Genomic DNA, 56312 nt, shown 5'->3' with positions numbered 1-56312 from the left:
GGTGCTGCGCAGCCGCGGCCTGCTGGTGAAGGGCTGAGACACACCATGCACCGTCCGGTCCCCCCCGTCCTCGTGGTCGTCGCCCACGGCAGCCGTGACCCGCGGCACGCGGCGACCGTGCACGCCCTCGTGGAGCGGGTACGGTCGCTGCGGCCCGGGCTGCGCGTGGAGACCGGCTTCCTGGACTTCAACGTCCCGTCGGTGCAGGGGGTGCTGGAGTCCCTGGCGGCCGAGGGCGTACGTGACGTCGTGGCCCTCCCTCTCCTGCTGACCCGCGCCTTCCACGCCAAGGCGGACATCCCGGCCGTGCTGCGGGACGCGCCGCCCCGGCTGCGGATCCGCCAGGCGGACGTGCTCGGCCCCTCCCCGCTGCTGCTGACGGCGCTGGAACGGCGGCTGTACGAGGCGGGGCTGACACCCGCCGACAAGTCCTCGACCGGGGTCGTGCTGGCCTCGGCGGGGTCCTCCGACCCGGAGGCGATCGCAGTGATCGCCGACATCGCGCGGGAGTGGTGGCACACCGGTTGGTGCGCCGTGCGGCCTGCGTTCGCCTCCGCCGGTTCTCGCGCGGGATTCCCCCGCACCGAGGACGCCGTGGCCGAGCTGCGCGCCCTCGGCTGCGAGCGGGTCGCCGTCGCGCCGTACGTCCTGGCCCCCGGTTTCCTGCCGGACCGTATCGCGCGGGGCGCGGCGGGGGCCGACGTGCTGGCCGACGTGCTGGGACCGGCGCCCGAGGTGGCGCGGGCACTGCTGGAACGCCACGACGCGGCATGCCGGCCGGTGCTGGCGGCCCTGGGCGCCTGACCGTTTCGGCCCGCCCCGGCAGACCCTGCCGGCAACGCCCAGAGCCCTGCCGGAACCGCTGCCGGGCCCACCCGGACCCACCGGCGGCGCGCTCGCCGGCCACCGCGTCAGACCGTGCATCCGCGTCCGACCGTGCCGGTCCGCGTCAGACCGTGCCGCTGCGGGCCGGTCCGAAACGGGCCTCGGCGGCGGGGCCGCGGAGGCCGGTCACAGGCCGAGCGCGTGCGTGAGCTGCTGGGTGAAGGTGAGGCTTCCGGTGCCGGCCCCCGCCGCGACGGCGACTGTCTCCAACGCGGTGCGGATCCGCCCCCTGTTGGGCGGCAGGCCGTCCTCGGCGGACAGCGCCAGCTCGGCCTGGATGCTCTCCCCGCACCCCGTCAGCCCCGGGTACTCGGCGCGCAGTGCCTGGGTGAGCCGCTCGGCGACGGCCATGAGGGTCTCCAGATCGGGTGTGCCGTTCTTGGTGTCGATACGGCTGTAGTCGCCGAAGCCGGCCGGGCCGTTGAGGTGTCCGAAGTTGTAGGTGCTCATGTCCTGTCCTCGCTTGTGGCCCGAACGGGCCCTCGGGGGTGGGGCGTTGGCCCTGACTGGCCGAAGATGCCGGGATGGCTGACGTTACCGATGTTGTGGGTGTGCGTGCTGCCGAGGACGGGGAGCCGGTGCGTCATCCACGGCCCCCGCGGTCCGCAGAGGCTCGCCAGGCTGCGTGGCACTTGGGCGTCCGGATCGATGACGTCCGAAAATCGCCACCCGTCCGGGTGACCGGTGTTCGTTGACCGGGTTCCCGGACACCGGCGTGAAGTGAGGCCGGTACGCGCGCGGAGAACGCCCCGTCGACGTCGCGAGCGCCGTCGCCGTCGCCGTCGAGGTACACCGACGCGCACGGCCGCCGGGGCATTCCGTCGCCGCGGTACCGCGGCAGCACCGCCCATGGTGTGCCCGTCACGCTCATCACGTCCCCCTCCGGCCGTCGGCGCGCTTCACCCTAGGGACAGCCCGAGGTGTTTGTCGCGAGGTTCGGCGAGCGCCGGCCTCGGGGGACGTGGGCGTGGTAGGGGCCGCCGGGCCCGGCGTTCCCCTGTGACGTCGGACCGCGGCGGCTTCTCGTTCTGCGCCGACCGCGGCTCCTGTGTCACACGATCGGTGAACTCATCGGATCCGACGGGCGTTTATCGGCCACCTCGCTTCCCGGTCAGTCGAAGCGGAGGGCGCCGGTGCGAGTGCGCTTGAGTTCGAAGAGTTCGGGGTGGCGGGCCAGTACGCAGAAGCTGTCGAAGAGTTCGGCCGCCTCGGCGCCGCGCGGTACGGCACGCAGCACGGGCCCGAACCACACCGTTCCGTCGATGTGAAGGGTCGGCGTCCCCACGTAGCCGCCCGAGTCCGGCTCGGTACCGGCCGTGTGACTGCGGCGTACCGCGTCGTCGTACGACGGGTCGTGGGCCGCGGCCGACAGCTCGGCGGGTAGCCCGAGTTCGGCGAGCGCCTCGGTGATCACCTGGTCGAAGTCCTTGGTGCCGTGTTCGTGGATCCGGGTGCCGAACGCGGTGTACAGGTCGCGCAGCACTGTCGCGCCGTGCCGTTCGGCGGCGGCCACGGCGACCCGCACCGGACCGATGGAGCGGTCCACCAAGTCCCGGTACCAGTCGGGCAGTTCGTTGCCCGTGTTGTGCAGGTACAGGCTCATCACCCGGAACCGGAGGTCGAGCGGGCGCAGCCGCTCGACCTCCAGCAGCCAGCGGGAGGTGATCCAGGCGAAGGGACAGGCCGGGTCGAAGAAGAAGTCGATCCGGGTCGGGGCGGGCTCGGCGGTAACGGCAGTAGCGGCGGTGGCGCGGTACGTCATGACGGCGACGCTACTCATCCATTGGGGTGGCGTCCCGACCCAATCATCCCTCCGGTCATTGGTCCAATTCCTCGGGGCCGCCGGCCTCCGCATGCCCGGCCGCCGGGTACTCCGGGTCCACGGCGGCGATCTCCGTCCCGCGCAGGCGTTCCGGCTCTGCCACGATGTCGATCCCGGTGATCCGGCCGTCCGTCCCGAAGGCGAAGGCCAGGACCAGGCGAGGCCGTCCGTGCTCCACCATGACCAGGCCGAACTCGCCGTCCAGCAGGGCGAGTCCGGTGATCCGGGCGCGGCCCATGGCCGCCATGGCGCCCTGGGCGACGGGTTCGGCACCCCGCACCGTGATCGGTTCCGGTGTGGGGACGACCAGCGCGTCGGCGTGCAGCACCACGTCCGGGTCGAGCAGGGCGACCAGGGCGGAGAAGTCGCCGCCCCGCGTGGCGGCCAGGAACGCCTCGACGGCCCGGCGGCGACGTACGGCGTCGGCGCCGGGCGCGGGCGGCCGGCCCTGGACGCGACGTCGGGCCCGGCTGGCCAGTTGCCGAGTGGCGGCCGGAGTCTTCTCGATCAGCGGGGCGATCTCCTCGAACGGCACGGCGAACATGTCGTGCAGCACGAAGGCGACCCGCTCGGCCGGGCCGAGGGTGTCGAGGACGACCAGCAGCGCGACTCCGATCTCGTCGGCCAGCAGCGCCTGACGGGCGGGGTCGCCCGCATCGGCGGAGACCGGCGGTGTGTCGTGAGCGCGGTCGCCGGACTGGTCGCAGGAGGCGTGGTCGTAGGCGTCGAGGAAGTCCTCACGCCGGTTGCGGCGGGCCCGCAGCAGGTTGAGGCAGACCCGCGTCACCACGGTGGTCAGCCAGCCGGTGGGGTGGCGCACCGCGTCGAGGTCGGCCTGCCGGGCCCGCAGCCAGGCCTCCTGCAGGGCGTCGTCGGCCTCGGCGGCCGAGCCGAGCAGCCGGTGGGCCACGGCCGTCAGATGCGGCCGGTCCGCCTCGAACCGCGCCGCGAGCCGCCGCTCGGCATCCCCTGTGAAGTCGTCCATTTCTCCCCGTCCCCCTCCGGCAAGCCCGGCGCGAGCGGCTCACGCCCGCCGGGGCCTACAGAACGCCAATCCGGCCGGAAGATCAACCGGCAAGACACATCGCCGCAGACCGGAAGGCACATCGCCGCAGACCGGCTGAACGGCCGTCAGCCGGCCGACCCCACCGCCTCGTCCGCCAGGCGGACCAGGTCCGCGGCCGGCATCGACCCGGGGGCCCGGCGCTCCCGGGCGAACCGGTTGGCAAGCCGCTGGAGCAGTTCGTTCAGCGGGGTCGGTACGCCGTGCAGCCGGCCCAGCAGGGCGATCTCCCCATTGAGGTAGTCGGCCTCGATGGTGCCGGTGCCGCGGGCGAGGGACTGCCAGGAGGAACCGCCGCCGCGTGGCGCCCAGGACAGCGGCACGAGGGTGACCTTGTCGCCGCGGGCCGCGCGCTCCTCCTCGGCGGCCGTGTACGCGATCCCGGCGGCGTCGAGGACGGCCGCCCCTTCCGCTCGCACGCGCGCGTACAGCGCCCGGGCGGGCTCGGTGTCGCGGGTTCCGGTCAGCGCCTCGATGGCGTTGCTGAGGTTCGCGAGCAGCTTGGCGTATTGCCAGCGGGCCACGTCGGGCACGACCGGTGCCTCGAAGCGGGCGTCCGCCAGATCGGCGGCGATCCGGCGGGCGGTGTCGTCGGTGCCGTGCGGAAGGCGGCCGAGGTGCAGGATGCCGGCGAGCGGGCTGCCGGCGGCGGAGACGACGCCGGGCTCCTCAAGGGCCGAGGGCAGCCAGACGCAGACGCCGTACACCTGCCGGAAGCGGCGCAGGGCCAGCCGTCCGCTCTCCACGCCGTTCTGCAGGCAGACGAGCGGCAGCCGTTCGGCCGCCGTGCCGCCGCCCGTGACGGGCGCCTCGGCCCAGTTCTCCAGAGCGGCCATGGTGTCCTGCGTCTTCACGGCGAGGACGAGGACGTCGTCGGCGCGCAGTTCGCCGAGCGGGCCGGGCCCGTCGACGGCGGGCAGCCGGTACGTCAACTCCCCTTCCGGGACCCGCAGTCGCAGTCCGTGCTCGGCCAGTGCCGCCAGATGGCTGCCGCGTGCCACGAGGACGACCTCACGCCCGGCCTGGGCCAGCCGCCCCCCGACGGTCCCGCCGACCGCTCCCGCCCCGATGATGATGTAGCGCATGGATCAGAGCCTCGCACACCCGGGTCAGGCAGGCATGGGTGTGCGACCTTGCCCCTGGGGCATGGGGAAGCGTGCCGGACAATGCCCGCGCGCCGTTCCTCGGCCCGTGGACCGTCACGCTCCCGGAGCCGTCAGCTCGACCAGTTTGAGCACGGTGTTCCAGTTCCGGCTCGTGGCGATCAGGCCCTTGGTCAGGCGCGGGCGGGACAGGGCCTCGGCGAGCTTGGAGCGGCCGAGGCCCTCGGGGGCGTACAGGTACAGGCAGCGGTCGCCGAGGCGGAACTCCTCGGGGAGGTACGCGGCGGCGTCGATGTCCGCGTAGCGGTCCGGGGCGACCGGTGCGGAGAAGTAGGTGACGTGCAGCTGCCTGGGCTCCAGGTCGGCGGCCGGGAACGGGCAGGCCTCGGCGACGGCCTTCAGATAGGTGTGGTCGCGCACGAGCACGTCGACCGGGAAGCCGAACCGCTCCTCGATCGCCCGGCTCAACTCCGCCGCGAGCGACTCCTCGTCGCCGTGGCCGGTGGTGAACACGGCCTGGCCGCTCTGCAGATGGGTCCGCACGCCGGTGTGGCCGAGGCCGGTCAGCAGCGTACGGAGGTCGGCCATGGGCACCTTCTTGCTGCCACCGACGTTGATTCCGCGCAACAGCGCCGCGTAGGTCGTCATCCGGCCAGCGTAAAGCGGCCGTCGTGCCCCGTGGGGGTGGGCACGACGGCCGGGCCCGCGCAGGGCGGGACTGCGCGAAACTCTCGCCGATCGGCGGGTGCTGGATCAACCTCTACACGCACCTGTGACTTGTTCAACAAAACTTTGTAATCACAAACCGCCGCGCTGACGGCGGAACGGACAGCCCATGTCCTCCGGTGTGCGCCCCCGGTGCGAGAACCCCGAGACGCATCCCCGAGAAGTGCCCATAGGTGTAAGGGGCCACTGTCCTCCCCGGCGATGAGCGGCGGGCCGCCGAGTTCACCGGGCAGCACGACGAGCGGCGTTCGTCCGGCTCATACGGTCGAACTGCAACTAGCGCAGACGTGGCGGCAGGGGGCCGCCACCGCACAGAGGGGGAAGGCCCGCGATGGGGAACAGGGATGTGCGGGTGCGGGGGCTGGCCGCCCGTGCCGGCGGCTGGAGCGCCCGGCACCGCTGGGCGGCCGTCGGCATATGGGTGCTGTTCGTCGTGCTGGCGATGGGACTCGGCTCGGCGGCGGGCCGGGTCGACGTGGACGAGAGCAACCAGCTCAAGGGCGAGACGCACACAGCCGCCGAGATCATCGACGACGCGGGGATCAAGCAGCCTGCCGGGGAGACGGTCCTGATCCAGGCCAAGGTCGGTGCCCTGACGGCGACTTCGGCCGAGTTCCGGGCCGCCGTCGCCGACGTGATCGAGGCCGTCAAGGGCACCGGGAAGGTCACGGCGGTGACCTCGCCCTACGACACCCGCACCGTCTCCCGGGACGGGCGCAGCGCGCTGGTGCGGTTCGACATGCGCGGCGATGCGAAAACGGCCGTCGACCGGGTCGAGCCGGTGCTGAACGCGGTCGCCGGGGTGCAGAAAGCGCATGGTTCGCTGCGGATCGAGGAGATCGGCGGCGCCAGCATGCAGAAGCAGTACAAGGACGCCTTCGGGGACGACTTCCAGCAGGCCGAGTACTCGGCGGTGCCGGTGGCGCTCGGCATCCTGCTGATCGCCTTCGGGGCGCTGGTGGCGGCGCTGCTGCCGGTGGCCCTCGCGATCACCGCGATCATGGCGACGATGGGCCTGATGGGCCTCGTCAGCCATCTGCAGCCGATGAGCGACACCGCCAACTCCGTGATGCTGCTGGTCGGTATGGCCGTCGGCGTCGACTACTGCCTGTTCTATCTGCGCCGTGAGCGCGAGGAGCGGCAGGCCGGGCGGGACGCGGGCACCGCCCTGAGGATCGCCGCCGCCACCAGCGGCCGGGCGATCATCGTCTCCGGCGTCACGGTGTGCGTGGCGATGGCGGGCATGCTGTTCACGGGGCTCGCCGCGTTCGAGGCGATGGGCCTGGCCTCGCTGATGGTGGTCGCGGTCGCCATGGCCGGCTCGGTGACGGTGCTGCCGGCGCTGCTGTCGCTTCTCGGTGAGCGGGTCGAGAAGGGGCGGATTCCGTTCCTCGCGCGCCGGCGCGGCAGGCGGTCCCCGGACGAGGGCAGCCGGTTCTGGACGGCGGTCCTGCGCGGTGTGCTGGCCAGGCCGCTGGTCTCCGTCGTCGTGGCGGCCGGTGTGCTGCTGGCGATCGCGGCGCCCGCGCTCGGCATGAAGACCCAACAGCTCACGCTGGACCAGGAGTTCGGCAAGTCACTGCCGATCGTGCAGACGTACGACCGCATCAACGACGCGTTCCCGGGCGGCAGCGAGCCGGCCCAGGTCGTCGTCAAGGCCGCGGACGTCAACGCCCCCGGCGTACGGCAGGCGCTGGCCGACTTCAAGAAGCAGGCCATCGCCTCGGGTGCCTCGCGCGGCCCGGTCGACATCAGGCTGTACGACGCGCAGAACGTGGCCCTGGTATCCGTGCCGCTGGTCGGCGGATCGGACATGGACCGGGCGGTCGAGAGCCTGGACAAGCTGCGCGACGAGGTACGGCCCGCCACGCTGGGCAAGGTCGACGGCGTGCAGGCGCCGATCACCGGGCAGGTCGCCGGCAACCACGACTTCAACGACCAGCTGCTCGGCTCCGTCGTCCCGGTCTTCGCGTTCGTCGTCGTCTTCGCCTTCCTGCTGATGCTGCTGTCGTTCCGCTCGCTGACCGTCGCGATCACGTCGATCGTGCTCAACCTGCTGTCGGTGGGCGCGGCGTACGGCATCCTCGTCGCCGTCTTCCAGCACGGCTGGGGTGCCTCGCTGGTGGGTGCCCAGGGGGTCGGGGCGATCGTGACCTGGCTGCCGCTGTTCCTCTTCGTGATCCTGTTCGGGCTGTCGATGGACTACCACGTGTTCGTCGTCTCCCGGATCCGCGAGGCCCGGATGCGCGGCCGCAGCACCACGGACGCGATCCGGCACGGCGTGGTCACCACGGCCGGTGTCGTCACCAGCGCCGCGGTCATCATGGTCGCCGTGTTCGCGATCTTCGGCACGCTGTCGATGCAGTCCATGAAGCAGATGGGTGTGGGCCTGGCCGCGGCGGTCCTGATCGACGCGACGGTCATCCGCGGAGTGCTGCTGCCGGCGGTGATGGCACTGCTCGGCGAGCGCAACTGGTACCTGCCGAAGTGGCTGCGCCGCCTGCCCGACCTCACCCACGACGAGGCGCCGGACGCGGTTGCCTCCCGGCCGGTGCGCGAGGAGGCGGAGCGGCTGCCGGTCTGATCCGGCGCACAACCCGCCGGGGCGGCCGGGACCGGGTGCGGGGGCGTGGGGCTGGTCGCACCGTTCCCCGCGCCCCTTCGGGGCGTTGCAGGTGGCCTACTCCCGCGCGCGGCCCTTCAGTTCCGCCTCGATCAGGTCCGCCGCCCGGAGCGTGCCGCCCTCCTCGGCCATCTCCGCCTGGATCTCCTTCAGACGGCGGGCCACTTCCGGATCGTCCACGAGGGCGAGCGCGGCCTCACGGAGACGCTCACCGGTGGCCTCCTGGGTGTCCAGCCGCCGAGCGACACCGAGTCCCTGCAACATGTCGGCGTTGCCGAACTGGTCGACGGCCTGCGGGACCGCGATCATCGGCGTGGCGGTGGCCAGCCCTTCCTGGCTGCCGCCCGCGCCCGCGTGTGTGACGAACAGGTCGGCCTGCCGCAGGATCGCCAGCTGCGGTACCCAGCTGTGCACTTCCACGTTGTCCGGTACGTCGCCCAGCTCGGCGAGGTCCACGTGCCGGCCGACCTGGAGGACCAGGTGCCAGCCGGGCAGGCCGCCGAAGGCGCGGACGCATTCGCGGTAGAACGCGGGCTGCTTGGTGAAGGCCGAGCCCAGTGACACCAGCACGACCTTTCCGGCGGTGGCCGGCCGCTGCCACTCCCCCTGGTCGGAGCGGTCGCCCTGGCAGGCGCCGACGAAGGCGTACACGCGGGCGTCGACACGGTCGGCGTGCGGCTGCAGTGCCTTCGGGATGAGGACGATCGAGCGGGCCGGGCCGATGAAGGAGTCCGGGTGCTGAGTGATCCCGTTCTCCGTCAGCCAGGCCTCGAAGCGTGCGTAGTAGGCCTGCCCGCGCTCGGTCTTCCTCGGCTCGGCCCACAGCGGCTCCATGACCTCCTCCTCGTACCCCTGCCAGGCGACGAGGTTCGGCGAGAGGGAGACCGCCGGGACGCCCCAGCGGTGGGCCAGCACCCGGGCCGGGTACGAGGCGATGTCGTGCAGGACGAGGTCGGGTTCGTCGCCGGCGTAGGCCTCGATGAGCTGTGGGAGCGCCTGGATCGCGTCGGCCAGGAACGGCTCCACGTTGTCCAGCAGCGTGGTCCCCCAGGCCTCCGGGTCGGCGTCGGGTCCCGGCAGGGTCGAGGTGTACGGCACGGGCCGGGCCCCAGTGGCGGCCACCTTCTCGGCGAACACCGGCGGGACGGCGTACGTGACCCGGTGCCCCCGGGCGACGAGTTCACGGATCACCTCCAGGCTGGGGTTCACATGGCCGTGCGCGGCGATGGAGAACATGGCGATGTGGGCGGGAGCGGTCATGATGCAGACGCTAGGCGAGACGATACGTCTCGTTCAATGCAATTTCCGCTCGGTGGTCCGCGCTCAGCGCTGATAGCGGGCCAGGACCAGGTTGCCGTCCTGCACGAGGCGTCTGCGCAGCTCGGTGAGGCCGATCGCGCCGCTGTAGTACTCCTGGAAGGCCGGGGTGGCCACCTTGTCCTTCCACTCGGGATAGCCGCGCACGGACTGGGCGGGCGCCGGGCGCAGGTGCTCCGCCAGGGCCGCGCCGGTCGCCCAGCCGTTCTCCGCGGTGTGCAGGGCGGGGTCCTTCAGCGCCTGGGTGCCGGTGGGCAGCATCCAGTCGCCGAGCGCGAGACGGACCATGTTCCCCGGCCGCAGCAGGAAGCCGAGGAACGCGGCGGCCTCCTTCTTGTGCGGGCAGTCCGCGGAGACGGACAGGGTCTGCGGACTGACCCCCTGGGTGAGCCCGGCAGCGCCCGCCGGAGCGGGCAGCACCTCCCAGCGGAAGCCCTTCGGGGCCTGCTGCACGATCTGCTGACGGTAGGAGAAGCCCAGCGGTACCATCGCGTACCGGCCGCCGAAGAAGCCGGGCAGGGTGTCCGAACCGCCGCTGCCCAGCGTCGAGGCGGGAGCACTGTGGTCGACGGCGACCTGGTCGCGGACCGTGCCGGGTACGACCGCGTCGCCGGAGCCGAAGCGCACGGTCACTCTGCCGTCCGCGCCCCGGTGGAAGAGCCGGCCGCCCGCCGACAGGGAGAGGTTCAGCGTGGCGGAGACGGGTTCCTTCAGCGGCCAGGCCACGCCGTACCTGCCGGGCCCGCTGAGCCTCTTCGTCACCTGCCGGAACTCCGCCCAGCTCCAGGGATGTCCGGGAGTCGGGATGCGTACCTTCGCCGAGCGCAGCCTGGTGGCGTCAGCGATCAGCACCCGGGGTTCCTGGAGGAACGGCACGCCGTAGATGCCGTGTCCGAAGGTGGTCGTGTCCCAAGCCGCCGGAGGGATACCGGACTTGAGGTCGGCCGGCAGCAGATCGGTCAGGTCGGCGAGGTAGCCGCCGTAGGCGAAGTCGGCCAGGTCGTCGGAGGCGTCGTGGATGATGTCCGGTGCCTCGCCGCCCTCGAAGGAGGTGAGCAGCTGGTCGTGGACGCTGTCCCAACTCCCCTGGATGTACTCGACCTTGACCTCGGGGTGGGTCCTGTTCCACTCCTTCACCAGGGCCTTGGTGGCGGCGACGGACTCCTGCTGCCAGGCGAGGGACTGGAAGCGCAGGGTGATCGGGCCGCCGTCGTGGTGGGCCGGTGACGAGCAGCCCGCGAGCAGCAGCAGGACGCCGAGGAGCGCGACCGACATGCGGGGGATGCGGGTCGTGCGGGGGATGCGGGTCATGAGGGTCCTCATCAGCTCTTCACCGCCCCGGCGAGCAGGCCCGTCGTGATCCGCCGCTGAACCAGGGCGAAGACGGCCAGGGAGGGAAGCGTGGCCAGGAACGCGGCGGCGGCCAGCGGGCCCAGATCGGCCACGCCCTCCGCACCGATGAAATGGGTGAGGACGACCGGCAGGGTCTGTTTCGCGGGGCTCTTGAGCAGCACCAGCGCGAAGAAGAACTCGTTCCACGCGGTGACGAACGCGAACAGGCCCGTCGCCGCGATGCCGGGCGCGAGCAGCGGCGCCGTCACCGACACGAGGGTGCGCAGCCGCCCGGCGCCGTCGACGGCCGCCGCCTCCTCCAGCTCGGCGGGCACCGCCCGCATATGGCCGACGAGCATCCACAGCGCGAACGGCAGCGCCCACACGACGTACACCACCACCAGCCCGGTCAGGGAGTCCACGAGGCGCAGCTGCTTCAGCACCAGGAACAGCGGAATGATCACCAGCACGAAGGGGAACGCCTGGCTGATCACCACCCATCCGGTGGCGGCCCGGGCGAGCCGGGTGCGGTGCCGGGCCAGGACGTACGCCATGGGTGTGGCGACCAGGACGGCGACGGCGGCGGTCGCGAGTGCCACCAGCAGGGAGTTGAGCGCGGCGTGCGCGAGGGGCTGTTCCCGGAAGGCCTGCCGGAGGCCTGCCGGGGTGGGGTGGCGCGGGATCCACGTCGGGTGCAGACTGCCGAGCTCGCGCGGGGACTTCAGGGCGGTGGACAGCAGCCACAGGAGCGGGAAGGCCAGGAACAGCAGATAGCAGAGCAGGGCGGCGTACTGTCCGGCACGTGCCGTGCGGCGGGTCCTCATGCCTGCGCACCTCCGCGCAGCCGGCCGGCCAGGAACACCGCGAGCAGGATCGATACGACGGCGACGAGCACACAGCCCATGGCCGCCGCGTAGCCGAACTGGCCGTAGCGGAAGGCCTCTTCGTAGGCGAACAGCGAGGGCAGCCGGGTCTTGCCGCCGGGGCCGCCGCTGGTGAGGACGTAGACCAGGGCGAAGGAGTTGAGGTTCCAGATGAGGTTGAGCGCAGTGATGGCGAGGGCCACCGGTCTGAGCGCGGGCCAGGTGACCGCGCGGAAGCGGCGCCAGGCCCCGGCGCCGTCGACCGCGGCGGCCTCGTGCAGTTCGCGCGGGACGTTCTGCACTCCGGCGAGCAGGGCGACCGTGGTCTGCGGCAGGCCGGCCCAGACGCCGGCGACGATCACCGCGGGCAGGGCGGTGGCCAGGCCGCCGAGCCAGTCGTGGCCGTCGCCGAGGCCGAGGTCGCGCAGGGTCTCGTTGAGGATGCCGGCGTCCGGGTTGTAGACGAGCCGCCACATGATGCCGACGACGACCTCGGGCAGCGCCCACGGCACGATGGCGAGCGCGCGGGCCAGCCATCGCAGCCGTAAGTCCTCGTTGAGCAGCAGGGCGAGGCCGAGCGCCAGCAGGAACTGGGGCACGGTGACGCCCGCCGCCCAGACCAGGCCGATGCGGAACGACTCCCAGAAGAGCGTGTCGTGCAGCAGGTCCTGGAAGTTGAGGGCACCGATCCAGCGGGTGGCCTGGGTGCGGCCGGACTGGGCGTCGGTGAACGCCAGCAGGACGCCGTAGAGCAGCGGCCCCACGCTGAACAGGAGGATCGGGATCAGGGCGGGCAGGACGAGGAACCAGATGCCCTGTCCGGCTGCACGGCGACCGCCCGGTCGTCGCACGTCGGCCACTGATGTCACGGAATCAGCCCCTTTGCCTGCTCCGATTGGCGTGTTCATGGTGATAAAGGCCCGATACCTCGTCAAGGGACCGCGCACACCGTTCGACCTGGACGAATGCAAGACTGGCCGGGTACGGCACACGCACCACAGCTGGACGGTACGGAGGCGGCACGATGGACGAGGCACGGGCACGGGACGTACTGGCCACGGCGGGAGTGCTGCCGGGCCCGGCCCGGCACGCATCTCTCCTCGCCCTCGGTGAGAACGCGGTGTTCGCCGCCGGTGACCTGGTGGTGAAGGTGGGCCGCGACGCCGAGCTGCTGCAGCGGGCCCGGCGTGAGCTGGACATCGCCCGCTGGCTGGCCGAGGCGGGCGTGCCGGCGGTACGGGCGGCCGAGCCGGAGCCACGGCTGGTCGACGGCCATCCGGTGACCGTGTGGCACCGGCTGCCCGAGGCGGTACGCCCCGCCGAGCCGGGCGATCTGGCGCGACTGCTGCGGATGGTGCACGCACTGCCTGCTCCTCCTTTCGCATTGCCGCCCCGCGAGTTGCTGGGCGGTGTGGAGCGGTGGCTGCGGCTGGCGGGTGACGCGATCGACGGCGAGGACGCGGCGTACCTGCGTGCGCGCCGGGACGGATTCGCGGCGGCCGCGGCGGCGCTGACGCCGCATCTGCCGCCGGGGCCGATCCACGGCGACGCGTTGCCGCGCAATGTGCACGTCGGGCCGGACGGGCCGGTCCTGGTGGACCTGGAGACCTTCTCCGCGGATCTGCGCGAGCACGATCTGGTGGTCATGGCGCTCTCCCGCGACCGGTACGGGCTGCCCGCCGAGGCGTACGAGTCGTTCGTCGACGGATACGGGTGGGATGTGCGGGAGTGGGAGGGCTGTGCGGTGCTGCGCGGCGCCCGGGAGACCGCCAGCTGTGCGTGGGTTGCGCAGCATGCACCGAGCAGTCCGAATGCGTTGGCCGAGTTCCGGCGGCGGGTGGCGTCGTTGCGGGACGGGGACGAGACGGTGCGGTGGTATCCGTTCTGAGGGCGTCTCGTGGCCCGGTGTTCTGAGGTGCTCGGCGTTGGTACCGGGGCCGTGCCCGCAGCCGAGCAGCGCCCGGAAGGGGCGCGGGGAACTGCGCGACCAGCCCCCACCGGCCCGCAGGCGAAGCCGGCCCGCAGGACCTACGCCGGCTGGCTTTCCGTCAGCTCCCGGAGGGGCCATGTGCCGTCGATCACCGCGTCCGGCTCGCCCTTGCGGCGCAAGAACGCCTGGAAGTCCGCCGCCCACTCCGCGTACCACTCGATCTGCCGCTGGTGGAGCTCGACCGGACTCAGGGACGCGATCTTCGGGTGGCGGTCGGCTATCGCGGACGCGAGCCGCGCTGCGGCGAGGGCGTCGGCCGGGGCCGTGTGGGCCGCGTCGAGGGATATGCCGTACTCGGCACACACCGCTTCCAGGTTTCGCTTGCCGCGGCGGTAGCGGTCGACCCAGCGGTCGATGGTGTAGGGGTCGATGACCGGGGCGGGGGCGAGGCCGCCCAGGCGGTCGGAGAGGGACGGCAGGGCGTGGCGGCGCAGCTCCGCGGAGAGCAGGGTGAGATCGAACGCGGCGTTGTAGGCGACGACCGGGACGCCCGTCCTCCAGTACCCCACCAGGACGTCGGCGACGGAGTCGGCCACCCGGTCGGCCGGGTGGCCCTCGGCCGCCGCACGCTCGTTGCTGATGCCGTGCACCGCCACCGCGTCGGCCGGGATCTCCACGCCCGGGTCGGCCAGCCATTCCCTGCGTCCCCCGGGCTCACCGGCCCTGACCTCGATCACCGCGCCGGTGACGATGCGCGCCTCGCGCGGATCGGTCCCGGTCGTCTCCAGGTCGAAGCCGATCAGCAGCTCCCGGTGCCAGCCCATGGGCGGCCCCCCTTCTTGGTGGTGCTTTCCCCCAGTGGCCTCCACCATCGCACGCGGCACTGACAATCCGAGGATCGCGTTCCGCTTGCCGTCACGGGCCGTTCAGGACACCGGCCGCGAATCCATCCAAGCCAGCTCGAACTCCTCGCGATAAGTCGGGAAAAGTCCCACTTCGCCCACGTCATCCGACTTGACCACCTTGCTGCCGTTGCGCAGCACCAGTACCGGCGACTCCATCCCGCGCGCCCCGCGCAGATAGGACTGCACCACGGCGATGCCGTCGGCGCCGTCGCCGTCCACCAGGTAGGCGGTGAAGCGCGGTGTCTCGTCGTAGACCTGGATCTCGAAGGCGCCCGGGTCGTGCAGCCGGGAGCGGACCCGGCGCATGTGCAGGATGTTCATCTCGACGGACCGGCTCAGTTCGCCCCGTTTCATCCCGAGTTCGCGCTCGCGGCGCTTGACCGAGCTGGAGGCCGGGTTGAGGAAGAGCAGCCGTACCCGGCAGCCGGACTCGGCGAGCCGGAGCAGACGGCGGCCGGAGAAGTTCTGCACCAGCAGGTTGAGGCCGATGCCGATCGCGTCGAGGCGGCGGGCGCCGCCGAAGAGGTCCTCGGCCGGGAACTGGCGCATCAGCCGCACCCGGTCCGCGTGGACGGCCACGACATCCGCGTACCGGTCGCCGACCAGGTCCTCGACCGCGTCCACCGGCAGCCGGCGTGCGGAGGGCACGTCACCGCCCGCGCCGAGCATCTCCAGCAGCCGGGCCGAGGCGCGCTCGGCCTGGTTCAGGACCGCCTCGGACAGGGCCCGGTTGCGGGAGACGACGTTGCGGGTGACCTCCAGCTCGTCCAGGGCGAGTTCGAGGTCGCGGCGCTCGTCGAAGTACGGTTCGAAGCACGGCCAGTGCTGCACCATCAGCTCGCGCAGCTGCGGCAGGGTGAGGAAGCTGAGCACGTTGTCGTCGGCCGGGTCGAGCAGATAGCCCTTGCGGCGGCTGACCTCCCGCACGGCGACCGCGCGCTGTACCCACTCCTGTCCGGCCGGGCCGGCCGCGGCGACCACCCAGTCGTCCCCGTGGACGGGTTCGTAGATGGGCCGCAGCACGGCGGCCACGACCGCGCGCAGGCGTTGTTCGACGAGATTCAGCCAGATGTAGGCCCGGCCGGCCCGCTGGGCGCGGGTGCGCACCTCGCGCCAGGCGTCGGCGTCCCAGTCCAGCTCCGGCCCGATGGATCCCGCGTCCATCGGGCGGGCCAGGGACACCGCGCCGGGCGGGACGTCTGCGGAGTTCCCCTCGTGACCCTCGTCACCAGGGGGCAGCTCCAGCCCTCCCGAGCCCACCCGTGCACCGCCTTCCGCCCCCCGGGCCTTTCCCGTCTCAACGATCAAGGAAGGGTACTCCGCGAGGGGACGGCGGTGCAGCCGGATGGACAGGTCGGTTTCTCAACCGCTTTCGTCAACTACGCTAGTGCCAATGGCCGTTCTGCCCTGCCAGGTCACGGGGAGTGAGCGGATTCATAGCCGTGACGTCCCGCGGGGCGATGGTGAAGCCCTGCCAGTGCACCGGCATGGGCTGCTGGTCCTCGTCGCGCGCGATGTGGTGGAAGCCGACGTTCATCCAGATCACCGGGTGGGTCAGGGTCTGTCCGCCGATCCACTTGTCGACCGCCGCGGGGTGTCCGCGGCCGCAGATCGCCGGATTGTCGCTGGCGAACAGCTCGCAGGGGTTGTACTCGGTGACGTACAGGTCGTGCCGGGTGTAGCCGCGGCCGGGGTACTTGGTGGTGGCTCCGGGGACGATCTCGTACGAACGGGCGTGCCCGTCCTTGTTCTTCCCCGTCGCGCTGACCACCCGCCACCAGCGGTAGTCCTTCAGGTCACCGGCGAGTTCCCGGGTGACCTCCGTGCGGGTGGTCTTCGTGGTCGGGCCGCGCTGTCCGGCGGTGCGGGGGCTGACGGCCGAGTCGTACTGCTCGACCCTGGTCTTGGACGAGCCGTCGAGGCCGAAGTCCAGACGCCAGAAGACGTTGTGGCTGTGGCTGGTGGCGTAGGCCTTGGCGCCCTTGCCGACGGGCCAGCCGCGCCCGTCGCCGGCGTCGTAGTCCTCCCAGGACAGGCTGCCGGTCGCACCGACGTTCATGGCGATCGTGCCGTCGTCCTGGAAGCGCCACTCGGTGATGTACTCGTACCAGCCGACCTGGTTGACGGTGTAGACCAGGAAGTCCTTGCCCTGGGCCTGGTGGACCTTGTCCGTGCCGGTGTCGTGCAGGCGGTAGGCGTGACCGCGGGAACGGGTGGTCGTGCACAAGCCGTTGACGTCCGGGTGCTCCGGGTCGATCGCGTCGGGGACCTTGACGGTCTTGATGGTGCCGCCGGGGCACTCGGCGGGCGACAGGTTCATCAGCGCCTGGGCGAAGTCCTCGTCCGTCAGGTCGCTGTACTCGTGCTGTCCGTCGTCGTAGGGGACATGGATCTGGCCGAGTCTGGCGCTGTTCAGCACCCTGATCGGCTTCGGTTCGCCCCTGGGCTGGTAGCTGATCTTCTCCAGGACGAGGCCGGCCTTGCTGTCGTAGTGCCAGCACATGCGCCACGTCGTGCCGGTGGAGAGCTTCTGTTCGAGGCGGTGGGCGGCGCTGCAGTCGGCGGCGGGCGCGGCGGCGGCCGGCCCCGGCCGGGCGGCGGCCGGTCCGGCGGCGGTCGTGGCGCCGGCGGTCAGCGCGGCCACGGCCAGTCCGACGGCCGCGGCCCTGCGCGCACGACGGAATCCGTACTCGGGCATGACGGGATGACTCCCTTGCAGGAGATGCGATGGCTCCCTGCAGGAGATGCAGGGAGATGCCGGGAAAGGGGCGGTCAGCCGTGGTCGAGGGCGGTGACCTTGCGCGCGCTCAGATCGATCACCAAGGACCTGGTGTCGATCCAGGGCCCGTTCCTGACCTTGGTGAACAGCCGGACGCACCGGTGTACGCCGCACGGGTCGAGGGCCGCTGGCTGGGCGCCCGGAACCGCCCGGTAGATGCCGCCGCTGAGCAGCAGCTGGTCCGGGGAGGTGAGGTCCCTGCCGGTGGCGTCCTTGTAGTCGGCCTTCAGGCCCGCGCCGAGCGGGGCGGCGATCAGGAGCCGGGCCGCCTCGGCGTTCTCGGCCCGGCTCGGCGGCGGCTGGACGCCACGCTGGGTGCCGGTCCGCTCGACCTTGCCGGTGTCCAGGTCGACGGTCTTGGTCACGAGCGTGTCGTTGCGGTAGTCGTAGAAGGTGATGTCGGCCCGGCGCGGCGCGCCGGGGTCGTCGGCCTCGCCGGGCTCGGGTTCGGCGAGGTCGGCGCTCAGGCGCTGCGGCCCGCGGCCACCCGCGGCGTTCTCGCCCGTGTGCAGCAGCTGCCCGGTCAGGGCGATCCGCTCGGCCCGCCGGACCTCGTCATCGGTCAGCGGGTCGCGGCCGGTGCCCTTGCCGCCCTCGGCCGGCGCCTGTTCCACGACGGCGGGCCGGACCCCGTCCGGGCCCTGACCGTCCTGCGTACCGCCGCCGCGAGCCCCTCCCGACGCGTCCGCCCCCGCCGTGCCCGGCAGGGCGATCGCGACGGCCGCGGCGGTCCCCACCGTCGCGACGGCCACTCCTGCCACTAACTTTCCCAGATGGCGGTGCACTGTCTCACGCACATGGCCCCCTGCTCCCCGCGGTCCCACGGGGGTACCTGTTGCCCCACTGGTTCGGCACACGGCGGGTACGAGCGCCGTCGTGTGCGCTGGTCGGTGGGTAAGAGGGACGCAAGACACGGGAGGTTCCGTCACTTTCGGGAGACTCGGGGGCCAACGCGGCCCCAGGGCGGCGGCACACCTGGGAGAGTCGTATCCATGCAGGTCTGGCCTGGAGAGGCGTATCCGCTCGGCGCCACCTATGACGGCGCCGGAACCAACTTCGCGGTCTTCACGGAGGCCGCGGACCGAGTAGAGCTGTGTCTGCTGCACGACGACGGCTCGGAGACGGCGGTGGAACTGCGCGAGAGCGACGCGTTCGTGCGGCACGCGTACGTGCCGGGCGTGATGCCGGGGCAACGGTACGGGTTCCGGGTGCACGGCCCGTACGATCCCGGGCGCGGGCTGCGCTGCAACTCCGCGAAGCTGCTGCTCGACCCGTACGCGAAGGCGGTCAGCGGCGCGATCCGCTGGGGCGAGGAGGTGTACGGCTACCACTTCGGCGCGCCGGACAGCCGCAACGACCTCGACTCGGCGCCGCACACCATGGCCTCCGTGGTGATCAACCCCTACTTCGACTGGGGCGACGACCGGCCGCCGCGCACCGAGTACCACCACACGGTGATCTACGAGGCCCATGTGAAGGGCCTGACCATGCGTCACCCGGGGCTTCCGGAGGAGCTGCGGGGCACGTACGCGGCGCTCGCGCATCCGGCGGTCATCGACCACCTGACCAAGCTGGGGGTGACGGCGCTCGAACTGATGCCCGTACACCAGTTCGTGAACGACCACCGGCTGGTCGACCTGGGTCTGAGCAACTACTGGGGCTACAACACCATCGGCTTCTTCGCCCCGCACAACGCGTACGCCTCCTGGGGCGACCGCGGCCAGCAGGTGCTGGAGTTCAAGTCGGCGGTCCGGGCGCTGCACGAGGCCGGCATCGAGGTCATCCTGGACGTCGTCTACAACCACACCGCCGAGGGCAACCACCTGGGTCCGACACTGTCCTTCAAGGGCATCGACAACCCGTCGTACTACCGGCTGACGGACGACCGCCGCTACTACATGGACACCACGGGCACCGGAAACTCGCTGCTCATGCGGTCCCCGCACGTGCTCCAGCTGATCATGGACTCGCTGCGGTACTGGGTCACCGAGATGCACGTCGACGGCTTCCGCTTCGACCTCGCGGCCACGCTCGCCCGGCAGTTCCACGAGGTGGACCGGCTGTCGTCGTTCTTCGACCTGGTGCAGCAGGACCCGGTGGTCTCCCAGGTGAAGCTGATCGCCGAGCCGTGGGACGTGGGCGAGGGCGGCTACCAGGTGGGCAACTTCCCGCCGCTGTGGACCGAGTGGAACGGCAAGTACCGGGACACGGTACGGGACCTGTGGCGGGGCGAGCCGCGGGCCCTCGCGGAGTTCGCCTCCCGGCTGACCGGCTCCTCGGACCTCTACCAGGACGACGGCCGCCGCCCGCTGGCTTCGATCAACTTCGTCACCTGCCACGACGGCTTCACGCTGCACGACCTCGTCGCGTACAACGACAAGCACAACGCGGCCAACGGCGAGGACAACCGGGACGGCGAGAGCCACAACCGGTCCTGGAACTGCGGGGTGGAGGGCGAGACGGACGACCCGGAGGTGCTCCGGCTGCGCGCCCGGCAGATGCGGAACTTCCTCGCGACGCTGATGCTGTCCCAGGGCGTGCCGATGATCAGTCACGGCGACGAGTTCGCCCGCACCCAGCGCGGCAACAACAACGCCTACTGCCAGGACAACGAGATCTCCTGGGTGCAGTGGCCGGAGTCCTCGGAGGGCGACCTGCTGGAGTTCGTCCGTGCGATGGTGTGGCTGCGCCGGGACCACCCGGTCCTGCGCCGGCGCCGCTTCTTCCACGGCCGCCCGGTGGAGGGCACCCACGGCGAGCTGTCCGACATCGCCTGGTTCACCCCGGAGGGCGCCGAGATGACCCAGCGGGACTGGGACTCGGCGCGGGCGTCCGCGCTGACGGTGTTCCTGAACGGCAACGCGATCTCCGAGCCGGGTCCGCGCGGGGAACGCATCACCGACGACTCGTTCCTGCTGATGTTCAACGCCTCCCCGGCGCCGCTGGACTTTCTGGTACCGGTCGACCACGGCCGGCAGTGGCAGGTGGTCGTCGACACCGCCCAGCCGGACGGGGTGCCGCCGGGGTCCGGTGCGAAGGTCGGGGCGGGCGACCGGATCACCTTGCCCGACCACAGCCTGACGGTGCTGCAGCGGCCGGCGTAGCGGACCGGACGGGCCCGGGCAGCAGCCCCCGGCGGGGCTGCTCGTCCGGTACACGCGTGTGGGTGAGTGCAGGGGCCGGTGACACGAAAGCCGACAGGCTGGGTACGTACGTTTTCATGACTTCTGCGCGCCCCGGACCGGAGGTGCCCACGGCCACCTACCGGCTGCAGCTCCAGCCCTCGTTCCCGTTCGCCGCCGCCGCGGCGGCCGTACCCTACCTGGCGTCGCTCGGCGTCTCGCACCTGCACCTGTCCCCCGTGCTGGAGGCCGTGCCCGGATCCCCGCACGGCTATGACGTGGTGGACCACGCGCGTGTGCGCGGCGAACTGGGCGGCGAGGAGGGCCTGCGGTCGCTGGCGCGGACCGCGCGGGAGCACGGGCTCGGCCTGGTGGTGGACATCGTGCCGAACCACATGGCCATGGCCCCCCGCCACAACCACGCCCTGTGGGAGGTGCTGCGCGAGGGCCCCGGCTCGCCGTACGCGCGCTGGTTCGACATCGACTGGCAGGCGCAGGACGGCCGGGTGCTGCTGCCGGTGCTCGGCGGTCCGGTCGGCTCCCAGCTGGAGCACCTGGTCGTCGACGGCGACGTGCTGCGCTACCACGAGCATGCCTTCCCGCTGCGTGCGGGCACCGGGGAGCTGCCGCTGCCGGAGCTGCTGGACGCCCAGTGGTACCGCCCGGTGTGGTGGCGGCTGGCCCGCACCGAGCTGAACTACCGGCGGTTCTTCAGCATCTCTGAGCTGATCGGGCTGCGCGTGGAGGATCCGGAGGTGTTCGACGCCACCCACGCCAAGATCCTCCAGCTGCTCGACGAGGGCGTGATCGACGGGTTGCGCGTCGACCATCCCGACGGGCTCGCCGATCCCGACGGCTACCTCGCGCGGCTGCACGAGGCCAGTGGCGGGCGCTGGACGGTGGTGGAGAAGATCCTCGCCGACGGCGAGCGGCTGCCGGCGTCCTGGCCCGTCGCGGGCACCACCGGCTACGACGCCCTGCGCCAGGTCGACGGACTGTTCACCGACCAGACGGGGGCGTACGAACTGCTGGGCCGCTACCGGGCCTTCGCGGCCCCGCAGACGGACCGGGGCGGCAACTGGGAGGCGACGGTACGGCGGGCGGCCTACAAGGTGCTCACGCACGAGCTGGCCGCCGAGACCGACCGGCTCACCCGGGTCGCCACCCGGCTGTGCGCCTCCTCGCCCGACCTCGCGCTGCGCGACCGGGCTCCCTGGGCGCTGCGCACGGCCGTGGAGGAGCTGCTGGTCCGGATGCGGGTGTACCGGCCGTACGCCTCCGGTGACGCGGCCGCCGTCGTCACCGAGGAGGCCGCCGAGGAGGCGCGGCTGGCCTTCGTGGTGCCCGAGGAGGCGGAGGCCGTCGGGATCGTGCGCCGGCTGCTCGTCGAGCCGCCCGGTGACCCGTCGGCGCCGGACCACGCCGACCGGGTGGAGTTCCGTACCCGGTTCGCGCAGACCGCGTCGGCGCTGCGGGCCAAGTCGGTGGAGGACACGGCGTTCTACCGCTACGTGCCGCTGCTGTCGGCGACCGAGGTGGGCGGCGATCCGGGCCGGCCGGGTGTGTCCCCCGAGGACTTCCACGCCCACTGCGCGCGCGTGCAGCACGACTGGCCGGCCACCGGCACGGTGGTCTCCACGCACGACACCAAGCGCAGTGCCGACGTGCGTGCCGCGCTGGCCGTGCTCACCGAGTGCCCCGGCCGGTGGGCGGAGCTGCTGGCCGAGGTGAACCAGCCCGGGGAGGGCGTGGGCGTACCGGACGGGCAGCTCGCCTGGGCGGCCTGGCAGACGGTGTTCGGGCTGGGCACCGCCGAGGAGGAGCGGGTGCAGCAGGCACTGCTGAAGCATGTGCGCGAGGCGGGCATGTACACCAGCTGGACGGAGCAGGAGCCGCCGTACGAGGAGGCGGTGGCCGCGTTCGTCGCCGCCGGGCCGTGCGGGGCGCCCGGGGAGCGCGTGGCCGCGTTCCGCAAGGCGCTGGAGCCGCACGTCCGGGCCAATGTGCTCGGCACCGCCCTGGTCCATCTGACGATGCCGGGGGTGCCGGACGTCTACCAGGGCACGGAGGGCGAGTACCGGGCGCTGGTGGACCCGGACAACCGGCGTGCGGTGCCGTTCCCGCCCGAGACGCCCGGCGAGAAGGACGCGCTGACGGCGGCGGCCCTGCGGCTGCGCGCCCGGCGTCCGGACGCCTTCGGCAGGGCCGCGTCGTACGAACCGCTGTCCGCCGAGGGCCCGGCGGCCGAGCACTGTGTGGCGTTCGCACGCTCGGGCGAGGCGGTCACGGCGGTCACCCGGCTGTCGCTGCGGCTCGCCGAGACGGGCGGCTGGCGGGACACCCGGCTGACGCTGCCTCCCGGACGGTGGGCGGACGTGCTGACCGAGGGGCGGGAGTTCACGGGGCACGCGCGCGTGGCGGACCTTTTCGACCGGCTGCCGGTGGTCCTGCTGGAGCGGGTCGCGGAGGGGTGAGACGGCTCAGCGGACCGGCTCGGCGGGCGGTCGGCACTCCTCGTACGGCCGTTCCGGGAGGTCTCCGAGGACGGCCCAGGTGGTGCGCAGGAGGTCCACGAAGGCCTCGGCGGCCCCGGTGGGCGGCACGCGCGCGTAGACCGCCAGGGGGCGCTTCCAGGCCGGGTCCGGGCTGAGGACCGTGCAGTCCTCACCGACGGCACCGCGCACGACGTGGGCGGGCGCGACGCACACCCCGACGCCGGCTGCGGCCATCCGCACGGCTGTCGAGGTGTGCTCGGTCCACACGGCGGTCCGCGGCGCGAACCCGGCCCGCCCGCACGCCCAGTCGAGGAAGCGCGCGCCGTGCACCACGGGTTCCATCGCGCAGCGGATCCACGCGCGGTCGCTGAGTTCCGGCAGGGTCACCGTCGTACGGCCCGCGAGCCGGTCGTCGAACGGGACCACCAGGACGAGTTCCTCCTCGCCGACCGGTACGACGGTGCCGGGCGGGTCGGCGGGCTCCGGCCCGAACGCCAGGTCGGCGGTGCCGCGCTGCACGGCCTCCTCGAGCGCCTCGGCGGTGGCGTACTCGTGCAGGCGCAGCAGGACCCGGGGGCGGACCGTGCGCCAGCGGGCGAAGACGTCGGGCAGGACGCCCACGGCGAGGGAGTGCAGCGTGGCGATGTGGAGTTCGCCGCCCTCGGCGCCGGCGGTGGCACGCGCCGCGCGGCGGGCCTGCGCGGCGCTGCGGACGGCGAGTTCGGCGTGCGGCAGGAAGGCCCGTCCCATGGGGGTGAGGCGCACGCCGCGGGCCATGCGCTCCAGCAGGGCGCCGCCGACCGATTTCTCCAGGGCCTTGATCTGGTGCGAGAGCGCGGGCTGTGTGACGTGCAGGGCCTCCGCCGCGCGGGTGAAGGACGCCTCCTGGACGACCGTGACGAAGTACTCCATCTGCCGCAGGCTCAACTCCCCCGCCTTTCATGAAGATCCTGCATGACATCCACAACAACATTGCCTTGGACTCATGGCAAGGGGTGGACGGAGGGTGGATGCCATGATCGTCAACACACCGGATGTCATCGTCATCGGCGGCGGAACGGGCGGGTACGCCACCGCCCTGCGCGCCGCCGCCCTCGGGCTGGACGTCGTCCTCGCCGAACGCGACAAGGTCGGCGGAACCTGTCTGCACCGGGGCTGCATACCGAGCAAGGCGATGCTGTACGCCGCCGAACTGGTCGACGGCATCGCCGAGGCGCGTGAGCGGTGGGGTGTGAGGGCCACGCTGGACTCGGTCGACTGGGCGGCGCTGGTGGCCACACGGGACGACATCGTGGCGCGCAACCACAAGGGGGTCGAGGCGCATCTGGCGCACGCCGGCGTGCGGGTGGTGCGCGGCAGCGCACGATTGACGGGTCCGCGCACCGTGCGTGTGGAGAGCGCGCGCAGGGAGTCCGCGCCGGGCGTGCACGACTTCTCCGCGCGCCGTGGCATCGTGCTCGCGACAGGCTCGCGCCCGCGCACCATCCCGGGGCTCGTGCCGGACGGACGGCGCGTGGTGACCAGTGACGACGCCCTGTTCGCGCCGGGGCTGCCGGCGTCCGTCCTGGTGCTGGGCGGGGGCGCGATCGGCGTGGAGTACGCCTCCTTCCACCGGTCCATGGGCGCGGAGGTCACTCTCGTGGAGGCCGCGGAGCGGATCGTGCCGCTGGAGGACGCCGATGTGAGCCGGCATCTGACGCGCGGCCTGAAGAAGCGCGGGATCGATGTGCAGCCGGGCGCCCGGCTGCTGGACGCGGAGGTGCTGGACGACGGCGTACGCGCGCGCGTGCGCACCGCGCGGGGCGAGACGCGCACGGTGGAGGCGGAGCGGCTGCTGGTGGCCGTCGGCCGGGCGCCGGTCACCGAGGGTCTGGGTCTGGACGCGGCCGGCCTGACGACGGACGAGCGGGGGTTCGTCGTACCGGCCGACTGGAACCGGCTGGAGACGGCCGTACCGGGCGTCCATGTCGTCGGGGACCTGCTGCCGCCGCCCTCGCTCGGCCTCGCGCACGCCTCGTTCGCGGAGGCCCTGCTGGTCGCCGAGACCCTGGCCGGGCTCCGGCCGGCCCCGATCGACTACGCGGCCGTGCCCCGGGTGACGTACTCCTCGCCGCAGACCGCCGCGGTGGGGCTGAGCGAGACGGAGGCACGCGCGCGTGGGCGCGAGGTCGAGGTGAACACGATGCCGCTGACCGCCGTGGCCAAGGGCATGGTGCACGGCCGGGGCGGCATGGTGAAGGTCGTCACCGAGGCCGGCGGCGGGCAGGTGCTCGGCGTGCACCTGGTCGGCCCGAGCGTGTCGGAGATGATCGCCGAGAGCCAGCTGATCGTCGGCTGGGACGCCGAGCCCGCGGACGTGGCCCGGCACGTGCACGCGCACCCGACGCTGTCGGAGGCGGTGGGCGAGGTGTTCCTGACGCTCGCGGGGCGCGGCCTGCACCAGCAGTGAGCGCCCGGCACGCAGCGCCCGCGCCGTGCCCCCGCGCCCGAGTCCGGGCGCCCCCGGTAGCCTCCCCCGCCGCATGCTTGACAGTTGACCCGCCGCGTGCGGGACTTGGAGGGCGAAGCCGGGCGGAACAAGTCGGGGGTGAGTCTTCTGCCGGAGCTGCGCTATCCCAGCGTTCCCGAACTGATCGCCTCCGCACAGGCGTTGGCCGCTCAGGAACCCGGGCTGTGCTCGCTCAGGCAGGTCGGCGTCTCGCGCGCGGGAAGACCCCTGCACCTGCTGTCGGTGGGGCATGCCCGGCGGACGGTTCTGGTGGTCGCCGGTGCCCACGCCAATGAACCGACCGGGGGCTCCACCCTGCGGGTGCTTGCCGAAAGAGTGCTGGCCGAGCGGGAGCTGCGGGCGGACACGTCCTGGCACTTCCTGCTGTGCGCGGATCCGGACGGTGCGAGCCTGCATGTGACACCGGCGCCGCGCAGCCTGCTCGACTACCACCTCGGCTTCTACCGGCCGACGGGCGCCGAGCAGCCGGAGTGGTCGCCGTCCGTGCTGCCGCCGGACCGGCTGCCCCCCGAGACCCGGGCGCTGACCGGGGTGATCGACGAGCTGCGGCCCTACCTCCAGGTGACCCTGCACGGCACCGACCTCGGCGGCAGCTGGGTGCAGCTGACCAGGGACGTTCCGGGGCTCGCCGAGCCGTTCGCCAAGTCGGCGGCGCAACTGCACATCCCGGTGGAGACGGGCGCCTCGGACGCCGCCGGCTGGCCGGCCTCCGGCCCCGGGGTGCATGTCATGCCCGGTCCGGACACGGGCGCCGCCTACCCGAGCATGCCCGACGACGCACGGCACAGCACCTGGTACCACGCGCACCGGTACGGCGGTCTGACCGCCGTGGTGGAGGTACCGATGTGGGCGAGCGACCTGGTGGACGATCCGGCGCCGCACCCGGCTCCGGCGGCGGCGATGCGGCGCCTGGCCCAGCGGCTGCTGCGGGACTCGCAGGAGGTGGAGCGCGTGCTCGGCGACGCGCTGCCCCGCCTCGACGGTGTGGACGGCCCACTGCTGCGGGCGGCGCGCTGGGCGCTGGAGCTGATCCCCGGCCTGGCCGAGGACTGGATCCACACCCCGCCGGCCGGTACGACGATGGCGTACATCGGCAGTGTGGACGCCTTCGGGCGGCGGCTGCCGCTGCGCGCGGCGGCGATGCTGCTGCGGGTGCTGCGGGAGACGGACGACCGGGCGGCACCACGGCTGGAACAGCTCGTCACCGCCTGGTGCGATGCTTTCGCGGCGCGCTTCAGGGCCCGCTGGGTGCCCTTGGAGCACCAGGTGGAGCACCAGTCCCGGACAGTGCTCGTGGCGGCACAGCAGGCCCGTGAGCGGGTGCTGTGAGGCCGCCCGCGCCGCCCCGCGCCGCCGGTGTCGCGTCTCCCGCCGGTCCGGCTCAGTGGTCCACGGCGAACACCGCTCCCGTCCGTGCCTCCATGACGCACTTGCTGGAGTAGGTCTCCTGGTAGTCGATCGGACGTCCGTTCCACTGCCCGTGCGCGTGGACGGTCACCGGCGCGAAGATCATCGGGCAGAAGACCTTCTTCTTCGGGATGCGGGCGATGTCCCCCTCGACTGAGGCGAGTTCGGCACAGGCCTCGGCGGCGCGCGCGTACCCCAGGGGCAGCGGGTCGCACAGCAGCAGTGTGCCGTGCTTGTCGCCGGACTGGACGTTCTCACCGCGGACGACGGTGAGATAGAGCCAGTTGTCGCTGAGGGGGAACGTGCTGCGGGGTGCCGCCTGGGCCGGGGCCGCGGCGAGCAGACCGGCGGCCGCCAGCAGGGCGCCGGCCGTCGCTGTGACTCTGGTGATGTACGTCATGCCCCTTGCATCGGCACGCCGGCGCGCGTTCCGCAGTCCGGCTCACCCGATTGGGAGGGCACGCGCGCGTGAGCGTGCGCCGGGTCGCGCACGGCCGGCCGTCGCCGCTCAGCTCGTGGCGAGCCTGAACGCCGTCCGGCCGAAGGCCACCTGGTCTCCCTCGCGGACGGCGACCGAGCCGATCACCCGGCGGCCGTTGACGGTGGTGCCGTTGGTGGAGCCGAGGTCCCTGAGGACCCACAGGCCCCCCTGGTGGCTGAGTTCGGCGTGCACGCGGGAGACGGTCTCGTGGTTCAGGCGCAGTCCGCACGCCGGATCACGGCCGATGCGCAGCGGGTGGGCGTGCGTGGGGTGCGGCAGCAGCAGCTTGGGCAGCCGCTCGGCCTGCCAGGCGCGGCGCAGCCGTACGGTGAACCCGGAGACGGCCTCGACGGTGCCGAGGACCGCACGGGAGAAACGGTTCTCGCGGGGCAGGTCGGCGACGAGGGCGGCCAGTTCGTCGGCTCGGCGCGCGGCCAGCGCCAGCTCCATGCGGCGTACGAACGTGTCGTGCGAGAGCCGGCCCAGGGCGACGCCGTCACGCAGCACCCGCAGCGCCTTGTCGCGCTCCTCGTCGGAGAGCCGCGCGGGGTAGGTGGAGAACTCGAAGGACGACGTCACGCAGGTGATTGTCGGACAGCGAACCCCGGGTGTCCAGAAAACGGGGAATCGGAGCCGGTCCGCGCGCACTTCCGCGACACCCACCCGGAAAGGGCGGATTCGAAAGCGGATCGATCGTCCGGGCGGGCACGATGGGGACGCGGGACATCACGGTGATCAGGCGAGACATCACAGACGAAGGGGAACCGTCCGTGCAGTTCGAGGTGTGGGCACCGCAGGCAGAACGAGTGACGCTCCATTGCGAGGGCGGCACGCGCGCGTTGACGCGCGATCCCGGCCGCGCCGGCTGGTGGACGGGGGAGGCGGAGGCCGGGGACGGAGCCCGGTACGGGTTCGCGCTGGACGACGGTCCCGTGCGCCCCGATCCGCGCTCGCGCCGCCAGCCGGACGGCCCCGACGGGCTGAGCGCGGTCGTGGACCACGGGCGCTACGCCTGGCGTGCACGGTGGGCGGGGCGCGGGCCGGCGAGTGCCGTGCTGTACGAGCTGCACGTGGGCACGTACACCCCCGAGGGCACCCTGGACGCGGCGGCCGACCGGCTGGAGCACCTGGTGGAACTGGGCGTCTCCCACGTCGAGTTGATGCCGCTGTGTCCGTTCCCGGGGCGGCACGGCTGGGGTTACGAGGGAGTGTCGCTGTGGGCGGTGCACGAGCCGTACGGCGGTCCCGAGGCGCTGAAACGCTTCATTGACCGGGCGCACGGACTCGGTCTCGGTGTCGTCCTGGACGTCGTGCACAACCACTTGGGCCCGTCGGGCAACCATCTGCCCGCCTTCGGACCGTACTTCACCGACACGCACCACACACCGTGGGGCTCGGCGGTGAACCTGGACGCGCCCGGTTCGGACGAGGTGCGCGCGTTCCTCGTCGGCAGCGCACTGGCGTGGCTGCGGGACTACCGTATCGACGGGCTGCGCCTGGACGCGGTGCACGCACTGTACGACACGCGCGCGTGCCACTTCCTGGAGGAGCTGTCGGCGGCCGTGGACGGCCTCGCCGAGGAGCTGGGCCGGCCGCTGTTCCTGATCGCCGAGTCGGACCTGAACGACCCGCGGCTCATCACCCCGCGCGCCGAGCACGGACTCGGGCTGCACGCGCAGTGGAACGACGACTTCCACCACGCCCTGCACACCGCGCTGACCGGCGAGTCCCAGGGCTACTACGCCGACTTCGCCCGGGCTCCGTTCGCCGCGCTCGCCAAGACGCTCACCGGCGGCTACTTCCACGACGGCACGTACTCGTCGTTCCGGGGCCGGCACCACGGCCGCCCGCTGGATCGTGCGCGGGTGGCGGGGCACCGGCTGCTCGGCTACAGCCAGACCCATGACCAGGTCGGCAACCGCGCCCAGGGCGACCGCCTGTCCGCCCGCCTGTGCCCCGGCCTGCTGGCCTGTGCGGCGACGCTGACACTGACCTCGCCGTTCACTCCGATGCTGTTCATGGGCGAGGAGTGGGCGGCGGGCACGCCCTGGCAGTTCTTCACCGACCACACCGATCCGGAGCTGGCCGAGGCGGTACGGCGGGGCCGGCGGCGGGAGTTCGCGGCGCACGGCTGGGCCGAGGAGGACGTACCGGATCCGCAGGACCCGGCGACCCTGGAGCGGTCCTGTCTCGACTGGTCGGAGCCGGAACGCGAGCCCCACGCACGCGTGCTCGCCTGGTACCGGCAGCTGATCGCGCTGCGTCGCGACCAGCCCGACCTCACCGACCCCGACCTGGCCGACACGAAGGTGGCGTACGACGAGCGGGCCCGCTGGCTGGCCTTCCGGCGCGGTGACGTCCGCGTGGCGGTGAACCTCGGCAAGGAACCGGCGGCCATCCCCCTGGGCACCCGCCCCACGGTGGTCCTGGCGGCCTGGGAGCCGGTGCGGCTTCCCGGACCGGACGGCCTGCTCCAGCTCCCCGGGGAGTCGTGCGTGGTGCTGTCGCAGCCGTGAGAAGCCGGCCCGCCGGGTGGCGTGCGGCCGTGCGCGGCTGCGGCTGCGTCGTGACCGGTCGCGCGCACGCGGTGGAGCCGCATGTCGATACGGCCCCGCGCACCTCCGGGGCGCGCTACGGCTCCGGCTCCTCCTTGAAGTCCGACAACCGCTCCAGCAGGATCGGCTCCCAGGCCCGCCGCAGCTGCGTCCGGAGCAGCGCGGGGGAGCCGGCCGCACGGCCTTCCAGATGGTCGGCGAGCCGGATGACCGTGTCGCAGCGGGCGAGCCACAGGCCGCGCAGACAGGGGCGGGCGCCGTAGCCGGCCAGGGTGGCGGCGCGGACGGCCGCCGGGGAGCCGACGGCGACGGCGAGCCCGGCGATGTCCTCGGCGGGGTCGCCCCAGGCCGCCCGGGTCCAGTCCAGGATGCCGCGGACCCGCCCGTCGGCACTGACCACCACGTGCTCGCCGGTCAGGCCGTGGTGGGTGAGGACCGCGGTGCCGGGCTGCGCGGTGAGCTGGGCCGCGCCGGGCGGGGTCAGCTGGTGCAGCCGGGCGGCGTCGAACTCGTCGGCGGCGGCCAGTCGTTCGGCCGCGTGTACGGCGATGCGGCGCAGCGCCTCCAGGGAGCGCGGGGCGGTGCGCGACACGCCGAGCGCCTCGGCCTGCCGTACCGGCACCGCCCGCAGCCCGGCGAGAAGCCCGGCGAGGTCGGCCTCGCCGACGGCGGAGACGTCGTGCTCGTCGGCCGTACCGCCGGGCACCTTGGTGTCCAGGGTGTAGGCGAGGCCGGGCGCCCAGTCGCCGTGCGCGACGCTGGTGGGGACGGCGACGGGCACGTGCGGGCGGACCAGGTCGCGCAGGCGCAGTTCGCGGCGGCGGCCGGCGGAGGTCTCGCGGTCGGGTGCGAGGCGCAGCACATGGCGGGTGCCGACCCACCACGTGTGCGTACGGCCCTCCGTCACGGGCCGCACATCGGGTCCCTCGGTGCCGTTGCCGCCCTCCTTGAGCAGCGAACGGACCAGTCTGCGGACGGTGTCCGCGGTGGGTGTCGGTGCGTGGGTCATGGGTCGCGCGTCGCCGTTCCTGGATGTCCGGATGTCCTGGATGCCGTCGAGGGTGTGGTCCCCTGGTTCGCTCGCTCGTGGTCTCTCAGTCCACTATGACCATGTCACGCGTGGTGTTGTTGAGGCGGCGCGCGCCGTCCTCGGTCACCGTGACGATGTCCTCGATGCGCACCCCGAAACGTCCGGGCAGGTAGATGCCGGGCTCCACGGAGAAGCACATGCCGGGCACGAGGGGCTGCTCCTCGCCCTCGATCATGTACGGCGGCTCGTGCGTGGTGACGCCGATGCCGTGCCCGGTGCGGTGGATGAAGTACGCGCCGTACCCGGCCTCGGTGATCACCGCGCGGGCGGCCCGGTCGACCTCCTGGCAGGCCGCACCCGGCCGTACGGCCCGGTATCCCGCCTCCTGGGCCTCGCGCACGATGTCGTGCACCCGGCGCTCCTCCTCGGTGGGCTCGCCGACGTGGACCGTGCGGGTGGTGTCGGAGCCGTAGCCGTCCTTCAGGCCGCCGAAGTCCAGGACGACCATGTCGCCGTGCTGGATGACGCGGTCGCCGACCTCGTGGTGCGGGTTGGCGCCGTTGGGGCCCGAGCCGACGATGGTGAAGTCGACCTGCTCGTGCCCGAAGCGGCGCAACAGGCCGGCGAGGTCATGGCCGACCTCGGACTCGCGGCGGCCGGCGAAGGGAACTTTGCGGATCTCCTCGAACGTTGCATCGGCAGCCGCTCCGGCGGCGGCGAGGAGTTCCAGTTCCGCGGCGTCCTTTACGGCGCGCAGCATGGGGAGGGCGTCGGTGAGAGCGGCGTAGGAGGTGTCGGGCAGGGCTCGCTGCAGGCCCAGCAGGTGCAGGGCCCAGGTGTTGTCGCTGATGCCGAACCGGCCGTGGTCGTCGAGGAGCGCGGCGGTGACGGCGTAGGGGTCCTTGCCGTCGGTCCAGTCGCGCAGGGTGAGCGCGGACGCGCCGGCCGCGTGCTCGGCGTCCGGGGCCTCCAGGGTCGGCACGACGAGCACGGGATCCCGGCCGGGGACGAGGACCAGCGCGGTGAGCCGTTCGGTGACGGCGGTGGGTGTGTAGCCGGTGAGCCAGACCATGTCCGGTCCCGGTGCCACGAGCAGCCCCGCGAGGCCGGCGTCGGCCGCGGAGCGCGCGGCGCGCTCCATGCGGGCCCTGTAGTCGGCGGCGGTGAAGGGCGCGGGCGTACTACCGGTCATCCGGGCCTCCGGGCGCGGGTGGGGAAACGGGCGAGGGCGTCTCGGGCAGCATCCTGCCCGGCCGGACAGGGTCACGCGAGCCGATCGCCGGTGCTCCACGCGGGGCACGCTGGGCGCGGAAGGGACTCGGCATGGGGCCATCATGGCCCGCGGTGCGGAAGGTGACCAGCGAGATTCCCGGAGTGACCGAGGGAGTGTGAGGCGGGGGCCGGCACCGGCCCGGCTCAGATCACCAGTCCCGGCAGGACCGTCAACTGCTGGTACCCGCCGCGGCTGTGACGCACGGTGAGGAGCACCGGCTTGCCGGGCCGGGCACGGGCGACGGCCCGGGCGAGGTCGGCGGCGGTGTCCACGCGGGTGGAGCCGAACTGCAGCAGGACGTCCCCGCGAATCAGTCCGGCCGCATAGCCGGGGCCGGGCACGTGCACGCCCACGACCACTGCGCCCGCCTTCTCGGCGTCGACGGCCTCGACGCCCAGGATCGCCACGGGTGCGGCGGCCGGAGCGGGGGTCGGGGTCGCGGCGGGGGTGGAGCGGGCCGGCGGCCTGGGCGGCGGGGCCTGGCGCTGCTGCTCCGCGAGCCTGCTCATGCCGATCACCGCGGCGCCGACCGTGCCGATGCCGACGCCGGACAGCACCAGCAGGGTGCCGGTGCACAGGCCGAACAGCACGGTCCGCAGCCGCCGTCCGCGCCGGCGCGCGGCGTGCGGGCGGTGGGCCGGGCCGGGGGTGCCGCCGCCCTGCCGCGGATCCTGACCGGGCATCGGCTTGGGACGCAACGCAGTCTGTTCCATGGTTCGCTCGCCTCCGGCTGGTGCTCTACCCGGGGCAGCGGGCCGCGACGAGACACGAACGAGTGAGACTGGCCGGAGGGTGGCGGAGGGTAGCCATCACACAGTCCTCACGCCGCTCCCACCAGCTTCCGCACCATCTGCGCCGCCGCTCCCCGCGGACTTCCGCCGTGGACGAGTTCGGTGCGGTGGACCAGCCGGGGCGCGGTGAGCGGGACGGCGACCGTGCCGGGTACGGCGGTGGCGGCCCGGTGCGGCAGCAGGGTGAGGCCGTGTCCGGCGGCGGCGAGGGCGGTGAGGGTGCGCAGGTCGGTGCCCTCGTAGCGCAGGGCCGGGCGGAAGGCGCCGCCGGTCGCGGCGCGCAGGTGGTCCAGCGGGAGGGTCGCGTCGGGCGCGTCGAGCCACCGGGCGTCGGCCAGGTCGGCCAGGCGCAGGCCGGTCCGGGCGGCGAGGGGGTGCCCGGCGGGCAGCAGGACGCTGACGGGTTCCTCGGCGACGCCGTGCGTGGTCAGCGGCGCCACGTCCGGCAGTCGCAGCGGATCGCTCGGTGCGGCCAGCCCGTCGACCAGGCCGAGGTCGGCCGTGCCGGTGGCGACGGCGGCCGGGATCTCCGCGCGGGGCAGGACGCGCAGGGTGACGCCGACCGGCGGCAGGGCGGCGAGGACGCCGGCGCCGAGCGCGGTCGGGGTGGTGGCGAGGGTCAGCCCCTGCTGGGGCGCGGCGGCCATGCGGACGACGTCGGCACGCGCCGCGTCCAGGCGCAGCAGCAACGGGCCCGCATGCTCCAGCAGCCGCTCCCCGGCCGCGGTGGGCACGACGGGCCGCCGGGTCAGCAAAGGCGCGTCCAGGTCCTGTTCCAGCGCGGCGATCTGCTGGGAGACGGCGGACTGGGTGTAGCCCAGCTCGCGGGCGGCCTCCGAGAAGGAGGCGAGGCGGGCCACGGTGACGTATGTGCGCAGCAGATGCGGGTCCATACGGCCCAGGGTCTCATCAGCGTTGCTTATCGATGGTCCAGTAATCATCGTTGGACGTGAAGTCATGGGCGAGCCGAGGATGAGGGCCATGACGAACACCGCCACCATCGCCCTCGTCGGCGACCGGTCCCCCCATGTCGTTTCCCACACGCGCGTGCCGCTGCTGCTGGACGCCCTGGCCGCACGCGACCGGCTGGTCCTGGACGCGTACTGGATTCCCTCCGAGGACGCCGAGGCCGAGGGCGCGGTCCGGGGGTTCGACGCCGTGTGGGTGCTGCCGGGCAGCCCGTACCGCAGCGAGGCGGGTGTCCTCGCGGCCGTGCGCACCGCACGTGAGGAGGGCATTCCGTTTCTCGGCACGTGCGGCGGCTTCCAGCACGCGCTGCTGGAGTTCGCCCGCAACGTCTGCGGTCTGACCGGGGTCGCGCACGCCGAGAACGACCCGGACGCCACGGATCTGCTCATCGAGCCGCTGGCCTGCTCGCTGGTGGGCCACGAGGCGGCGGTGACGATCGAACCGGGCTCGCTGGCGGAGTCCGTGATCGGCTCGCCGCGCACGGTCGAGCGATACTTCTGCTCCTACGGCCCCTCCCGGCACCTCGACACGCTCCGCGCCCACGGGCTGCGGTTCTCCGGACACGACGAGGACGGCCAGGTGCGGGTCGCCGAACTGCCGGGCCACCCCTTCTTCCTGGCCTCCCTGTTCCAGCCCGAGCTGGCCGGGGACGGCTCGCGCCCGCACCCGGTGATCCGGGCGCTGGCACAAGCCGCGGTCGAGCACGCGGCGTCCGGGCTCGACCGACCGGCGTGACCCCGACCGCCCCGCGGCTGCACCTTCCGGGGCGGGTGCCGTGGCTCAGCCCGGGTGGCCCTCGCCGTGGCCGCCGTGGGCACCGCCGTGGTCGAACTTCATGGCCTCGGGCGGCATCACGACGAAGGGCCGCATCATGCCCATGTCCTCGTGCTCCAGCAGATGGCAGTGGTACATGAACCGGCCGTACGCCCCGTCGAAGCGGCCCATGACCCGCAGCATCTGGCTCCCGGGCACCCGGAAGACGTCCTTGTGGCCCCGCTCGTTGGGCGCGAGCGGGATCGCCCGGCCGGTGTCGTACCGCAGCGGAGTGCGGGTGCCGCCGACGGCCGGGTCGAAGCCCGAGACGTCGTAGGCGTCCCGGCCGAGCAGCTGGAAGTCGGCCAGATGGATGTGCATGGGGTGGACGATGGGCGCGAGGTTGAGGAAGCTCCACTGTTCGTAGCCGCCCTCGGCGATGGTGAAGCCGAGGGCGTCGTTGAACGTACGGGAGGTGCGCCGGTACGTCTTCGTGGTGCCGTCGGGCCCGGTGACCTGGACGATGCCGTCGGCCGGGAGCGTGAGGCCGCTCGGGTCCTCGACCTCGGTCATCTCCCAGATCTCCGGGTGGCCGCCGGCGCCCTTGGTGGCGGGTGGGGTGAGCAGGACCAGACGGTGGCCGTGCGGGAGGTCGTGGGTGAGGCGGCGGAAGGAGCCGGAGAGCACTTCGGGCAGTTCGAAGGTGTCCTCCTCGCACGTCTCGCGGACCCGGAACTCCAGCACCGCCGGGTAGCGCACGTCGCCGGCCGGGTCGGGCACGCCCGCCGGCTGGTTGCGGCCCTTGTTCACCAGCCGCAGGGTCCGGCCCGCCAGCGCGCGGAAGTCGACCAGCAGGTCGAAGCGCTCGGCCGGCGCGGCGGTCAGCGTGGGCAGGTCCCCGTCGAAGTCGATCGGCACCGGGCGCGGCAGCAGTCCGCCGTCGCTGCCTATCTGGTGCACGACCCCCGGCACCGGATTGCCGTCCTCGTCGGTCAGGACGAGTTCGAAGATGCGCGCGTTCGACGCGTTGACCAGCCGGAAGCGGTACCAGGCGGCGTCCACCTCGGTGTACGGCCAGATGCGGCCGTTGACCGTGGTGTAGGGGCCGGTGAACGGGATCGAGACGGGCCTTCCGGTCTCCGGATTGCTCTGCTGGACGATCACCGTCTTGTGCAGCAGCCGGCCGTTGAGGCGGCCGTCCTCGTCGGTGTCGAGGTTGCGGTCGGCGATCAGCAGCGGGATCTCCCGCTCCCCGGACGGCAGGTGAAGGGCGTCCTCCTCGTCGTCACGGACGAGGTAGGTGCCGTACAGGCCCGTCATCACGTTCCACCGGGTGATGTTCATGGCGTGGTCGTGGTACCACCACTGCACCGCCTGGTGGTCGTTCGGATACTCCGACAGCTGGGCGTCGCCGTACCCGACGGCGTTGTCCGCCCAGCCGTCGTTGCCACCGCCCGTCTGGGCGCCGTGCAGATGGGTCACCGTCCAGGCGGGCAGGGCGGCGACGTCCTTGTTCGGCTCGGCGCCCTCGCGGCCCGGCTCGGTGGAGGCGGGCGGGGTGCCGGGCGCGCGGGCGGGCACCTCGACGGAGGTGACCGGATACTCGCCGTCCTTCGGTATGCGGTTGGTCCAGGCGATGCGGACGCGCTGTCCGCGCCGCACCTCGATGGTCGGGCCGGGCACCTGGCCGTCGTACCCCCACATCAGGGTCGGCGGCAACTGCGGGTGCAGGCGCACCCAGGTCGGGCGCACCGCGATCTCGGTCTCGCGCAGGACGTCGTCCGCGGCGGGGCGCAGGACCGGCGGGACGGTCAACCGCGCGGTGTAGGGCACCAGTTCGTCCGCCGCCGGAGCCCGGTCCCCCGCCGTCTCCTCGATGAGCCTGTCGACGATCTCGGTCAAGGTCGAACACCCCCGTGTGTTCGTCGTCTGTTGTTCCCCTTACTTCACAAGACTCCCGAGGGCTCACCGAAGTTCCCAGAATGCCCCGTTCCGTACGCGAAGATTCCGCGACCGTCAGCCGAGCGACAGGGCCGGTACGGCGGGTGCGCGGTCGGGCAGGAAACCGTGCGACCGGCGGCCCAGCCACTCGGCCTTGTAGCGGTCGACCTCGCGGTGCCAGTGCAGGATCCCCGCCAGCCAGTTCTGCAGATCGTGCACATAGCCGTCCATGGCGGCACGCGCCTGCTCCGGCAGTGCGAAATCGTCGTACAGCACGGGCAGTTCGTGCGCGATGACGTGTTCGAACTGCTCCATGCGCTGGGTCGTCAGGTCGTGTACGACACCGAGCGCCGTCGAATGGTCGACACCGAAGAAGTTCTGCACCACCAGGACGGCGTTGTGGATCTCACCCTCGTACTCGATCTCCTTCTGGTACGAGAAGATGTCGTTGAGCAGGCAGGCGTAGTCGAAGGCGGCGTTCTCCAGCGAGCGCACCGGGCCGCTGCGGTACATCTCCGGCGGGACGGCGGGGCCGTGGCCCATCCGGCACAGGTTCAGGGTGAGGTCGGAGCCGAACGTGGCGCGCCGCATCTCCAGGTAGTCGACCGGGTCGGGGATGCGGTTCTGGAGCTGGTTGGACAGCTCCCACACCCAGCTCTCGGTCATCATGTCCACGGAGGCCTTCAGGGTGCGCCGCTCGTCGGCGGTCATACCGGCCGTCGTACGCGCCCACAGGTCGGTGAGCCCCCGCTCCATCGCGTCGGCCGGGACGAGGGCCGGCTCGCCCTCGACGGGCATGCACTGCGACAGCCGGGCCGTGGCCAGACGGGCACCGGCCAGGTCCCGGCGGTGGCCGTACACCAGCGGGTAGTAGTCGTCGCCGTACGTGCCCCAGGCGATCCACTGGGCGCTGAGGTCGAGGGCCTCCGGGGCGGCGTCCGGGTCGAGGCCTGCGGAGCACAGCGCGGGGTCCGAGGCGGCGAGTCTGTCCTCGTCCCAGACGCCCTCCTCCAGGATGCCCATGCGGTGCGACCAGGCGACGAGACGGCGGCGGGCGGCGTCGAGGTGGGGGCTCAGCTCCAGCCGGTAGGGCATGCGGAACTCGGGCAGCAGGGAGGGGCCGACCTTCTGGTGGGGCACGTGGGTGTAGGCGCGCAGGCGCTCCTGGGCGGCCGAGGCGAGGAGCGCGCCCACGTCGGCGGCCGAGGTGCCCGGGCCGCTCGGCAGCTGCCAGGGCGAGCCGGAGCGCGCGCTCTTGTTCATGTAGCGGCTGGAGCGCATGTGCCATTCCTGCCCGCCGGACTGCCAGTCCTGAAGTCCCTTGGTGTAGGCGGCGATCGCTGCCGCCTCGGCCGGGCCGAGGCCCATCTCCACGGCGACGGCGGGGACTTCGGTGAGCGCGGTGTGCTCGAACTGGTGCAGGCGCGAGGTGAGGATGTCGTTGACGGTCTCGGCCGCCTCCTGGGTCGTACAGCCGAAGAAGGTCTCCAGGACGAGCACGCCGTTGCTGTTCTCGCCCTCCTCCTCCACCTCGCGCTGGTAGGAGAAGAGGTCGTTGCGCAGGTGGACGGCGTCGGAGAAGGTCTCCATCAGGACGCGCAGCGGCCGGGTGCCGGCGACGGCGGCCGGCACCTCCGCGGTCGCGTACTCCACGAGCCCGGCCGACCAGGGGGCGCCGCCCACCTTGCGGCGCATCTCGATGTACTCGACGGGGTTGGCGATCCGCCCCTCGTTGATGTTCGACAGCTCCCACATCGACTCGTTGAGGAGGTGCTCGGTGGCCACGGAGAAGCGGCGGCGCCAGTCCGCGGACATGCTCGGAACCGTGCGCGCCCACAGGTCCTTCAGGCCCGCCTCGACGGGATTCTCCGGCTCGGGCACGGGAGTCGACAGGTCGAGCGGCATGAACAACGGCAGGCGGTCCAGGTGGGCCTTCCCGGCGGCGCGGTCCTGGGTGCGCTTGTACATGTCGAGGAAGTGGTCGTCGAAGAAGAACACCCACACGTACCAGTCGGTGATCAGTGAGAGGGCCGGTCCGTCGCAGTCGGGGTGGGTGTAGGCACACAGGAGTCCGTAGTCGTGCGCCTCCAGGTCGGCCTGCTCCCAGATGCCGGAACCTTCCAGCATGCCCATCTCGCGTGCCCACTGGGTGGAGTGGGCGCGCGCCTCGTCGAGGTGCGGGTTGAGCCGCGCGGGATACGGCATGTAGAAGCGCGGGAGTTCGAACGGCTGCGTCATGGCCGGGGCCCTACCCGTGGTCCCCCACACCCATCCGCCGCCCGGGACATGATCACACCATCGCGTGAACGGCCCGCGGAACGCCCCCCGGCCGGCCCTCTTGCCGTGCCTTCGCGCTCGGGCCACGGTGGGCGCATGACCTCCTTCGTGCTGCCCCATGAGGTGCACGGCGCCGGCGCCCACGAGGTGCTCGCCGTGCACGGCCGGTTCGCCGACCGGTCCGCGTACGCGGGCCGGGAACGGTTCCCGGTGGTCGGGCACTCCATCGGCGGGGCGGTGTGAGGGTGGGCGAGGTGCCGGCGGTGCCCGATGTGTTCGATCCGCGCCGGTACGCGTCCGGTGTGCCCCATGACGACTACCGCGTGCTGCGGGATCACCATCCGGTCGCCCGGCAGGAGGAGCCGGAGGTGCTGGGCTGGCCGGCCGGGCCGGGGTTCTGGGCGGTGACCCGGCATGCGGACGTCGTCCGGGTGCTGAAGGACGCCACGACGTACTCCTCCCACCTCGGCGCGACCCAGATCCGCGACCCCGACCCGGAAGACCTGCCGTTCCTCCGCAGCATGATGCTCAATCAGGATCCGCCCGAGCACGGCCGACTGCGTCGGCTGGTGAGCCGGGCGTTCACACCGGGCCGGGTCGACCGGTTCGCGTCGCTCGCCCGGGACCGGGCGCGCACCCTGCTCGCCGGTGCCCTTCGGCGCGCGCGGGAAGGGAACGGCACGGTCGACCTGGTGGCCTCCGTCACCGACGAGTACGCCCTGCTCAACCTGGCGGATCTGCTGGGCGTCCCGGACAGCGACCGGCGGCTGCTGCTGCACTGGACACAGCGGGTCATCGGCTACCAGGACCCGGACGAGGCCGGTCCTCCGGTGCTGGACGAGGCGGGCAAGCCGGTCAACCCGCGCTCCCCGGCGATGCTGAAGGACATGTTCGGCTATGCGCGTCACCTGGCAGCGCACAAACGGCGTCACCCGGCGGACGATGTCATGACCACCCTCGCCGCCGACGCCGAACTCACCGACGCCGAGCTGGGGATGTTCTTCTTCCTGCTCACCGTCGCCGGCAACGACACCGTGCGCAGCGCGGCCCCCGGCGGGCTGCTGGCGCTGGCGGAACACCCGGAGGCCTACCGGTCACTGCGCGCAGGAAAAGCCGAACTGCCCATGGCCGTCGAGGAGTTGCTGCGCTGGCATCCGCCCGTGCTGACCTTCCGGCGGACCGCGGTCCGGGACACCGAGCTGGCGGGGCGACGGATCCCGGCCGGTGACAAGATCGTCGTCTTCCACGCCTCGGCCAACCGGGACGAGCGGGTCTTCACCGACCCCGCCCGGCTCGACCTGGCCCGCTCACCCAACCCTCATGTGTCCTTCGGCGACGGCCCGCATGTGTGCCTGGGCGCCCACTTCGCCCGGCTTCAGCTACGGCTGCTCTACGAGGAGGCACTGAGCGCACTTCCCGAGCCGCGGCTCGCCGGACCGCCCCGACGGCTCGTGTCCAACTTCATCAACGGCATCAAGTCACTGCCGCTGCAGATCACTTGAACTCGACCGCCACGTGGCGTCGACGGCCACGTGGAGGTCGGCGGTCAGGTCAGGTCGACCTGGATCAGCGCGTGCGTGCCACTGGTGCGCCAGCGTCGGCCCTCGGTCGCCACCAGCGCGGCTTCGGTCCCCGCGGACAGGCCGGTGATCACGTCGGACTTCAGGGTGCGCAGCGCGGCGACCGGACCGGGGAAGTAGGCGGTCGTCTCCTGGAAGGGCGTGGTCGGCGGCCACAGCCGGTCGCCCACCAGGCGGCGGTAGTTGAGATCGCCCTTGAAGACGGTCAGCGTGGCCGCGGCGAACTCGGCGCGCAGGTCGTCCGGCATCTCCGCATACGGCAGCGGTGCACAGGAGAACGGGTGGGCGCGCACGGTGAGGCGGCCGTCGGCCATCGCCGACCAGAGCACGCGCGCGTACTCGACGGCCGCGCCGGAGGCGGTGCGCAGCCGGTGCAGCGCGTCGACGACGTCGGCGGTCGTGGCGTCGGACACGTAGTACGGGTACGGCTTGACGTGCAGCACCGCCCGCGCCGCCCGGCCCTCGGCCAGGAGGTGGGCGATCAGCAGCAGGTCCGGGACGAGTTCGCGGCCGGCGTTGTCGGCGACCAGGACGAGCGTGGCCGTGCCGCCGGGCGGCAGCAGCGACCACAGGGCCGCGCTGTCGTCGGCGACCAGTGCGGGGGCCTGGTCCCGGGCCTCGGCGCCCTCGGCACCCTCGACGGAGAGCCGGAAGCCGAGGTCGGCGCGGTTGCCCCACAGTGAGCCGTACAGCAGGGCGCGCGCCCGCTCCTGCTCGGGCAGGCCGGGCAGGACGTCCAGCGCGGCCAGTTCCTCGTCGGTCTCCGGTGCGTCGAGTTCGGCGCGTTTGAACGGGCGGAAGGGGTCGATGCCCTGCCAGGCGCCGGGGCCGAACCAGCCGACGGCGTCGAGCAGCCGGCGGTAGAAGTAGCTCTCGGACCACAGCCACGGCACGTCGTACCAGGAGCGTCCGGCGCAGCCGGACAGGCCCCACTCCTGCCACCGGTCCCCGTCCGGGGCATCGGCGGGCAGCGGCTCGACCGTCCCCTGTGTGCAGCTCTTCAGCAGCTCGTCGAGAGCCTGGTGCTGCCCGGGGCCGTACGGGAAGGCGTCCCGCACCTGCCGGATGATCGCGGGGTGGCGCTCGGCCAGCACGCTGTGCGGGAACGAGCCGGGTTCGTTGCCGAGGATCACGGGTGCGAACGGGGTGTCGGGCATGTCCCTCACGGTATCGCGGGCGTCAGGCGGTTCTGATCTCCCGCTCCAGCTGCGTGGCGAGGGTGACGTAGCGGGGGCGGCGGTGCACCGGGACCAGGCCCCGGATCAGGAGGTGCCACATCTCGGCGACCCGGCGCGGAAGCCGTGCCACCGGTTCGAGCGAGCGGCCGGCGACCCGGGTGCCGACGAAGAAGAAGACGAGGGAGTGCGCGACGACACCGACGTCGAGATCGCTGTGCACATCGGCCTCCCTGACGGCCGCGGTGAACTTCCGGGTCGCGAAGTCCAGCCACTCGGTGAACGGGTGCCGCAGCGGCGGCCGTACGGCGACGTCGGCGGTGGCGAGACGCAGCGCGGCGCGCGGCACCGGATCCTCCACGGCGAGCCGGGCGACCCCGAAGGTGGTGCGCATCAGGGCCTCCAGCGAGGAGTGGCCACGGCTTTCGACCTCGGCGACGAGCTTCTGCGCGGCTCTGGCATTGAGTTCGAGTATGGCGTGGGCGAGGTCCTCCTTGGCGGCGAAGTGGAAGTACAGCGCACCCTTGGTGACCTTCGCGTGTGCGACGATGTCGCTCAGGCTGGTGGACTCGTAGCCGTGCCGGTCGAACAGATCGGCGGCGGCCGTGATGATCGTTGCCCGGGTCTGCTCGGCGCGTAACTGCCTCGCCATCCTGGACCCCCTCCTCGCGACTCGAACGAACGGGACATGCGGTTTGTTTTTAGCCCCTTGCACACGATAACTCACCCATGAGCAGCGGGAGTCCGGGGTACGGGCCGGGGGCGCGACACGTGTCACCGGCGGATCCGGCAGCGGACGGTTCTTCGGCGGTCCGTGGACGGACGAGACCAGAACAGCTCCTCCCCTTCGTTTCCCGGCTGCCCTCGGCAGCCGCGGGACGGCGGGGTGCCGGACCCATGATCGCCACGATACGAGGCCGACGGTCGGCTCCTCAACGGGGACTGGAAGCAGGCGCGAAACATCCCAACCGGTCGGTGCTTTCGCGCCCCTGGCCCACCGATGCGCCGGTCCGGAGAGTGTGTCGATGCGCCGGTTCGGAGGGTGGCGATGCGCCGGTCCCGCTATCAGGGATGCGCTGATCCGCGGATCACCTGTGCGCCGGTTCGCCGGTTCACAGATGCGCCGGTTCACAGGTGACCGACGCGACTGATCCGGCTGAACGCACGGGCCGCCTCCGCCGTACTGGACACCGCAGATCCCGTTCCCGCACAGCCGAGGAGACGTCCCGGAATGATTCGGATGATGCGGATGACTCGGGTGACCCGGATGACCGCCCGCCTGAGCGTCGCGGCGGCCGCCGCTGCGGCCCCGCTTCTGCTCCTGTCGTGGGCGGCGGGGCCTGCCCAGGCGCACGGAGCCCCCACGGACCCGGTCAGCCGGGTCTACGCCTGTTCCCCCGAGGGCGGCGACGCCACCCGCTCGGCGGCCTGCCGGGCGGCGGTCGCGGCGAACGGCGCTCCGTTCACGGCGTGGGACAACCTGCGCGTGGCAGGGGTGAACGGCCGTGACCGGCAGGTGGTTCCGGACGGCAGACTGTGCAGCGGGAACCTGCCGGCGTACCGGGGCCTCGACCTGGCCCGGCCGGACTGGCCGGCGACCCGGCTGACGCCCGGCGGCAGACTGACGATGACGTACGCCTCGACGATCGCGCACACGGGGACGTTCAGGCTGTACCTCACCAAGCCCGGTTACGACCCGCAGAAACCGCTTACGTGGTCCGATCTGCCGGAGCGGCCCTTCGCTCAGGTCACCGATCCGCCCTTGCGGAACGGGGCGTACCACATCGATGCGACGCTGCCGACCGATCGGACAGGGCGTCAGATCCTGTACACCGTCTGGCAGAACAGCAGCACGCCGGACACCTACTACTCGTGTTCCGACGTGGTCTTCACCGGGAAGGAAGCGAAGGGGACACGGCACGCGGACGCGCAGACGGCACCGGCGACGACGGCACGTCCGGCTCGCTCCGCCTCCGCCACCGCTGCGCCGGCGGCGGAGGGCACGCGTGCGGGCTCCGGCCCCTCTGCGGCCGTACTGGCGGGCGGCGCCGCCGCGGTGCTGCTGCTCACCGGGGGTGCCGCCCTGACAGTACGACGACGACGCCGCTGAACTCGCTTCTGGGCGAGGTCAGTTGACGTACACCGGGGAGCCGCCGTCCGTCACGGGCGCGTACTTGGCGGTGAAGTAACCGTTTGCGAAACACAGTGACGAACCGGACGACTTGGTGAACTTCTGGTTGGTGAAGCCGATGCTGCTGTTGGTGTTGTCGGTCTTCCCGGTCAGACCGGGCGCCTGGTAGACGCAGGTGATGGTGCCCAGGAGGGTGCGCAGTTTGACCGTGGTCTGGATGGTGGAGCCGCTCGTCGGCGACACGGTGAGGGTGCCGTCGGAGGCGACGGTCGCCGTGTAGGGCAGGTTGTCGACGGTGATGCTGCTGACGCCGGTCACACCGGCGACGTTGCTGGTGCAGGAGCTGGGGTCGAAGGTGTGCCCGGTGACGGACTCGGTGGCCGTGCCCGGGGTGGCCGGGTTGCCGGTGACCGTGGCGGTGAACTGGGAGGACGTGCACTTGACGCCGCTGGTACCGGTCGCGCTGGAGTAGAGCGTGGCGGACGTGCCGGAGGCCAGGGGCGCGGTGAGGGTGTCGCCGGTCGCCACGGCGGTGCCGCCCGCGCTGCCCGTGGTGAGAACGGCGCTGCCGTCGGCGGAGGCGGGAGCGGCCACCGCGAGGGCGAGCGCGGTGGCGGTGCCGGCGAGGGCGAGGAGGGATCGGGTGCGCATGCGGGTGCCTCTTTCCTGGGTGGGGTCCGGGTGAGGTGGGTGAGGGATGGCGGGTGCGCCGTGAAATGCGGCGCGGTGAAGCGTGGCGCCGTTAGGCGTGGCTCGATGAACGCGGTGCCGGTGGTGTGCGCGGTGCCGCCGGCGCAGGGCCGTGGCGCCTTCTCCGTACGCGACGGACCGGCGACGGCGGCAGCCCGGACAACGCCCGAGGGCCCCGGGCGCCGGCCGAAGGCCCGGGGGAAGGCCTTCGGCCGGTCCGGCAGGGAACGGCCGGCAACAGCCGGGAGCGGCCGGGCACGACCAGGGGGGAACGTGCGCAGCCGCACCGATGTGAACGGTTTCCCTGGGCTGAGGTGAGCGGTCGGCTGAGACCGCCGGGGACACGACCGGTGCCGCTCGGCGGATCCGGCGCCACGGATCCGTGAAACAGGGAGAGTTGTAGACCTGATCAACCGTCAACGTCAAGGAGTTCAGGGGCAGTTGTGCCGTGCGGTCGCACCCCGCGCACACCCGACACCCTTTTTTCACAACTCCCTTGACCCTTCAAAGTAACCGGCGGTAACTTCCTCGCAGGCTACTGCCGCGTAACGAGAAAGCCCTTGCTCCGCCGGGGCGCGAGGAGGCGTACGCGGCAGTCGCTGTCCGCGCCAGGACATCGCGCCACTGAAGCCCAACCCGCATTGATCCATGCCCATGGGAGCAGACATGGCCTCGTCCCCGGACGTCCCGTCCGTCGGCAACACACCCGAGAACCCGGGAAACGGTTCACCGTCCGAGGCGCAGCAGGCCGCGCCGTCCGAAGCACCGCAGGCTGCGATCGCCGGTGTCACCGAGCGACGGGGCCGGGTCCGGGCCCGCCGGGCCGCGGTGATGGCGGTACCCGCCACGCTCGTCGCCGCCGGTCTCGCGGTGCTCACCGCACAGGGGGCGCTTGGTGTGCAGTTCGCGATCTCCGGCATGCCGTTCACGGTCACCGCGACGGAACTCGACGGAACCGGTTTCGAGCAGTTCGGCGGCCTCGACAACATGGCGGACGGCAGCCCGAACGCCGGGGACAGCGGCGGTCAGGTGCTGGTGGTGACCTCCGCGATCAGGGAAGCCACCCTCACCAAGCTGTGCCAGAGCGTCGATCTCGGCGGCACCAACCTGCTGATCACGGCGGGAAGCGGTGCGGCCAAGGTGACCGCGCACGACCTCACCACCGACTCCACGGAGCTGTCCGGCAACGCGGCGTTCAAGAACATCGAGATCGGCAACGACGCCAGCACACTGAACAAGGCGAACGCGAAGGGACCGATCGGCGTCTTCAGTCAGCAGGCCGACACCGTCCACATCGGTAATCTGCGGCAGACCAACTACGCGACCACAGCCGGTGTGTTCAGGCTTCCCGGCCTGAAACTGCGTTTCAGCGACTCGGGCTGCTGATCCCGGTGACCGGCCGTCCACGTCAGGGAGCGCGGGACGCATTCCGTGGCTGGCGGGCCCGTCGGCCGTTCTGGGGCGGGCTGCTGCTCGCCCTGGCCTCCGGGGAGATCCTGCTCACCGAGAAGGCCTCACTGAAGGTCGTGATGCACGTCGGGATGCAGGGACTGGCCGGCTACCTGCTGCCGACGCTGCTGGGTCTGCTGGGCCTGCTGATCCTCTTCAACCCCGCGCAGCGGCTGTTCTACTCCCTCACCGGCGTCCTGGTCTCCCTCGGCACCTGGGTCACCTCCAACCTCGGCGGCTTCTTCGTCGGCCTCCTGCTGGGCGTCACCGGCAGCTGCCTCACCTTCGGCTGGCTCCCCGACCAGGAACCGCGCGTCAGCCGCCGCAGGCGCCGCAAGCAGGCGCATGCCCGGTGATGCGGGAACTTCCCGGCCGTCCCATGAGTTTCTACGGTGTTGTAGAAGTTGCGCCGGTGTGCCGTGGCAGCACCCGGCTGTGGACATGAGGAGTGCGCATGGCTCTGTGGGACCGCATCAAGGAGTCCGCGTCGCAGATGCAGACCCAGTTGGTGGCGAAGAAGAACGACCTGAAGAGCGGTGCGTTCCGCGATGCGAGCATGGCGATGTGCGCGCTCGTGGCTGCCGCCGACGGGACCGTGGACCCCTCGGAGCGGCAGCGGGTGGCCCAGCTCATCGCGACGAACGAGGTGTTGCAGAACTTCCCGGCGGACGACCTCAGGCGCCGCTTCGAGGAGAACCTGAACAAGCTGACGACCGACTTCGCCTTCGGCAAGGTCAGCGTGCTGCAGGAGATAGCCAAGGCGAAGAAGAAGCCGGCCGAGGCGCGGGCCGTGATCCAGATCGGCATCGTGATCGGCGGCGCGGACGGCGACTTCGACAAGACGGAGCAGGCCGTGGTGCGCGAGGCGTGCTACACGCTGGATCTGCCGCCGCACGAGTTCGACCTCTGAGCGACTCCGGACGAGCGAGGATGGGGGCGTGCTCGACGATCTCGACCGTGCCCTCATCCACGCCCTGCACCTGGACGGCCGGGCGCCGTTCAGCAGGATCGCCGAGGTGCTCGGGGTCTCGGCGCAGACCGTGGCCCGCCGCTACCGCCGGCTGCGCACGGAGGCCGGGCTGCGCGTGGTCGGCCTCGCCGATCCGGACCGGGCGGGCCGTACGCAGTGGCTGGTGCGGCTGACGGCGACGGCACGCTCGGCGCAGGACATCGCCGCGGCGCTGGTGCGGCGGCCGGACACGTCCTGGGTGAAGCTGACTTCCGGGGGCACGGAGATCACGGCGGTGATCCACGCCCCGGCCGAGGACGCCTCCCCCGGCTCCCTCCTGCTGCACGACGTCCCGCGCACCGGCGGCATCACCGCCGTCTCCGCGCACTGTCTGCTGCACACCTACCTGGGCGGCCCCGCCAACTGGCGGCGCAGCGCCCAGGCCCTGGACGAGCAGCAGCAGGCGGCCCTGGACTACCGGGAGAGCGCGGAGGCGGTACGGCAACCGGGCCCGGAGGACGGCGAGTTGCTGGCCGCGCTGGAACGGGACGGGCGGACCGGACAGGGGGAGCTGGCCCGGGTGACCGGCTGGTCGCCCGCGACCGTGGCCCGGCGGCTGTCCGAACTGCGCGCGGCGGGCGCCCTGTTCTTCGACGTGGAGGTGGACGCCGGGCTCTTCGGTGTGCGGACCCGGGCCCTGCTGTGGCTGTCGGTGCGCCCGGCGGACCAGGACAAGGTCGCCCTCGCCCTGGCCGGCCATGACGAGCTGGCCTTCGTGGCCGCGACCACCGGCCGCACCAACCTGGTCTCCCAGGCGCTGTGCCGCGACCCGGCCGACCTGCACCGCTACCTCACCGGGCGGCTCGGTGCGCTGCGCGAGATCGACGCGCTGGAAACCAGCCCGGTGCTGCGTACGCTCAAAGCGGCGAGTCCGGTGCTGACGGATCTGGCCCGGGTACGACGCGGACGTCCTGCCGGGTGAGGCCGTGCGCGGCTGCGGGTGCGTGCGGGCTGGTGGCGCCCACGCGACGGAAGCGCATGTCGATACAGCCCCGCGCCCTTCGGGGTGCTCACCGTCATCACCTGCGCCCCGCCGGCACCGACGAGCGAAACACACCCGGCCGGCTGTGGCTCAGGGCACTTGAGTGCCCTCCCCCGCCCCGACCCTTCCGCTCGCCGCCCAGGCAACGGCCAGCAGCGCCACCGCCACCCAGCAGGCCGCCTGCGCTGCGCCCACGCCCTTCCCCGCCAGGCACACGCTCCCCAGCACCGCCACTCCCAGCGTCGCCCCCAGCTGCTGCACCGCGTTGAGCAGCCCGGCCGCCGAGCCGACCTCGTGCGGGCGCAGGGGGCGCAGGGCGAGGGTGAAGAAGGCGGGCGTGAACAGGCCGGCACCGAGGCCGACGAGGGCGAGGGCGGGCAGCAGTACGACCGGACAGTGGCCCGGCGCGGTCGTCCGGTACGCGGCCACGGCGGCGAGCAGTCCGGCCAGCAGCACCCCGAGCCCGTACGGCATGACCCGGCGCCCGTACCGCCGTACCAGCCGTGAGCCGGCCCACCAGGAGGCGAGGGCGAGCCCCGCGGACCACGGCAGCAGGCTCAGCCCGGACGCCAGGACGCCCGTGCCGGCGTCGAGTTGGAGCTGCAGGACGACCACGACGGTCAGCCCGTTGGTCACCGCGAAGAAGGCAGTGGAGGTGACGAGAGCGGCCGGGAAGCCGCGGTGGGTGAACAGGCTGGGCTCCACCAGGGGACGGTCCGTGCGCCGTTGGTGCCGGGCGAAGGCGGTGAGCACGAGCAGTCCGGCGCCCAGCAACAGCCAGTCGCACAAGGCGAGTTGACGGAGGTCGCCGCCGATCAGCGGGTATACCAGGAGTCCGGTGCCGAGTGCCGCAAGCGCGGTGCCGGGCCAGTCGAGGGCCGGCCGGTGCGGGGCGCGGTTCTCCGGCAGGTTCCGGGCGAGGGTCAGCACCACTGCGGCCAGCGGCACGTTCACGAGGAACGCGGACCGCCAGGACGAGCCGAACAGGTCGGCATGCGTCAGCACACCGCCGACGACGGGGCCGCAGACGGCTGCCAGGCCCATCACCGGCCCGATGCTGCCCAGCGCCTTCGCCGTCTCCTCCCCCGAGAACATCGCCTTGATCAGCCCGATGGTCTGCGGAATGATCAGCGCCGCCGCGGCGCCCTGTACGGCCCGGAAGGCGATGAGCAGCCCCGGCGACGGCGCCAGGGCGCAGGCGACGGACGCCGCCGTGAACACCGTGACGCCGAGGACGAACATCCGGCGCCGGCCCGCGATGTCCCCGAGCCGCCCGCCGGTGATCAGCAGCACGGCGAACGGCAGGGTGTAGGCGGCGCCGAACCACTGCACGTCCGAGACGGGTCCGCCCAGATCGGCGTGGACGGCCGGTGCGGCCACCTGTACGACGGTCGCGTCCAGCAGGTTCATCGCTTCGCCGAGCAGCAGGGCGACCAGGCCGGACCGGCGCCTGCGGCAGGGAGTGGCGGCAGCCACGCTTTCCGTGATCATGGGGTTCCTCTCACGCTCGCTACGGGGCCGGCAGCCGGCCCCGTAGCGAGGGTGGGAGATCACGGGAGGCGGACTCCAACGGGAGCGGCGTGCTTGCGGATTTCTTCCATCAGCACCACCAATCCTGAGGAAATCCCACAGGCAGACGCGGGCCCGGCCGTCAGGCGAGGCCGGCGGACCGCAGCCAGGCCTTGGCCACGTCCAACGGGTCCTTGTTCTGGGCCTGGACCTGGGTGTCGAGCTCCAGCAGGGTCGCGGTGTCGAGCTTGGCCGAGACCGCGTTGAGCGCGTCGACGCCCTTCTTGGGCAGGGCGCTCTTGTGGACGAGCGGCTGGACGTTCTCGAAGCCGAAGAGGTTCTTCGGGTCCTGCAGGACGACGAACTTCTCCTTGGTGATGGTCGGGTCCGTGGTGAAGATGTCCGCGACCTGCACGGCGTCCTTCTTCAGCGCCGCCTGGGTGAGCGGGCCGCCCGCGTCCAGCGCCCGGAAGGACTTGAACTGCAGCCCGTAGACGGACTTCAGGCCCACGAGGCCCTGCTGCCGGGCCTGGAACTCCGGAGAGGCGCCGATCACCAGGTCCTTCGCGAGGTCCTTCAGGTCGGCGATGGACGACTTCCCGGTGAGGTGGTACTTCTTCGCGGTGGCCGCGTTGACCGTGACCGAGTCCTTGGACTGCGCCGCCGCGGGCTGCAGCAGGGCCAGCTTGGAGTCCAGCTTGGCCTCGATGGCCGTCGTGGTGGCCTCGGCCGTCTTCGGCCTCGCGTTCTTGTCGAGGTAGGCCAGCAGGGCGCCGTTGTACTCGGGCAGCACCGACAGGGAGCCGTTCTTGATCAGCCCGTAGGTGGTCTCGCGGCTGCCGATGTTCGGCTTGTACGTGACCTTGACGCCCTTGGCTTTGAGGGCCTCGCCGTAGATGTCGGCGAGCAGGGTGCTCTCGGGGAAGTTGTTGGAGCCGACGACGACGGTGCCGTCGCTCGCCTTGCTGTCGTTCGTCAGGGGGTTGGAGTTGTCGCCCTTGGAGGCACAGCCCGCCAGCAGAGCCGCCGCCGCGAGGGCGACCACCGCCGCGCCTCGGTTCCTCCGGATGGACCTGCTGATGCGGTTGGTGGAAGTCACACACCGATCCAATCCAGCCGGATCTCGGTCAGTCAAGGGCCGCAGATCACCGATTGGCCTCGATCTGCGGCCGGTTGTGGGCAGTTGGGTGCGGCAGCGGTCCGGCAACGGCCCGCACCGGGCCGTGGACGTCAGCCGCTCCGGCGCACCCCCGGTGACACCGTGAGCCGCGATGCCGCCCAGAACACCACGAGGGTGGCCAGGGCGAGTCCGGCGACCAGCGTGGCGCCGCCGACGACCTTGTCGTAGTCCTTCTGGTAGAGGCCGTCGATGATGTACCGGCCGAGACCGCCCAGGCTGACGTAGGCGGCGATGGTGGCGGTCGAGACGATCTGGATGGCCGCCGTGCGCAGGCCGCTGAAAATCAGCGGGAGCGCGACCGGCACCTCCACCTGGAACAGCACCCGCGCCTCGGACATGCCCATGCCCCGGGCGGCGTCCACGGGCGAGGGGTCGACGGAACGGATCGCCTCGTAGGTGGTGACCAGGATCGGCGGTACGGCGAGCACGACCAGCGGGATCATCACCGGCAGCAGACCGAAGCCGATCCAGATGAACATCAGGACCAGAAGACCGAAGCTGGGCAGGGCCCGGCCCGCCGTGGCGATCAGGGCGAGGGCGTTGCCGCCCCGCCCGTAGTGTCCGGTGAGCAGCCCGACGGGCAGTCCGACCGCGGCGGCGATGAGCAGGGCTTCCAGCGAGAACCTGAGGTGCTCGGCGAACCGGGTGGGGATGCCGTCGTAGCCGTGCCAGTGGGCGCTGTCACTGAAGAAGGCGCGGGCGAAGTCGAGGACGTTCACCGGGCGGCTCCCTTGCGCGGCATCCAGGGGGTGAGCAGGGTACGGACCAGGACCAGCAGGGCGTCGGCGAGGATGCCGAGCACCGCGATGGTCAGGACGGAGTTCACGGCCAGGGCGGGCCGGTGGTAGGTCTGGGCGTCGTAGAGCATGTTGCCGAGCGCGCCCTGGTTGCCGATGAGCATGCCGACGCTGACGAGGGAGATGCTCGACACGGTCGCCACCCTCAGGCCCGCGATGATCGCGGGGACGGCGATGGGCAACTGCACCTGGAAGTAGCGGCGTACCGGTCCGATGCCCATGGCCTCGGCGGCGGCCAGGGTCTCCTGCGGTACCGAGCGGACGCCGTCCACGATCGCGGGGACGAGCACCACCAGGCTGTAGAGCGCGAGCGGGATCATCACCGTCGTCTCGCTCTGCCCGAAGTAGTCGATGAGCACGACGAAGAAGGCCAGGGACGGGATGGCGTAGAGGACCGTGGTGATCCCGAGGACGGGCGGGTAGATCCACCGGAAGCGCACGCACAGCTGGGCGACGGGCAGCGAGATGATCAGACCGGCCAGCACCGGGATCAGCGCCTCGCGCAGGTGCAGGCCGACGAGTCCGAGGTAGCTGTGCTGGAGGTCGCTCGGCAGGTCGAAGAAGCCGTTCATCGTGCGGCCTTCACCCCCGCGCCGCGCGCCACCCGGCTGTGCGCGGCGCGGATGGCCTCGCCGATGACCTGCTGGGACACGACGCCGACGGCGCGTCCCTCGCCGTCCACCGCGACGGCCCAGCCGGTCGGGGAGAGCACCGCCCCGTCGAGCGCGGTGCGCAGCGAGTCGCTGCCGGGCACGAATGGCCGCCCGTGGTCGATGAGTTGGTCCCGGTCGATGGCGCCGGCGGTGAGCCGGTCCGGCTCGCTCCAGCCGAGCGGCCTGCCGTCGGGGTCGGTGACGAGGAGGTAGGGGGCGTCGGCGCGGGAGGCGAGCTGCGCGGCGTCGGCGTCGACCGCGACGACCGGCGACGTCTGCAGCTCCAGGCCGGCGGACGGGAAGAACGACAGCCTGCGGATGCCGCGGTCGGCACCGAGGAAGTCCTCCACGAAGGCGTCGGCGGGTGCGCTGAGCAGTTCGGCGGGCGGCGCGAACTGGGCGAGCCGCCCGCCGGTGCGCAGCACGGCGACCATCGTGCCGAGTTTGATCGCCTCGTCGATGTCATGCGTGACGAAGACGATGGTCTTGGCCAGCTCCTCCTGGATGCGCAGCAGTTCGTCCTGAAGTTGCTTGCGCACCACGGGGTCGACGGCGGAGAACGGCTCGTCCATCAGCAGCACCGGCGGATCGGCGGCGAGCGCCCGGGCGACGCCGACGCGTTGCTGCTGGCCGCCGGAGAGCTGGTACGGGTACCGCTTGGCGAGCGAGGTGTCGAGCCCCACCCGTTCCATCAGCTCGGCCGCCCGTTGCCGGGCCTGCCGCCTGGTCCGGCCGAGCAGACGGGGCACGGTGGCGATGTTGTCGAGGATGGTGCGGTGCTGGAAGAGGCCGGCGTTCTGGATGACGTAACCCATCGAGCGGCGCAGGGTGTTGACCGGCTGCTGCCGGATGTCCGTGCCGTCGAGGAGGATGCTGCCCTCGGTGGGCTCGACCATCCGGTTGATCATCCGCAGGGTCGTCGTCTTGCCGCAGCCGGATGGACCGACGAGGACGGTGATCGCGCGGTCCGGTATCTCCAGCGACAGCTGGTCGACCGCGACGGTGCCGTCCGGATACCGCTTCGTGACTGAATCTATCCGTATCAAAACGCCGAATGCCCTTCGGGTTTGGCGGATTTCCGCCGCTTCCGGCCACGGTCGTCGATGCGCAGGCCGTTGCGGGGAGAGTCTAGACGGCGAGTGTTTCAGTGCTCTGGCGGCGAACGACCGGTCAGGCCACCGGCGGACGCGCCCGCCCCGGGCGCACCCGGCACCGCCGGACGACCGCAGGCCCTATGGCGGGGCCGCGTCGGCCGGAGTCCCCTGTCGGCTGTGCGGGCGGGCGGCCAGTGCGGCGACATCGTCCTCCGCGTGCCGTGCGTCCAGCCGGCCGAGGATGGTGTCCAGAACGTCGTCGAGCCCGTCCCCGGCGGGGAAACGGACGGCGGACAGCCGGGCCAGCGAGCGGTCGATGTCCTCACCCCGCCGTTCCACGAGTCCGTCGGTGAACAGTACGAGCGTCTGGCCGGGTTTCAGCCGCTGGGTGGTGGACTCGTAACCGCCGAGCCCGGTACCCAGCGGTGGTCCCACCGGGACGGGCACGATCGAGGCCTCGCCGCCGGAGGTGATGAGCACGGGCGGCAGATGCCCGGCGCTGGCCAGCGTGACCTGCCGGCGCCCCGGGTCGACCCGGGCGAGCAGACATGTGGCGGGCCGCCGCTCCGCCTCCCGGGAGGCGATGTCGTCCATCTGCCGCAGCACCCGGTGCGGAGGCAGATCGGCGGAGGCGATGTAGCGCAGGGAGGAGCGGTAGGCGTTCATGTCGACGGCGGCCTCCAGGCCGTGTCCCATGACGTCACCGACGACCAGCAGGGTCCGCCCGAAGTGCAGCCGTACGGTCTCGCACCAGTCGCCGCCGACCAGGACGCCGCCGCCGGCCGGCAGATAGCGGATGGCGATGTCGAGGTTGGGGTGCGGGCGGCCGGGCTCGGAGAGCAGGGCGCGTTGCAGGTCGCCGGCGGTGCGGCTGACGCTCGCGTAGGCGCGGGCGTGCCGGATGTGGGAGGCGGCGCGCTCGGCGAGCAGGCTGAGCAGCTCGGCCTCCGCACGGCGCAGGGGCGGCGGCCCGCAGCGCGTCCACACCAGGACGCCGTACGCGTCGTCTCCGCTGATCAGCGGCGCGCACAGGGCGATCGCGGCCCCGGCGCCGCCCGCGCGCTCCAGCCATGGCTCCGGCTGCGCGCCGAGCGCCGGTACGCCCGCGTCGCGGGCCACCGCGGCGGCCCATCGGGCGTCGGGCAGCGCATGGGCGTCCCCGGTGATCGCCTCGTACCCGGTCACCGTCCGGCCGGTCAGGCGCATCACGGCGGCCGTTCCGCCGGCCAGCCGTACGGCGACCCGGGTCAGCTCGGCGCAGGTCGTGGCCTCGTCGAGGGTCGTACCGATCCCGGCGAGCGCCTCCCGCAACACGCCCGTCCGCGCACCGGCCGTCACGACATCGCCGACCGGCACACCCCCGACGCGCTGCACGACCTCCGCGGCCTGGGCGGCCTGGGCGGCCTGCGCTGATTCCACTGAGCCCGCGGAATACCCGGCCGCCGCGGACGTCGCGGCTCCCTCCTGGCCGCCGCCGTCCTCGCGGTGGCGGTCGCCGTCGGCGGGCTGAGGCCTGCGACGGGACTGCATCCAGCGCGCCACACCCAACACCCTCACAGGGTCTCAAACCGGAGCGAACGGGGCACAGCCGCTCCCTACGGCGCTGGGCCGCAGCCTGGAGCTCGCGTCAGCCCTGGTCGGGGGTGAGGCGCAGGGAGATCGAGTTGATGCAGTACCGCTGGTCGGTCGGGGTCGGGTAGCCCTCGCCCTCGAAGACGTGCCCCAGGTGGGAGCCGCAGCGGGCGCAGCGCACCTCGGTGCGGACCATTCCGTGGGAGCGGTCCTCGACCAGTTCCACCGCGTCGGTGTCCTTCGGGTCGTAGAAGCTCGGCCAGCCGCAGTGCGACGCGAACTTGGTGTCCGAGGTGAACAGTTCGGCGCCGCAGGCGCGGCAGGAGTAGACGCCCTTGGTGGTGGTGTCCGTGTACTCACCGGTGAAGGCCGGCTCGGTGGCGGCCTGCCGCAGCACGGCGTACTCGGCCGGGTTCAGCTCCGTGCGCCACTGCTCGTCCGGCTTTTCGACGTCGTACGACATGAGCCTCAGCCCCTTTACTGCGACAGGCGGTCCAGGATCAGCGGGCCCAGGTCGGTCACGTCGCCCGCGCCCATGGTGAGAACCAGATCGCCGGGCTTCGCCATTCCCGCGATCACGGCGGGGATCTCGGTCTTGTCGTGCACGGCGGTGACGTCGGCGCCGGCGGCGCGCGCGGCCTCGATGATCAGCTCGCTGGTCACGCCCGGGATCGGGTCCTCGCGGGCCGGGTAGATGTCCAGCACGACGGAGGCGTCGGCGAGGGCGAGGGCCTGGCCCATCTCCTTGCCCAGCTCCTGCGTGCGGGAGAAGAGGTGGGGCTGGAAGACGACGAGGATGCGGGCCTCGCCGGCGGCGGCGCGCATGGCCTCCAGGTCGGCGGTCATCTCGGTGGGGTGGTGGGCGTAGGAGTCGATCACCTGGACGCCGGCGGCCTCGCCCTTGAGCTGCAGGCGCCGCTTGACCCCGGTGTAGGCGGCGAGCGCGGGCGCCAGCTCGGCGGCCGGGATGCCGAGCGCGGCGCCGGCGGTGAGCGCGGCGACGGCGTTGAGGGCGTAGTGGCGGCCGGGCACGGAGACGGTGAAGGTCAGCTCCTGGCCGTCCAGCAGCGCGGTGACCCGGCTCTTGAGCCCCTGCGGTACGACGGCGGTCACGCGCACGTCGGCGTCCTCGGCCTCGCCGTACGTCACCGTCCTCACCGTCCCCGCCAGCCGCCGGGTCAGCTCCCGCGCGCCCTCGTGGTCGGCGGAGATCACCAGTGTGCCGCCGGGGACGATCTTCCCGGCGAAGGTCTCGAAGGATTCGTAGATCTCGTCCATCGAGGCGTAGTTGGCGTGGTGGTCCAGCTCGACGTTGAGGACGATCGCGACCTCGGGCGCGTACTTGTGGAAGCTGCGGTCCGATTCGTCGGCCTCGGCGACGAAGATGTCGCCCTCGCCGTGCAGCGCGTTGGAGCCCGGTGCGTCGAGGTCGCCGCCGATGGCGTACGACGGCTTCAGACCCAGCTCGGTGAGGGAGACGGCCAGCATCGAAGTGGTCGTCGTCTTGCCGTGGGTGCCGGCCACGGCGATCGGACGCAGC

At 72.3% G+C, this 56312-nt stretch carries 50 protein-coding genes (2 of these 50 running past the window's edge); 17 read left to right on the top strand and 33 right to left on the bottom strand.

The features are described 5' to 3' along the window. Window positions 1-37: the end of an ABC transporter permease gene (locus ACIGXP_RS27930; RefSeq protein ID WP_399772795.1), read on the top strand. 854 nt of this gene lie to the left of the window's left edge; only the last 37 of its 891 coding nucleotides appear in the window; the start codon falls outside the window, past its left edge; its stop codon occupies window positions 35-37. Window positions 38-45: 8 nt separating this feature from the next. Beyond that, the gene (locus ACIGXP_RS27925) at window positions 46-804 is read left to right on the top strand and encodes a sirohydrochlorin chelatase (protein WP_363218520.1); all 759 of its coding nucleotides are present in this window, start codon (window positions 46-48) and stop codon (window positions 802-804) included. A gap of 207 nt (window positions 805-1011) precedes the next feature. Here ACIGXP_RS27925 and ACIGXP_RS27920 read toward each other — a convergent pair whose 3' ends face one another. From ACIGXP_RS27920 to ACIGXP_RS27900, 5 genes are all read right to left on the bottom strand, one after another. After that, window positions 1012-1335: a hypothetical protein gene (locus ACIGXP_RS27920; protein WP_399772792.1), complete on the bottom strand. Its 324-nt coding sequence runs from the start codon at window positions 1333-1335 to the stop codon at window positions 1012-1014. A gap of 661 nt (window positions 1336-1996) precedes the next feature. Continuing rightward, entirely contained in the window at window positions 1997-2647 is a 651-nt protein-coding gene (locus ACIGXP_RS27915) for a DsbA family protein (RefSeq protein ID WP_399772789.1), read from the bottom strand. Between the two features lie 55 nt (window positions 2648-2702). Next, window positions 2703-3692, bottom strand: coding sequence for a sigma-70 family RNA polymerase sigma factor (locus ACIGXP_RS27910; RefSeq protein ID WP_399772787.1), 990 nt, complete (start codon window positions 3690-3692; stop codon window positions 2703-2705). A gap of 146 nt (window positions 3693-3838) precedes the next feature. Further along, window positions 3839-4855, bottom strand: coding sequence for a ketopantoate reductase family protein (locus tag ACIGXP_RS27905; protein ID WP_399772784.1), 1017 nt, complete (start codon window positions 4853-4855; stop codon window positions 3839-3841). 114 nt (window positions 4856-4969) lie between these two features. After that, a complete protein-coding gene (locus tag ACIGXP_RS27900; RefSeq protein WP_363220390.1) occupies window positions 4970-5521 on the bottom strand; it encodes a DUF1697 domain-containing protein in 552 nt (183 codons plus the stop codon). A gap of 409 nt (window positions 5522-5930) precedes the next feature. Here ACIGXP_RS27900 and ACIGXP_RS27895 point away from each other — a divergent pair, with 409 nt between their 5' ends. Further along, complete coding sequence (locus tag ACIGXP_RS27895) at window positions 5931-8183, top strand: MMPL family transporter (protein ID WP_399772781.1); 2253 nt, start codon at window positions 5931-5933, stop codon at window positions 8181-8183. A gap of 96 nt (window positions 8184-8279) precedes the next feature. Here ACIGXP_RS27895 and mgt read toward each other — a convergent pair whose 3' ends face one another. The 4 genes from mgt to ACIGXP_RS27875 form a co-directional block, all read right to left on the bottom strand. Then, window positions 8280-9482, bottom strand: coding sequence for a macrolide-inactivating glycosyltransferase (gene mgt, locus ACIGXP_RS27890; protein ID WP_399772779.1), 1203 nt, complete (start codon window positions 9480-9482; stop codon window positions 8280-8282). A 63-nt stretch (window positions 9483-9545) separates the two neighbouring features. Next, window positions 9546-10850 (bottom strand): ABC transporter substrate-binding protein, encoded by a 1305-nt coding sequence (locus ACIGXP_RS27885; protein WP_399772777.1) that lies wholly within the window; start codon window positions 10848-10850, stop codon window positions 9546-9548. 11 nt (window positions 10851-10861) lie between these two features. Further along, entirely contained in the window at window positions 10862-11695 is an 834-nt protein-coding gene (locus tag ACIGXP_RS27880; protein WP_399772775.1) for a carbohydrate ABC transporter permease, read from the bottom strand. Continuing rightward, window positions 11692-12642, bottom strand: a complete 951-nt coding sequence (locus tag ACIGXP_RS27875; RefSeq protein WP_399772772.1) for a carbohydrate ABC transporter permease — start codon at window positions 12640-12642, stop codon at window positions 11692-11694. Before ACIGXP_RS27875 ends, ACIGXP_RS27880 begins: the two co-directional genes overlap by 4 nt. A gap of 116 nt (window positions 12643-12758) precedes the next feature. Between ACIGXP_RS27875 and ACIGXP_RS27870 the strand changes: the two genes are divergently transcribed. Continuing rightward, on the top strand, window positions 12759-13622 hold the full coding sequence (locus ACIGXP_RS27870) for a phosphotransferase enzyme family protein (protein WP_399772770.1): 864 nt from the start codon (window positions 12759-12761) through the stop codon (window positions 13620-13622). Window positions 13623-13762: 140 nt separating this feature from the next. Here ACIGXP_RS27870 and ACIGXP_RS27865 read toward each other — a convergent pair whose 3' ends face one another. From ACIGXP_RS27865 to ACIGXP_RS27850, 4 genes are all read right to left on the bottom strand, one after another. After that, window positions 13763-14488, bottom strand: a complete 726-nt coding sequence (locus ACIGXP_RS27865) for a 3'-5' exonuclease (RefSeq protein ID WP_363220239.1) — start codon at window positions 14486-14488, stop codon at window positions 13763-13765. Between the two features lie 102 nt (window positions 14489-14590). After that, window positions 14591-15829 carry an SAV2148 family HEPN domain-containing protein gene (locus ACIGXP_RS27860; RefSeq protein ID WP_399773064.1) on the bottom strand — a complete coding sequence of 413 codons (1239 nt, stop codon included), beginning with the start codon at window positions 15827-15829 and terminating at the stop codon, window positions 14591-14593. Window positions 15830-15953: 124 nt separating this feature from the next. Continuing rightward, window positions 15954-17267, bottom strand: coding sequence for a copper amine oxidase (locus ACIGXP_RS27855; protein WP_399772768.1), 1314 nt, complete (start codon window positions 17265-17267; stop codon window positions 15954-15956). A 74-nt stretch (window positions 17268-17341) separates the two neighbouring features. Further along, window positions 17342-18145, bottom strand: coding sequence for a Tat pathway signal sequence domain protein (locus ACIGXP_RS27850; RefSeq protein ID WP_399772766.1), 804 nt, complete (start codon window positions 18143-18145; stop codon window positions 17342-17344). 195 nt (window positions 18146-18340) lie between these two features. On the opposite strand from ACIGXP_RS27850, the gene glgX reads away from it, so the two are divergent. After that, complete coding sequence (gene glgX, locus ACIGXP_RS27845; RefSeq protein ID WP_399772763.1) at window positions 18341-20452, top strand: glycogen debranching protein GlgX; 2112 nt, start codon at window positions 18341-18343, stop codon at window positions 20450-20452. A gap of 116 nt (window positions 20453-20568) precedes the next feature. Next, window positions 20569-22944, top strand: coding sequence for a malto-oligosyltrehalose synthase (gene treY / locus ACIGXP_RS27840; RefSeq protein ID WP_399772761.1), 2376 nt, complete (start codon window positions 20569-20571; stop codon window positions 22942-22944). Window positions 22945-22950: 6 nt separating this feature from the next. Here the strand turns inward: treY and ACIGXP_RS27835 are convergent, their stop codons facing one another. Continuing rightward, a complete protein-coding gene (locus tag ACIGXP_RS27835; protein ID WP_399772758.1) occupies window positions 22951-23892 on the bottom strand; it encodes a LysR family transcriptional regulator in 942 nt (313 codons plus the stop codon). Between the two features lie 88 nt (window positions 23893-23980). Here ACIGXP_RS27835 and lpdA point away from each other — a divergent pair, with 88 nt between their 5' ends. Together lpdA and ACIGXP_RS27825 are read left to right on the top strand one after the other, a co-directional pair. Beyond that, complete coding sequence (lpdA, locus tag ACIGXP_RS27830) at window positions 23981-25414, top strand: dihydrolipoyl dehydrogenase (RefSeq protein WP_399772755.1); 1434 nt, start codon at window positions 23981-23983, stop codon at window positions 25412-25414. Between the two features lie 138 nt (window positions 25415-25552). After that, window positions 25553-26803, top strand: a complete 1251-nt coding sequence (locus tag ACIGXP_RS27825; RefSeq protein ID WP_399772753.1) for a M14 family zinc carboxypeptidase — start codon at window positions 25553-25555, stop codon at window positions 26801-26803. A 52-nt stretch (window positions 26804-26855) separates the two neighbouring features. Here the strand turns inward: ACIGXP_RS27825 and ACIGXP_RS27820 are convergent, their stop codons facing one another. Beyond that, window positions 26856-27281 carry a subtilase-type protease inhibitor gene (locus ACIGXP_RS27820; RefSeq protein ID WP_363219130.1) on the bottom strand — a complete coding sequence of 142 codons (426 nt, stop codon included), beginning with the start codon at window positions 27279-27281 and terminating at the stop codon, window positions 26856-26858. 108 nt (window positions 27282-27389) lie between these two features. Continuing rightward, window positions 27390-27941: a DUF1707 and FHA domain-containing protein gene (locus tag ACIGXP_RS27815; protein ID WP_363219129.1), complete on the bottom strand. Its 552-nt coding sequence runs from the start codon at window positions 27939-27941 to the stop codon at window positions 27390-27392. A gap of 191 nt (window positions 27942-28132) precedes the next feature. Between ACIGXP_RS27815 and treZ the strand changes: the two genes are divergently transcribed. Beyond that, a complete protein-coding gene (treZ, locus tag ACIGXP_RS27810) occupies window positions 28133-29878 on the top strand; it encodes a malto-oligosyltrehalose trehalohydrolase (protein ID WP_399772751.1) in 1746 nt (581 codons plus the stop codon). Window positions 29879-29993: 115 nt separating this feature from the next. On the opposite strand, the gene ACIGXP_RS27805 is transcribed toward treZ, so the two are convergent. From ACIGXP_RS27805 to ACIGXP_RS27790, 4 genes are all read right to left on the bottom strand, one after another. Continuing rightward, entirely contained in the window at window positions 29994-30926 is a 933-nt protein-coding gene (locus tag ACIGXP_RS27805; protein ID WP_399772748.1) for an aminoglycoside phosphotransferase family protein, read from the bottom strand. Between the two features lie 85 nt (window positions 30927-31011). Further along, the gene (locus ACIGXP_RS27800; protein WP_399772745.1) at window positions 31012-32139 is read right to left on the bottom strand and encodes an aminopeptidase P family protein; all 1128 of its coding nucleotides are present in this window, start codon (window positions 32137-32139) and stop codon (window positions 31012-31014) included. A 224-nt stretch (window positions 32140-32363) separates the two neighbouring features. Continuing rightward, entirely contained in the window at window positions 32364-32933 is a 570-nt protein-coding gene (locus ACIGXP_RS27795; protein WP_363219125.1) for a PDZ domain-containing protein, read from the bottom strand. 107 nt (window positions 32934-33040) lie between these two features. Continuing rightward, complete coding sequence (locus ACIGXP_RS27790; RefSeq protein ID WP_399772741.1) at window positions 33041-33904, bottom strand: LysR family transcriptional regulator; 864 nt, start codon at window positions 33902-33904, stop codon at window positions 33041-33043. Between the two features lie 88 nt (window positions 33905-33992). Here ACIGXP_RS27790 and ACIGXP_RS27785 point away from each other — a divergent pair, with 88 nt between their 5' ends. Beyond that, window positions 33993-34715 carry a hypothetical protein gene (locus ACIGXP_RS27785; RefSeq protein ID WP_363219123.1) on the top strand — a complete coding sequence of 241 codons (723 nt, stop codon included), beginning with the start codon at window positions 33993-33995 and terminating at the stop codon, window positions 34713-34715. A gap of 45 nt (window positions 34716-34760) precedes the next feature. Here the strand turns inward: ACIGXP_RS27785 and phsA are convergent, their stop codons facing one another. Together phsA and cyc2 are read right to left on the bottom strand one after the other, a co-directional pair. Then, a complete protein-coding gene (gene phsA, locus ACIGXP_RS27780) occupies window positions 34761-36635 on the bottom strand; it encodes an O-aminophenol oxidase PhsA (protein WP_399772738.1) in 1875 nt (624 codons plus the stop codon). A gap of 114 nt (window positions 36636-36749) precedes the next feature. Next, complete coding sequence (gene cyc2, locus ACIGXP_RS27775; protein WP_399772735.1) at window positions 36750-38912, bottom strand: germacradienol/geosmin synthase Cyc2; 2163 nt, start codon at window positions 38910-38912, stop codon at window positions 36750-36752. Window positions 38913-39047: 135 nt separating this feature from the next. On the opposite strand from cyc2, the gene ACIGXP_RS27770 reads away from it, so the two are divergent. Then, window positions 39048-39194 carry a hypothetical protein gene (locus ACIGXP_RS27770; RefSeq protein WP_399772733.1) on the top strand — a complete coding sequence of 49 codons (147 nt, stop codon included), beginning with the start codon at window positions 39048-39050 and terminating at the stop codon, window positions 39192-39194. Beyond that, a complete protein-coding gene (locus ACIGXP_RS27765) occupies window positions 39191-40453 on the top strand; it encodes a cytochrome P450 (protein ID WP_399772731.1) in 1263 nt (420 codons plus the stop codon). Before ACIGXP_RS27770 ends, ACIGXP_RS27765 begins: the two co-directional genes overlap by 4 nt. 44 nt (window positions 40454-40497) lie before the next feature. Here ACIGXP_RS27765 and ACIGXP_RS27760 read toward each other — a convergent pair whose 3' ends face one another. Beyond that, entirely contained in the window at window positions 40498-41688 is a 1191-nt protein-coding gene (locus ACIGXP_RS27760; RefSeq protein WP_399772727.1) for a damage-control phosphatase ARMT1 family protein, read from the bottom strand. Window positions 41689-41710: 22 nt separating this feature from the next. Further along, window positions 41711-42358 (bottom strand): ScbR family autoregulator-binding transcription factor, encoded by a 648-nt coding sequence (locus ACIGXP_RS27755; RefSeq protein WP_363218230.1) that lies wholly within the window; start codon window positions 42356-42358, stop codon window positions 41711-41713. A 615-nt stretch (window positions 42359-42973) separates the two neighbouring features. Here ACIGXP_RS27755 and ACIGXP_RS27750 point away from each other — a divergent pair. Continuing rightward, a complete protein-coding gene (locus ACIGXP_RS27750) occupies window positions 42974-43816 on the top strand; it encodes a lytic polysaccharide monooxygenase (protein ID WP_399772725.1) in 843 nt (280 codons plus the stop codon). 18 nt (window positions 43817-43834) lie between these two features. On the opposite strand, the gene ACIGXP_RS27745 is transcribed toward ACIGXP_RS27750, so the two are convergent. Further along, window positions 43835-44488 (bottom strand): Tat pathway signal sequence domain protein, encoded by a 654-nt coding sequence (locus ACIGXP_RS27745; RefSeq protein WP_399772722.1) that lies wholly within the window; start codon window positions 44486-44488, stop codon window positions 43835-43837. A 705-nt stretch (window positions 44489-45193) separates the two neighbouring features. Here ACIGXP_RS27745 and ACIGXP_RS27740 point away from each other — a divergent pair. The 4 genes from ACIGXP_RS27740 to ACIGXP_RS27725 all read left to right on the top strand — a co-directional run bounded on the left by ACIGXP_RS27740 (window position 45194) and on the right by ACIGXP_RS27725 (window position 47907). Further along, window positions 45194-45913: a DUF6230 family protein gene (locus ACIGXP_RS27740; RefSeq protein ID WP_399772720.1), complete on the top strand. Its 720-nt coding sequence runs from the start codon at window positions 45194-45196 to the stop codon at window positions 45911-45913. Window positions 45914-45918: 5 nt separating this feature from the next. After that, on the top strand, window positions 45919-46332 hold the full coding sequence (locus ACIGXP_RS27735) for a DUF6114 domain-containing protein (RefSeq protein ID WP_363218233.1): 414 nt from the start codon (window positions 45919-45921) through the stop codon (window positions 46330-46332). Window positions 46333-46430: 98 nt separating this feature from the next. After that, window positions 46431-46886 (top strand): TerB family tellurite resistance protein, encoded by a 456-nt coding sequence (locus tag ACIGXP_RS27730; protein WP_363218234.1) that lies wholly within the window; start codon window positions 46431-46433, stop codon window positions 46884-46886. 28 nt (window positions 46887-46914) lie between these two features. After that, entirely contained in the window at window positions 46915-47907 is a 993-nt protein-coding gene (locus ACIGXP_RS27725) for an Lrp/AsnC family transcriptional regulator (RefSeq protein WP_399772716.1), read from the top strand. Between the two features lie 150 nt (window positions 47908-48057). Here the strand turns inward: ACIGXP_RS27725 and ACIGXP_RS27720 are convergent, their stop codons facing one another. The 8 genes from ACIGXP_RS27720 to murC form a co-directional block, all read right to left on the bottom strand. Next, the gene (locus ACIGXP_RS27720; protein WP_399772714.1) at window positions 48058-49458 is read right to left on the bottom strand and encodes an MFS transporter; all 1401 of its coding nucleotides are present in this window, start codon (window positions 49456-49458) and stop codon (window positions 48058-48060) included. Window positions 49459-49618: 160 nt separating this feature from the next. Further along, window positions 49619-50575, bottom strand: coding sequence for an ABC transporter substrate-binding protein (locus ACIGXP_RS27715; protein WP_399772712.1), 957 nt, complete (start codon window positions 50573-50575; stop codon window positions 49619-49621). A gap of 131 nt (window positions 50576-50706) precedes the next feature. Beyond that, window positions 50707-51375 carry an ABC transporter permease gene (locus ACIGXP_RS27710; RefSeq protein WP_399772709.1) on the bottom strand — a complete coding sequence of 223 codons (669 nt, stop codon included), beginning with the start codon at window positions 51373-51375 and terminating at the stop codon, window positions 50707-50709. After that, a complete protein-coding gene (locus tag ACIGXP_RS27705; protein ID WP_363218239.1) occupies window positions 51372-52025 on the bottom strand; it encodes an ABC transporter permease subunit in 654 nt (217 codons plus the stop codon). Before ACIGXP_RS27705 ends, ACIGXP_RS27710 begins: the two co-directional genes overlap by 4 nt. After that, on the bottom strand, window positions 52022-53152 hold the full coding sequence (locus tag ACIGXP_RS27700) for an ABC transporter ATP-binding protein (protein ID WP_363218240.1): 1131 nt from the start codon (window positions 53150-53152) through the stop codon (window positions 52022-52024). Before ACIGXP_RS27700 ends, ACIGXP_RS27705 begins: the two co-directional genes overlap by 4 nt. 186 nt (window positions 53153-53338) lie before the next feature. Continuing rightward, a complete protein-coding gene (locus ACIGXP_RS27695; RefSeq protein ID WP_399772706.1) occupies window positions 53339-54742 on the bottom strand; it encodes a PP2C family protein-serine/threonine phosphatase in 1404 nt (467 codons plus the stop codon). Window positions 54743-54827: 85 nt separating this feature from the next. Beyond that, window positions 54828-55235: a peptide-methionine (R)-S-oxide reductase MsrB gene (gene msrB, locus ACIGXP_RS27690; protein ID WP_363218242.1), complete on the bottom strand. Its 408-nt coding sequence runs from the start codon at window positions 55233-55235 to the stop codon at window positions 54828-54830. A 14-nt stretch (window positions 55236-55249) separates the two neighbouring features. Then, window positions 55250-56312 carry the 3' portion of a UDP-N-acetylmuramate--L-alanine ligase gene (gene murC, locus ACIGXP_RS27685; RefSeq protein ID WP_399772702.1) on the bottom strand. It continues 326 nt past the right edge of the window, so the window shows 1063 of its 1389 coding nt (coding positions 327-1389); its start codon lies off the right edge, out of view; it ends in the stop codon at window positions 55250-55252.

This window comes from Streptomyces sp. NPDC053069 (assembly GCF_044546895.1).
GTDB lineage: Bacteria > Actinomycetota > Actinomycetes > Streptomycetales > Streptomycetaceae > Streptomyces.
This window is presented reverse-complemented; position numbering and strand designations above follow the sequence as displayed.

Excerpts from the sequence above, each read along its gene's own strand:
- glgX (WP_399772763.1), top strand. The coding sequence starts at position 18,341 with ATGCAGGTCTGGCCTGGAGAGGCGTATCCGCTCGGCGCCACCTATGAC.
- ACIGXP_RS27880 (WP_399772775.1), bottom strand. The coding sequence starts at position 11,695 with ATGAGGACCCGCCGCACGGCACGTGCCGGACAGTACGCCGCCCTGCTC.
- ACIGXP_RS27920 (WP_399772792.1), bottom strand. The coding sequence starts at position 1,335 with ATGAGCACCTACAACTTCGGACACCTCAACGGCCCGGCCGGCTTCGGC.
- ACIGXP_RS27905 (WP_399772784.1), bottom strand. The coding sequence starts at position 4,855 with ATGCGCTACATCATCATCGGGGCGGGAGCGGTCGGCGGGACCGTCGGG.
- ACIGXP_RS27785 (WP_363219123.1), top strand. The coding sequence starts at position 33,993 with ATGACGAACACCGCCACCATCGCCCTCGTCGGCGACCGGTCCCCCCAT.
- ACIGXP_RS27895 (WP_399772781.1), top strand. The coding sequence starts at position 5,931 with ATGGGGAACAGGGATGTGCGGGTGCGGGGGCTGGCCGCCCGTGCCGGC.
- cyc2 (WP_399772735.1), bottom strand. The coding sequence starts at position 38,912 with ATGACGCAGCCGTTCGAACTCCCGCGCTTCTACATGCCGTATCCCGCG.
- ACIGXP_RS27755 (WP_363218230.1), bottom strand. The coding sequence starts at position 42,358 with ATGGCGAGGCAGTTACGCGCCGAGCAGACCCGGGCAACGATCATCACG.
- treY (WP_399772761.1), top strand. The coding sequence starts at position 20,569 with ATGACTTCTGCGCGCCCCGGACCGGAGGTGCCCACGGCCACCTACCGG.
- ACIGXP_RS27770 (WP_399772733.1), top strand. The coding sequence starts at position 39,048 with ATGACCTCCTTCGTGCTGCCCCATGAGGTGCACGGCGCCGGCGCCCAC.
- ACIGXP_RS27745 (WP_399772722.1), bottom strand. The coding sequence starts at position 44,488 with ATGCGCACCCGATCCCTCCTCGCCCTCGCCGGCACCGCCACCGCGCTC.
- ACIGXP_RS27790 (WP_399772741.1), bottom strand. The coding sequence starts at position 33,904 with ATGGACCCGCATCTGCTGCGCACATACGTCACCGTGGCCCGCCTCGCC.
- ACIGXP_RS27705 (WP_363218239.1), bottom strand. The coding sequence starts at position 52,025 with ATGAACGGCTTCTTCGACCTGCCGAGCGACCTCCAGCACAGCTACCTC.
- msrB (WP_363218242.1), bottom strand. The coding sequence starts at position 55,235 with ATGTCGTACGACGTCGAAAAGCCGGACGAGCAGTGGCGCACGGAGCTG.
- ACIGXP_RS27750 (WP_399772725.1), top strand. The coding sequence starts at position 42,974 with ATGACCGCCCGCCTGAGCGTCGCGGCGGCCGCCGCTGCGGCCCCGCTT.
- mgt (WP_399772779.1), bottom strand. The coding sequence starts at position 9,482 with ATGACCGCTCCCGCCCACATCGCCATGTTCTCCATCGCCGCGCACGGC.
- ACIGXP_RS27820 (WP_363219130.1), bottom strand. The coding sequence starts at position 27,281 with ATGACGTACATCACCAGAGTCACAGCGACGGCCGGCGCCCTGCTGGCG.
- lpdA (WP_399772755.1), top strand. The coding sequence starts at position 23,981 with ATGATCGTCAACACACCGGATGTCATCGTCATCGGCGGCGGAACGGGC.
- ACIGXP_RS27875 (WP_399772772.1), bottom strand. The coding sequence starts at position 12,642 with ATGAACACGCCAATCGGAGCAGGCAAAGGGGCTGATTCCGTGACATCA.
- ACIGXP_RS27805 (WP_399772748.1), bottom strand. The coding sequence starts at position 30,926 with ATGACCCACGCACCGACACCCACCGCGGACACCGTCCGCAGACTGGTC.
- ACIGXP_RS27910 (WP_399772787.1), bottom strand. The coding sequence starts at position 3,692 with ATGGACGACTTCACAGGGGATGCCGAGCGGCGGCTCGCGGCGCGGTTC.
- ACIGXP_RS27740 (WP_399772720.1), top strand. The coding sequence starts at position 45,194 with ATGGCCTCGTCCCCGGACGTCCCGTCCGTCGGCAACACACCCGAGAAC.
- ACIGXP_RS27800 (WP_399772745.1), bottom strand. The coding sequence starts at position 32,139 with ATGACCGGTAGTACGCCCGCGCCCTTCACCGCCGCCGACTACAGGGCC.
- ACIGXP_RS27900 (WP_363220390.1), bottom strand. The coding sequence starts at position 5,521 with ATGACGACCTACGCGGCGCTGTTGCGCGGAATCAACGTCGGTGGCAGC.
- ACIGXP_RS27885 (WP_399772777.1), bottom strand. The coding sequence starts at position 10,850 with ATGACCCGCATCCCCCGCACGACCCGCATCCCCCGCATGTCGGTCGCG.
- ACIGXP_RS27915 (WP_399772789.1), bottom strand. The coding sequence starts at position 2,647 with ATGACGTACCGCGCCACCGCCGCTACTGCCGTTACCGCCGAGCCCGCC.
- ACIGXP_RS27855 (WP_399772768.1), bottom strand. The coding sequence starts at position 17,267 with ATGCCCGAGTACGGATTCCGTCGTGCGCGCAGGGCCGCGGCCGTCGGA.
- ACIGXP_RS27795 (WP_363219125.1), bottom strand. The coding sequence starts at position 32,933 with ATGGAACAGACTGCGTTGCGTCCCAAGCCGATGCCCGGTCAGGATCCG.
- ACIGXP_RS27925 (WP_363218520.1), top strand. The coding sequence starts at position 46 with ATGCACCGTCCGGTCCCCCCCGTCCTCGTGGTCGTCGCCCACGGCAGC.
- ACIGXP_RS27865 (WP_363220239.1), bottom strand. The coding sequence starts at position 14,488 with ATGGGCTGGCACCGGGAGCTGCTGATCGGCTTCGACCTGGAGACGACC.
- ACIGXP_RS27720 (WP_399772714.1), bottom strand. The coding sequence starts at position 49,458 with ATGATCACGGAAAGCGTGGCTGCCGCCACTCCCTGCCGCAGGCGCCGG.
- ACIGXP_RS27730 (WP_363218234.1), top strand. The coding sequence starts at position 46,431 with ATGGCTCTGTGGGACCGCATCAAGGAGTCCGCGTCGCAGATGCAGACC.
- ACIGXP_RS27760 (WP_399772727.1), bottom strand. The coding sequence starts at position 41,688 with ATGCCCGACACCCCGTTCGCACCCGTGATCCTCGGCAACGAACCCGGC.
- ACIGXP_RS27870 (WP_399772770.1), top strand. The coding sequence starts at position 12,759 with ATGGACGAGGCACGGGCACGGGACGTACTGGCCACGGCGGGAGTGCTG.